Annotated in this window: 52 protein-coding genes (1 of these 52 only partly in view); 27 read left to right on the forward strand and 25 right to left on the reverse strand. The window is 68.6% G+C overall.

What is annotated here, in order from left to right; all coding sequences use genetic code 11:
- Positions 1–136, reverse strand: the beginning of a protein-coding gene (gene metK, locus ACOZHM_RS16585) for a methionine adenosyltransferase (protein ID WP_421570415.1). It extends 1,076 nt beyond the left edge of the window; only the first 136 of its 1,212 coding nucleotides appear in the window; the start codon lies at positions 134–136; its stop codon lies beyond the left edge, outside the window.
- A 305-nt stretch (positions 137–441) separates the two neighbouring features.
- Here metK and ACOZHM_RS16590 point away from each other — a divergent pair, with 305 nt between their 5' ends.
- Together ACOZHM_RS16590 and ACOZHM_RS16595 are read left to right on the forward strand one after the other, a co-directional pair.
- Positions 442–1,350 (forward strand): UDP-2,3-diacylglucosamine diphosphatase, encoded by a 909-nt coding sequence (locus ACOZHM_RS16590; RefSeq protein WP_421570416.1) that lies wholly within the window; start codon positions 442–444, stop codon positions 1,348–1,350.
- 46 nt (positions 1,351–1,396) lie between these two features.
- Positions 1,397–2,431 carry a metal-dependent hydrolase gene (locus tag ACOZHM_RS16595; protein ID WP_421570417.1) on the forward strand — a complete coding sequence of 345 codons (1,035 nt, stop codon included), beginning with the start codon at positions 1,397–1,399 and terminating at the stop codon, positions 2,429–2,431.
- A 15-nt stretch (positions 2,432–2,446) separates the two neighbouring features.
- Here ACOZHM_RS16595 and ACOZHM_RS16600 read toward each other — a convergent pair whose 3' ends face one another.
- From ACOZHM_RS16600 to ACOZHM_RS16625, 6 genes are all read right to left on the reverse strand, one after another.
- Positions 2,447–3,271, reverse strand: coding sequence for a methyltransferase domain-containing protein (locus ACOZHM_RS16600; RefSeq protein WP_421570418.1), 825 nt, complete (start codon positions 3,269–3,271; stop codon positions 2,447–2,449).
- A 42-nt stretch (positions 3,272–3,313) separates the two neighbouring features.
- Complete coding sequence (dusB, locus tag ACOZHM_RS16605) at positions 3,314–4,306, reverse strand: tRNA dihydrouridine synthase DusB (RefSeq protein ID WP_421570419.1); 993 nt, start codon at positions 4,304–4,306, stop codon at positions 3,314–3,316.
- 171 nt (positions 4,307–4,477) lie between these two features.
- Positions 4,478–5,224 (reverse strand): SagB/ThcOx family dehydrogenase, encoded by a 747-nt coding sequence (locus ACOZHM_RS16610; protein ID WP_421570420.1) that lies wholly within the window; start codon positions 5,222–5,224, stop codon positions 4,478–4,480.
- Positions 5,225–5,238: 14 nt separating this feature from the next.
- A complete protein-coding gene (locus ACOZHM_RS16615) occupies positions 5,239–6,576 on the reverse strand; it encodes a YcaO-like family protein (RefSeq protein WP_421570421.1) in 1,338 nt (445 codons plus the stop codon).
- Positions 6,573–7,148, reverse strand: a complete 576-nt coding sequence (locus tag ACOZHM_RS16620; protein ID WP_421570422.1) for a hypothetical protein — start codon at positions 7,146–7,148, stop codon at positions 6,573–6,575. The genes ACOZHM_RS16615 and ACOZHM_RS16620 overlap by 4 nt, the downstream gene beginning before the upstream one ends.
- Before the next feature lie 51 nt (positions 7,149–7,199).
- The gene (locus ACOZHM_RS16625) at positions 7,200–8,054 is read right to left on the reverse strand and encodes a hypothetical protein (protein WP_421570423.1); all 855 of its coding nucleotides are present in this window, start codon (positions 8,052–8,054) and stop codon (positions 7,200–7,202) included.
- A gap of 82 nt (positions 8,055–8,136) precedes the next feature.
- Between ACOZHM_RS16625 and ACOZHM_RS16630 the strand changes: the two genes are divergently transcribed.
- The gene (locus ACOZHM_RS16630; RefSeq protein ID WP_421570424.1) at positions 8,137–8,763 is read left to right on the forward strand and encodes a phosphatase PAP2 family protein; all 627 of its coding nucleotides are present in this window, start codon (positions 8,137–8,139) and stop codon (positions 8,761–8,763) included.
- A gap of 49 nt (positions 8,764–8,812) precedes the next feature.
- On the opposite strand, the gene ACOZHM_RS16635 is transcribed toward ACOZHM_RS16630, so the two are convergent.
- Positions 8,813–9,778 carry a ribokinase gene (locus ACOZHM_RS16635; protein WP_421570425.1) on the reverse strand — a complete coding sequence of 322 codons (966 nt, stop codon included), beginning with the start codon at positions 9,776–9,778 and terminating at the stop codon, positions 8,813–8,815.
- A gap of 26 nt (positions 9,779–9,804) precedes the next feature.
- On the reverse strand, positions 9,805–11,103 hold the full coding sequence (locus ACOZHM_RS16640; protein WP_421570426.1) for a NupC/NupG family nucleoside CNT transporter: 1,299 nt from the start codon (positions 11,101–11,103) through the stop codon (positions 9,805–9,807).
- Positions 11,104–11,304: 201 nt separating this feature from the next.
- On the opposite strand from ACOZHM_RS16640, the gene ACOZHM_RS16645 reads away from it, so the two are divergent.
- The 6 genes from ACOZHM_RS16645 to ACOZHM_RS16670 all read left to right on the forward strand — a co-directional run bounded on the left by ACOZHM_RS16645 (position 11,305) and on the right by ACOZHM_RS16670 (position 17,591).
- Positions 11,305–12,276, forward strand: a complete 972-nt coding sequence (locus ACOZHM_RS16645; protein ID WP_421570427.1) for a potassium channel beta subunit family protein — start codon at positions 11,305–11,307, stop codon at positions 12,274–12,276.
- 262 nt (positions 12,277–12,538) lie between these two features.
- Positions 12,539–12,736 (forward strand): hemin uptake protein HemP, encoded by a 198-nt coding sequence (gene hemP / locus ACOZHM_RS16650; RefSeq protein ID WP_068849295.1) that lies wholly within the window; start codon positions 12,539–12,541, stop codon positions 12,734–12,736.
- A 167-nt stretch (positions 12,737–12,903) separates the two neighbouring features.
- Entirely contained in the window at positions 12,904–15,120 is a 2,217-nt protein-coding gene (locus tag ACOZHM_RS16655; RefSeq protein WP_421570428.1) for a TonB-dependent hemoglobin/transferrin/lactoferrin family receptor, read from the forward strand.
- Between the two features lie 5 nt (positions 15,121–15,125).
- Positions 15,126–15,695, forward strand: a complete 570-nt coding sequence (locus tag ACOZHM_RS16660) for a Hemin transport protein (RefSeq protein ID WP_421570429.1) — start codon at positions 15,126–15,128, stop codon at positions 15,693–15,695.
- A gap of 14 nt (positions 15,696–15,709) precedes the next feature.
- Positions 15,710–16,651: a DUF6607 family protein gene (locus ACOZHM_RS16665; RefSeq protein WP_421570430.1), complete on the forward strand. Its 942-nt coding sequence runs from the start codon at positions 15,710–15,712 to the stop codon at positions 16,649–16,651.
- Between the two features lie 133 nt (positions 16,652–16,784).
- Positions 16,785–17,591 carry a hypothetical protein gene (locus tag ACOZHM_RS16670; RefSeq protein WP_421570432.1) on the forward strand — a complete coding sequence of 269 codons (807 nt, stop codon included), beginning with the start codon at positions 16,785–16,787 and terminating at the stop codon, positions 17,589–17,591.
- On the opposite strand, the gene ACOZHM_RS16675 is transcribed toward ACOZHM_RS16670, so the two are convergent.
- The 3 genes from ACOZHM_RS16675 to ACOZHM_RS16685 all read right to left on the reverse strand — a co-directional run bounded on the left by ACOZHM_RS16675 (position 17,581) and on the right by ACOZHM_RS16685 (position 21,088).
- Positions 17,581–17,934, reverse strand: coding sequence for a DMT family protein (locus ACOZHM_RS16675; RefSeq protein WP_421570433.1), 354 nt, complete (start codon positions 17,932–17,934; stop codon positions 17,581–17,583). The genes ACOZHM_RS16670 and ACOZHM_RS16675 overlap by 11 nt on opposite strands.
- Positions 17,935–18,005: 71 nt before the next feature.
- Positions 18,006–20,492 carry an ABC transporter permease gene (locus ACOZHM_RS16680; RefSeq protein ID WP_421570434.1) on the reverse strand — a complete coding sequence of 829 codons (2,487 nt, stop codon included), beginning with the start codon at positions 20,490–20,492 and terminating at the stop codon, positions 18,006–18,008.
- Positions 20,489–21,088, reverse strand: a complete 600-nt coding sequence (locus ACOZHM_RS16685; RefSeq protein ID WP_421570435.1) for an ABC transporter ATP-binding protein — start codon at positions 21,086–21,088, stop codon at positions 20,489–20,491. The genes ACOZHM_RS16680 and ACOZHM_RS16685 overlap by 4 nt, the downstream gene beginning before the upstream one ends.
- A 120-nt stretch (positions 21,089–21,208) precedes the next feature.
- Here ACOZHM_RS16685 and ACOZHM_RS16690 point away from each other — a divergent pair, with 120 nt between their 5' ends.
- From ACOZHM_RS16690 to ACOZHM_RS16700, 3 genes are all read left to right on the forward strand, one after another.
- Positions 21,209–21,859: an arylesterase gene (locus ACOZHM_RS16690; RefSeq protein ID WP_421570436.1), complete on the forward strand. Its 651-nt coding sequence runs from the start codon at positions 21,209–21,211 to the stop codon at positions 21,857–21,859.
- Between the two features lie 66 nt (positions 21,860–21,925).
- Positions 21,926–22,639: a response regulator transcription factor gene (locus ACOZHM_RS16695; RefSeq protein WP_005408123.1), complete on the forward strand. Its 714-nt coding sequence runs from the start codon at positions 21,926–21,928 to the stop codon at positions 22,637–22,639.
- A gap of 151 nt (positions 22,640–22,790) precedes the next feature.
- Positions 22,791–24,062, forward strand: coding sequence for a sensor histidine kinase (locus ACOZHM_RS16700; RefSeq protein ID WP_421570437.1), 1,272 nt, complete (start codon positions 22,791–22,793; stop codon positions 24,060–24,062).
- 282 nt (positions 24,063–24,344) lie between these two features.
- On the opposite strand, the gene ACOZHM_RS16705 is transcribed toward ACOZHM_RS16700, so the two are convergent.
- Positions 24,345–25,070: an SGNH/GDSL hydrolase family protein gene (locus tag ACOZHM_RS16705; RefSeq protein WP_421570438.1), complete on the reverse strand. Its 726-nt coding sequence runs from the start codon at positions 25,068–25,070 to the stop codon at positions 24,345–24,347.
- A 180-nt stretch (positions 25,071–25,250) separates the two neighbouring features.
- Here ACOZHM_RS16705 and ACOZHM_RS16710 point away from each other — a divergent pair, with 180 nt between their 5' ends.
- The 9 genes from ACOZHM_RS16710 to ACOZHM_RS16750 all read left to right on the forward strand — a co-directional run bounded on the left by ACOZHM_RS16710 (position 25,251) and on the right by ACOZHM_RS16750 (position 31,405).
- Positions 25,251–25,631, forward strand: a complete 381-nt coding sequence (locus tag ACOZHM_RS16710) for a diacylglycerol kinase (RefSeq protein WP_421570439.1) — start codon at positions 25,251–25,253, stop codon at positions 25,629–25,631.
- A gap of 39 nt (positions 25,632–25,670) precedes the next feature.
- Positions 25,671–26,420 carry a TerC family protein gene (locus tag ACOZHM_RS16715; RefSeq protein WP_421570440.1) on the forward strand — a complete coding sequence of 250 codons (750 nt, stop codon included), beginning with the start codon at positions 25,671–25,673 and terminating at the stop codon, positions 26,418–26,420.
- A gap of 170 nt (positions 26,421–26,590) precedes the next feature.
- The gene (locus tag ACOZHM_RS16720) at positions 26,591–27,235 is read left to right on the forward strand and encodes a LemA family protein (RefSeq protein ID WP_421570441.1); all 645 of its coding nucleotides are present in this window, start codon (positions 26,591–26,593) and stop codon (positions 27,233–27,235) included.
- 10 nt (positions 27,236–27,245) lie between these two features.
- On the forward strand, positions 27,246–28,133 hold the full coding sequence (locus ACOZHM_RS16725; protein WP_421570468.1) for a TPM domain-containing protein: 888 nt from the start codon (positions 27,246–27,248) through the stop codon (positions 28,131–28,133).
- Positions 28,133–28,621 (forward strand): TPM domain-containing protein, encoded by a 489-nt coding sequence (locus ACOZHM_RS16730; protein ID WP_421570442.1) that lies wholly within the window; start codon positions 28,133–28,135, stop codon positions 28,619–28,621. Before ACOZHM_RS16725 ends, ACOZHM_RS16730 begins: the two co-directional genes overlap by 1 nt.
- Before the next feature lie 51 nt (positions 28,622–28,672).
- Positions 28,673–29,566, forward strand: coding sequence for a prolipoprotein diacylglyceryl transferase (gene lgt / locus ACOZHM_RS16735; protein WP_421570443.1), 894 nt, complete (start codon positions 28,673–28,675; stop codon positions 29,564–29,566).
- Positions 29,563–30,357 carry a thymidylate synthase gene (locus tag ACOZHM_RS16740; RefSeq protein WP_421570444.1) on the forward strand — a complete coding sequence of 265 codons (795 nt, stop codon included), beginning with the start codon at positions 29,563–29,565 and terminating at the stop codon, positions 30,355–30,357. Before lgt ends, ACOZHM_RS16740 begins: the two co-directional genes overlap by 4 nt.
- Positions 30,354–30,914: a hypothetical protein gene (locus tag ACOZHM_RS16745; protein ID WP_421570445.1), complete on the forward strand. Its 561-nt coding sequence runs from the start codon at positions 30,354–30,356 to the stop codon at positions 30,912–30,914. The genes ACOZHM_RS16740 and ACOZHM_RS16745 overlap by 4 nt, the downstream gene beginning before the upstream one ends.
- Complete coding sequence (locus ACOZHM_RS16750; RefSeq protein WP_421570446.1) at positions 30,911–31,405, forward strand: dihydrofolate reductase; 495 nt, start codon at positions 30,911–30,913, stop codon at positions 31,403–31,405. Before ACOZHM_RS16745 ends, ACOZHM_RS16750 begins: the two co-directional genes overlap by 4 nt.
- A gap of 553 nt (positions 31,406–31,958) precedes the next feature.
- On the opposite strand, the gene ACOZHM_RS16755 is transcribed toward ACOZHM_RS16750, so the two are convergent.
- From ACOZHM_RS16755 to ACOZHM_RS16795, 9 genes are all read right to left on the reverse strand, one after another.
- Positions 31,959–32,975, reverse strand: coding sequence for a symmetrical bis(5'-nucleosyl)-tetraphosphatase (locus ACOZHM_RS16755; RefSeq protein WP_421570447.1), 1,017 nt, complete (start codon positions 32,973–32,975; stop codon positions 31,959–31,961).
- Positions 32,976–32,988: 13 nt separating this feature from the next.
- Positions 32,989–33,372, reverse strand: a complete 384-nt coding sequence (gene apaG / locus ACOZHM_RS16760; RefSeq protein WP_421570448.1) for a Co2+/Mg2+ efflux protein ApaG — start codon at positions 33,370–33,372, stop codon at positions 32,989–32,991.
- A gap of 68 nt (positions 33,373–33,440) precedes the next feature.
- Positions 33,441–34,259: a 16S rRNA (adenine(1518)-N(6)/adenine(1519)-N(6))-dimethyltransferase RsmA gene (gene rsmA, locus ACOZHM_RS16765; protein ID WP_421570449.1), complete on the reverse strand. Its 819-nt coding sequence runs from the start codon at positions 34,257–34,259 to the stop codon at positions 33,441–33,443.
- On the reverse strand, positions 34,256–35,236 hold the full coding sequence (gene pdxA, locus ACOZHM_RS16770; protein ID WP_421570450.1) for a 4-hydroxythreonine-4-phosphate dehydrogenase PdxA: 981 nt from the start codon (positions 35,234–35,236) through the stop codon (positions 34,256–34,258). The genes rsmA and pdxA overlap by 4 nt, the downstream gene beginning before the upstream one ends.
- A 10-nt stretch (positions 35,237–35,246) precedes the next feature.
- Positions 35,247–36,596 carry a peptidylprolyl isomerase gene (locus tag ACOZHM_RS16775; protein WP_421570451.1) on the reverse strand — a complete coding sequence of 450 codons (1,350 nt, stop codon included), beginning with the start codon at positions 36,594–36,596 and terminating at the stop codon, positions 35,247–35,249.
- Complete coding sequence (lptD, locus tag ACOZHM_RS16780; RefSeq protein WP_421570452.1) at positions 36,593–39,052, reverse strand: LPS-assembly protein LptD; 2,460 nt, start codon at positions 39,050–39,052, stop codon at positions 36,593–36,595. Before lptD ends, ACOZHM_RS16775 begins: the two co-directional genes overlap by 4 nt.
- A 152-nt stretch (positions 39,053–39,204) precedes the next feature.
- The gene (locus ACOZHM_RS16785; protein WP_421570453.1) at positions 39,205–40,116 is read right to left on the reverse strand and encodes a histone deacetylase family protein; all 912 of its coding nucleotides are present in this window, start codon (positions 40,114–40,116) and stop codon (positions 39,205–39,207) included.
- A gap of 30 nt (positions 40,117–40,146) precedes the next feature.
- Positions 40,147–40,701, reverse strand: a complete 555-nt coding sequence (locus tag ACOZHM_RS16790; protein ID WP_421570454.1) for a cob(I)yrinic acid a,c-diamide adenosyltransferase — start codon at positions 40,699–40,701, stop codon at positions 40,147–40,149.
- A 10-nt stretch (positions 40,702–40,711) separates the two neighbouring features.
- Positions 40,712–41,296, reverse strand: a complete 585-nt coding sequence (locus tag ACOZHM_RS16795) for a hypothetical protein (RefSeq protein WP_421570455.1) — start codon at positions 41,294–41,296, stop codon at positions 40,712–40,714.
- 109 nt (positions 41,297–41,405) lie between these two features.
- On the opposite strand from ACOZHM_RS16795, the gene ubiH reads away from it, so the two are divergent.
- The 4 genes from ubiH to ACOZHM_RS16815 all read left to right on the forward strand — a co-directional run bounded on the left by ubiH (position 41,406) and on the right by ACOZHM_RS16815 (position 44,889).
- Entirely contained in the window at positions 41,406–42,611 is a 1,206-nt protein-coding gene (gene ubiH / locus ACOZHM_RS16800) for a 2-octaprenyl-6-methoxyphenyl hydroxylase (protein WP_421570456.1), read from the forward strand.
- Complete coding sequence (locus ACOZHM_RS16805) at positions 42,608–43,783, forward strand: UbiH/UbiF family hydroxylase (RefSeq protein WP_421570457.1); 1,176 nt, start codon at positions 42,608–42,610, stop codon at positions 43,781–43,783. The genes ubiH and ACOZHM_RS16805 overlap by 4 nt, the downstream gene beginning before the upstream one ends.
- Positions 43,784–43,993: 210 nt before the next feature.
- Positions 43,994–44,293, forward strand: a complete 300-nt coding sequence (locus ACOZHM_RS16810) for a hypothetical protein (RefSeq protein WP_421570458.1) — start codon at positions 43,994–43,996, stop codon at positions 44,291–44,293.
- 158 nt (positions 44,294–44,451) lie between these two features.
- On the forward strand, positions 44,452–44,889 hold the full coding sequence (locus ACOZHM_RS16815; RefSeq protein WP_421570459.1) for a hypothetical protein: 438 nt from the start codon (positions 44,452–44,454) through the stop codon (positions 44,887–44,889).
- A 45-nt stretch (positions 44,890–44,934) separates the two neighbouring features.
- Here the strand turns inward: ACOZHM_RS16815 and rlmM are convergent, their stop codons facing one another.
- The 3 genes from rlmM to ACOZHM_RS16830 form a co-directional block, all read right to left on the reverse strand.
- Positions 44,935–45,981 (reverse strand): 23S rRNA (cytidine(2498)-2'-O)-methyltransferase RlmM, encoded by a 1,047-nt coding sequence (gene rlmM, locus ACOZHM_RS16820; RefSeq protein ID WP_421570460.1) that lies wholly within the window; start codon positions 45,979–45,981, stop codon positions 44,935–44,937.
- A 24-nt stretch (positions 45,982–46,005) separates the two neighbouring features.
- Entirely contained in the window at positions 46,006–46,566 is a 561-nt protein-coding gene (locus tag ACOZHM_RS16825; RefSeq protein ID WP_421570461.1) for a nucleoside deaminase, read from the reverse strand.
- 175 nt (positions 46,567–46,741) lie between these two features.
- Positions 46,742–48,490, reverse strand: coding sequence for a glutamine--tRNA ligase/YqeY domain fusion protein (locus ACOZHM_RS16830; protein WP_421570462.1), 1,749 nt, complete (start codon positions 48,488–48,490; stop codon positions 46,742–46,744).
- Positions 48,491–48,685: 195 nt separating this feature from the next.
- On the opposite strand from ACOZHM_RS16830, the gene ACOZHM_RS16835 reads away from it, so the two are divergent.
- Positions 48,686–48,952, forward strand: coding sequence for a DUF2007 domain-containing protein (locus tag ACOZHM_RS16835; RefSeq protein WP_421570463.1), 267 nt, complete (start codon positions 48,686–48,688; stop codon positions 48,950–48,952).
- Positions 48,953–48,982: 30 nt separating this feature from the next.
- The gene (msrA, locus tag ACOZHM_RS16840) at positions 48,983–49,633 is read left to right on the forward strand and encodes a peptide-methionine (S)-S-oxide reductase MsrA (RefSeq protein ID WP_421570469.1); all 651 of its coding nucleotides are present in this window, start codon (positions 48,983–48,985) and stop codon (positions 49,631–49,633) included.
- The last annotated feature ends 352 nt before the right edge of the window (positions 49,634–49,985 follow it).

A 49,985-nucleotide genomic window follows, 5' to 3' on the forward strand; every position in this document is an offset into this window, starting at 1 on the left:
CCATGGTCTCGCAGGCCACGCGGGCGCGCTGATCCTGGGCAAGGATCGCGTCCAGCACCGCATCGGAGATCTGGTCGGCAATCTTGTCCGGATGGCCTTCGGAGACCGATTCGGAGGTGAACAGGTAGCTGGACATCAGGCGTAATATCCTTTTATTCGGATGGAAAGATGGGCGCGAATGATACACGGCAAGTCGCGCCATTGCATTGTGGCCCAGCGGGGGTTGCCCGTGGTTAAGCCTGTGTGCCCACCGCAGAGGGCGCCGCAGCGTGATTGGCCCCCAGCGTCGGGGCCCAGTGTTCCACCAGCGTGACAATTGGCCGGTCCGGCGCGGCGCCTTCACGGGCGCCCGTCATCGGGCTGTCGCCGCCCGGTCATGCGCCTGCCGCGTGACGGGCGCAGGCTCCCGGCCAATTCAGCCGCCAGGCAGGAGCACGCGCCATGCACGCCATCGAGCAGCGTCTGCAGTATCGCGAAGTGGGTCGGGCCGAGGTCGGCCTGCCGCCGGCACTGGATCTCCCGGCCGACGCCCGGCCCCCGGCGCGCCCGGCGCCGCCACCGCCCGGTCCGGCACCTTGGCGGCGCGCGGTGTTCCTCTCCGATGTCCACCTGGGCTCGCGGCATTGCCACGCGGCCGAACTGGCGCATTTCCTGTCCACGCTGCGCTGCCAGCGGCTGTACCTGGTGGGCGACATCATCGACCTGTGGTGGCTGGCGCACCGCCGCGCCAGCTGGCGGCCGGCGCACAGTGAGGTGATCGAGGCCCTGCACGCGCTGCGCCGGGCCGGCACGGAAATCGTCTACATCCCCGGCAACCACGATGCCTCGCTGCGCCAGCTGTGCGGGCTGATGCTGCCGGCGATGCGGGTACGCCGCCGCGCCATCCACACCACCGCCGACGGCCGCCGGCTGCTGGTGGTGCATGGCGACGACTACGACGGCGCAACGCATTTCGGTGGCCTGCAGGAGCGCTTCGGCGACTGGCTGTACTACCGCATCCTCACCGGAAACCACCTGCTCAACGCCGCGCGTCGCCGGCTGGGCATGCGCTACTGGTCGCTGTCGGAGTTCCTGAAGAAGCGCAGCCGCGCGGCCGAGCGCTACATCGAGCGGTATGTGCAGGCGGGCCTGAGCGACGTCCGCCGGCGCGGCCTGGATGGGATTGTCTGCGGCCACATCCATCGCGCCGCGCTGGTCGAGCGCGACGGCCTGGTCTACGCCAACGACGGCGACTGGGTGGAAAGCCTGACGGCCCTGGCCGAAGACCCCGATGGCAGCCTGCGCCTGCTCGACCACAACGGCCAAACGCTGGTGCAACTGTTCGCGCCGCGGCGGGCCGCGGCCGCATGACACGCACGCGGGCAAAAATCGCCCGGGCCTCACGTACCATCCACGAATGGATTCCCTAAGCCAGATCGTTCTAGGCGGCGCCATCGCCGCCGCCATCGCCCCTGCCGGCCACCGCCGCGCCGCCCTGCTTGCCGGCGCCGCGCTGGGTACCCTGCCGGACCTGGATGCACTGCTGCTCGCCTTCACCGCCGCCGACCCGGTGGCGCTGATGACCGAACACCGCAGCTACAGTCATTCGCTGCTGGTGCTGCCGTGGGTGGCGCTGCTGATCTGGTGGGGCTTCAAACGCTTCGGCCACGGTCGGGTAGCGCAATCACCGGGCCGGTGGTTCTGGGCGATCCTGCTGTCGCTGATCACCCACCCGCTGCTGGATGCGTTCACCGTCTACGGCACCCAGCTGTGGTGGCCGTTCACCCCGCCGCCGACGATGTGGTCCAGTGTGTTCATCATCGACCCGCTGTACACGGTGTGGCTGCTGCTGGGCTGTGGGGTGGCGTGGTTCGCACGTGGCCGCCCGCTCGCGCAGAAGGCGCTGGTGGCCGGGCTGGTGCTGAGCACGGGCTACCTGGGCTGGTCGCTGCTGGCCAAGCACCAGGTCGACCGCGAGGCCGACCGGGCGCTGGCGGCGATGGGGCTGGGCGATGCGCCGCGGTTCTCGGTGGCCACGCCGTTCAACACGCTGCTGTGGCAGGTGGTGGCGATGACGCCGAGCGGCTATGTCGTCGGTGAGCGCTCGCTGGTGGCCGACACGGGGCCGATGACGTTCCGCGGCTATCCCTCGAACGTACAGGCGCTGCGCCAGTCCGCGCACATTCCAGCGGTGGCGCGGTTGAACTGGTTCAACCGGGGCTTCATGCGCGCGCAGGTGGTGGACGGGCAACTGCAGCTGAGCGACCTGCGCATGGGGCTGGAGCCGGATTACACCTTCACCTTCGCGGTGGCGCGTGCGGAGGGCGAGCGCTGGGTGGCGATCCCGCCGGAGCAGCTGCGCCCGGTGTACGAGGGCGAGCAGGGCCGCGCGCTGGTCAAGCGCCGCTTCGCGGCGATGTGGCACCGCATCTGGAACGCGCCGGCGGGGTAGAGCCCCGCCCCACATTCAATACACCGTCGCGCGGGCCTGCACGAACGAGAAGAAGAACACCGCGTTCGGGTCGTTCTGCACCAGGCTGAACTCGCGGCGCATGCCGTCCACGGTTTCCTGGTCGACCAGGCCGGCCTCGAGCAGCGGGTCGGCGGCCGACAGCAGCACCTGTTCCCAGAACGCGATCATCGTCTTGCGGCGTGCCGGTTCGCGGTTGTCCAGGTGGATGGTCTTGATCTCGGTGTGGACGTCGCGGAAGCCGCCGGCCAGCAGCAGGTTGCCCAGCTTGGCACCCACAAACGGGTCGCCGCCGTGGTCGTACTGGAAGTCGTTGAAGGCCATCCAGTAGCGCCAGATATGCGGCGAATACGGGTCGAGCAGGAACGAGGCGTTCATCACCTCGGTGACGTATACCGGCGAGCCCGGCACCAGCACGCGGCGCACCTCATTGAGCACGCGGGCCGGCGACGGCACGTGTTCCAGCACCCAGCACAGGAAGGCCGCGTCGAACTCGCGCGGACCGAACGGCAGGTTGCCGGCGTCGGACTGCAGCAGGGTGTAGCGCTCGCTGCACCACGGGGTCTTCTCGAGGTTGGCGCGCGCGGTGGCCAGCTGCGCCTCGCTCAGGTCAACGCCGGTGACATGCAGGTCCGGGAAGCGGCGCAGCAGGATCTCGGTCTGCGCGCCCACGCCACTGCCGACTTCCAGCAGGCGCTGGGCGCCGCTGTAGTCGATGCTGCTGAAGATCGTTGGCTCCAGCAGCCGGGCCTGGGTCACCAGGCGGCGCTGTTCGGTATCGGAGAAGCCGTGCAGGTAGGTGGGGGCAGCGATGGGGGTCATGGCAGTCACTTGGCGTCGAGGTCGATTCGACGAAGGGATGGATCAGGCGGCGGACGACAGCGGTTCGCTGGCCGCCAGGGCGGTGAAATACTCGTTGGTCAACGCGATCTGGCCGGCAGCATCTTCGGCGCGGTTGACGACGGCGCGGAAGGCGGCGTTCTCGGGCCGGTCCTTGGCGTACCAGCCCAGGTGCTTGCGCGCGATGCGCACGCCCTGCGGCTCGCCATAGAAATCATGCAGGGCGTGCAGGTGGCCAAGCAGGATGTCGCGCACTTCGTGCAGCGACGGCGGCGGCAGCAGGGTGCCGGTGGCGAGGTAGTGGGCCACTTCGCGGAAGATCCACGGGCGGCCCTGCGCGGCGCGACCGATCATGACCGCGTCGACGCCGGTCTGCGCCAACACGTAGGCCGCCTTCTGCGGCGAATCGATGTCGCCGTTGGCGATCACCGGGATACGCAGCGCAGCCTTGATCGCGGCGATGGTCTCGTATTCGGCGCTGCCGGTGTAATGCTGGTCGCGGGTGCGGCCGTGCACGGCGAGGGCGGCGATGCCGCTGTCTTCGGCGATATGGGCGATGCGCGGGCCGTTGCGGTGGTCGCAATCCCAGCCGGTGCGGATCTTGAGAGTGACCGGGACATCGACGGCACCGACCACGGCACTGAGGATGCGCGCCACAAGGTCCTCATCGCGCATCAGCGCGGAACCGGCCCAGGCGTTGCAGACCTTCTTGGCCGGGCAGCCCATGTTGATGTCGATGATCTGGGCGCCGTGGTCGACGTTGTAGCGCGCCGCCTCGGCCAGCTGCTGCGGCTCGGTGCCGGCGATCTGCACGCTGATGGGGTCCGGTTCGCCGGCATGGTCCATGCGGTGGATGGACTTGCGGGTGGTCCAGAAGCGCGGATCGGAGATGGTCATTTCAGACGCGGCCAAGCCGGCGCCCAGGCGCTTGCACAGCAGCCGGAACGGCTTGTCGGTGACGCCGGCCATGGGCGCCAGCACCACGTTGGGCTGGATGTTGTAGGGACCAATCTGCATGCGGGCATTGTAGTGCCGGCCCATGGCCGGCAACCACGCAAACGCCTGCGATCAGGGAGCGGGTTCAGGCCGATCCGGAAGGCCCTGATGCCGCACGGGCATGAGCAGATGCTTGACGGTTGCTTCCTGCGCCCCCAAGGGTGGGGGATGGTGGGCGGTTACCCGTGCAGGTCAGGGCGCCGGGCCGCAGGCATAGGCCAGCACGGCCAGATGCCGCTGTGGGTCGAGCCCGAGCAGGGCCAGCACGGCGGCATCCTCGAAGGAACCGATCGCGCAGCCGGCCGCGTTCATCGCCGCCACTTCCTGCCCCAGTGCCCCCAGCCAGACCCCCGCCTCGATCAGCACGAAGCGGCCGCCGCGTTCACCGTATTTGGCCAGCGTGCCTGCCGGCTCGGCGATCAGGAACAGCACCGCCGCCGGCCGCTCCGGCCAGTCCACGCCGAGCAGCCTGGCCAGCGTAGGCCACGCGGGGCAGGGCGCTACCGGTACCAGCGCATGCTGCAGCGGGTCATACCAGCAGATGCCCTGTTCTGCCCCGATCGCATCGTCGGCGCCGTACAGCGCGACATAGGCCTGGATCGGATATTTCGCGCCACCGGACGGCAGGCGGCGCGTGTCGCTGTCGCCCGGGCGCGCCCGCAGCGGGGCCAGCACGCGGCCCAGCTCCTGCGCGCCCCACCGCGCCTCACCGAAACGGCGGCCACTGTGGCGCTGCGCCAGGGCATCGCCGGGGTGTACCGGGTCCGGCAAGGCGATGCCGCCCGCCACATGCAGCGGCCGGGGCGGCGGCCCGACGCGTGCGGCATCTTCGGCGATGCGTGCGCGCATCACCTCGGCGCGCGCCGGATTGAGTTCGCCGTTGTGCCAGAACAGATGGAACAGCGGCGCATCGTGCCAAGGGGAAGGCGGTGACGGCATGCGGTCCTCGTGCATCAACCCAGTGGGTGCGGGAAGGGATTGGGAAACTCGCCGCCGTGCGGCACGCCGGGATAGCGCCATGCCACGTCCTGGCACCGGCCACCGAGGAACGGCGCACGCTCGTCGGCATGCAGGCCACTGAGCTGTGGCGACAGCACCCGCATCACTCGCAGCCCGGCCGCAGCCACATCGGCGGTGGTCAATTCGCGGTAGTACAGCGCGATCCCGGCACTCCCCAGCCGGCGCCGCAGCAGGTCCAGCTCGGCAATCGCGCGCGGTGCTGCGGGGCGCAACGTGGGGAGCGGAAATGTCAGCTGCAACGCGCTGTCACCAGCCTCCCGCAGCAGCGGCAGCTGCGGCCACAGTTCCGGGCGCAGGGTGTAGAACGCGGCGTGCTCGTCGAAGCTGCGCAGCGCCGCCGGTTCGCGCGGCAGCCGGTCGCTTTCGCGGCCACACAGATGCGCGGCAAAGGTCAGCGCCTGCTGCCACTCCAGCAGTGCCTTGTGCAGCGCCTCGTGGGGGTCGGCGCGGCAGGCGATGCCGAGCACGTGGCGCGGGCGCCCTTCGAACGGGATGCCACCGGCGACCGCGATCACCGGGTGCGGGTTCCAGTGCTGGGTCAGGTCGAAGGCCTGCAGTTCGCCGCCGCGCTCGCTGGCATGGGCGTGCCAGTGCGCCGGCAGGGCGATGCGCCGGCCGGCCACGCCGTTGAGCCAGGTCACCGCCAGCGCATCGCGCTCCAGCAGTTCCTGGGCCGCGCGCAGCAGCGCCAGCCAGGCGCCATCGCGGCCATCACGCCAGGCGGCCAGCCCACTGGAGGTCGACGGCAATCGCGCGTGACCGCTGCGCGGCCCGAGCCCGACCAGTTCCTGCGGCACCCAGGCTTCCCGGTTGTCATCCAGCGCATGCACCGCAGCGAACAGATCGTCGCCAGCGTCGTGCATGGGCCACGGGAAGCCCGGCATCGCGCGTTGGCCTGCCGAGAACAGTGCGAAGGCCGATTCGTCCAGGCGCTGTGCGGGCGTCAGCGCATCACGCCGACGCACCTCAACACCGGACTGCGCCGCCGCCAGCCGCTCCAGCGCCTCGGCAACCGCGCCATCGGCGGCCCCCTCGGCGTCCAGCGCGACCGCGCCGGAAACGCCCTGCCAGGGGTTGGCGGGGTCCGCCGGGGTCGCGGCATTGTGCACGCGACGTCCGTCGAACAGCGGACCGGTCCAATCGCAGGCGTTGGCGTCGATCGGCTGCGCCGGGCGCACCAGGCCACAGCGCGCACGCGCCGCGCCCTGCAGCAGGTGCGAAGACAGCGTGGGCGTTTCCGTCTCCGCCGCGTGCACGGCGGAGCGGGTCATTTCATCACGCTCAGCCAGGCCATCATCTCGAGCACGCCAACGACGCACAGGCCCACCAGCAGGGCGATGCCGATGCCGATGCCACGGCCGAGCGATCGCCCCGCGCGTTCGTACACCAGCGCGTAGATGCCGACAAACAGCGCGACGGCGACGAACAGGCCGAACACCGGGCTGGTCGTACCCATGAAAATGCCGCCGCCGAGGGCGGCCAAGGGCAAGGCGAACAGCCCCAGCAGTACCCGGCTCGTGCGGCTCAACCCGGCCACCGGCACAGCGGGGCTGGCTACCTTCGCAGCATCCGTATTCGGGGTGCTGGACGTTTCCTGCGGCGCCGCAGGCGGCGGGTTGCGGAGGTCGGTGCCGGTATCGAGGGTTGCAGCCGTGGCGTGTGCGTCGCTGTTGGCTGCGGGCGCGACCGGCTCCAGCCCGCCGAGCACCACCGCCGAGAGCACCGAGGTGCCGATCAGGGTGACGACGCAGGAACTGCAGGTGGTCGACGTCGAACCGCCTCCTGCCGCGGCGAGGTCCTGGCGCGAGGCACTGGCATCGAACTGGGTAGGCAGGCGGTACATGCGGTCACTCCCTTGACCGGGGCGGAATCGCCCGGTGCATGCGGCACATTATCACGGGAGCTCGGCGCACCAAGGCAACGACAGCGGTGCCGGCAGCCACGTCTCGCCACCCTGGCAGGCGGGGCACCACGGCAGCCGCAGCACGCGGTCGCGCTCGCCATGCAGGCGGTGCAGGTCGAGCCAGACGCTGCGCTCGAGATAACCCAGCAACAGCTGTGGCTGGTCCAGCAACGGTGCGACCAGCGCCGCGATCCGTGCCGGGTGCGCGGCCACTGCCGGGAGCGCCGGCAGCGGGGCTTCGCCCCAGCGACGTATCACCCGGTTGCCCAGGCAGTACACACAGGCGCTCTGGCCGGGCACCACGTAGGGGCCGAGCGCGAGCGTGTGGTGATAGCTGAGGTCGAGCAGCAGGTGCGGTTGGGTTGGCATCTGCGCGCGGTAACGCGCCAGGGCGGCTTCCCAGCCGAGTCCATGCCGGACCAGGACCAGCAGGTCCGGATCGGCGGTGATCTCCACGCGCTGCAGCTCCGCGCTGCCGTGCCGGTCGAAGGCGTCGGCCAGTCCGGGCAGCGGTTCGCCGAGCCAATCCAGTGCGTAGCGTCGAACCCTGCGCACGGCCGGCGCAGGCGCCAGCACGCCCAGGCGGATCAACTGACGGACGGCCGGGCCGCACTCGGCATCGTCCTGCAATACCGCCAGGGTGTCGTCCTGCCAGTGACCGAGGATCCGTTCGATGATCGTCGGCGTATCGGCCTCATCGACGACATACAGTTCGTCGGCGCCGCCGGATACCAGCAGCAGTTGGCGCTGCGCCTGGGTCTGCGAGAACAGGGCCCAGGCCGGATTGCGTGTCCAGCCGGCGTGACCGGTCTGCGTGCCCGAATCGTTCTGACTGCCTGCTGCCACTGCGTACCGTCCGTGCCTCCGCCGATGCGCAAGAATAGCGACAAACAGGCCCGCCAAGTTCTGCTACGGTGCGCGCGTGCCCATGCCGCCCCTTCCCAACGCTCCGGTTCCTCCGCCCCCGTGGCGCGAGGCCATCGTGTGGATGCTGCTGCTCGGCGCGATGTTCATCCATGGCTACAGCTGGACCAACCACTGGGCCGCAGGCCAGGCCCACACCTACAGCCTGCACGGTCGTTGGGACGATGCGATCCCGTTCTGGGCATGGACGATCTGGCCCTACCTGGCGCTGAACCTGCTTTACCCGCTGACGTTCTTCCTCTGCCCGACCCGGTCGGCATTGCGCCGCCATGCGCTCGCCATCGCATTGGTGCAGGCCGTGTGCATGCTTGCCTTCGTGTGCTGGCCGACCGGCAATGTTCGTGTGCTGCCACAGCCGGAAGGCGCGAGTGGGCTGTTGTTCGCGCAACTGCGGGCATTCGAAGCGCCGTTCAACATGGCGCCGTCGCTGCACGCCGCCGTACTGGTGCTGGTGTGGCAGGCATGGCGGAACGCGTTGCAGGCGGGTGCGGCGGCATTGCGCTGGCTGTGGCATGCCAGCTGCGGCCTGATCCTGCTGTCGACCGTGACCACCTGGCAGCATGATCTGCTGGATGTGCTTGCCGGCCTGCTGCTCGGCGCGCTGGCGCTGTGGGTCACGCGATGGAAATGAAGAGGCCAGCGCGAACGCTGGCCTCTCCCGGTATCCGCAACGGTGACGCTTACTTGCTTTCGACGTCGGCCGGGGTGAAGTGCGGCATCGCCACGGCGGCGCCTTCCTTCTCGGTGGAACGGCCGGCGAACTGGTTGGCGAAGCGAACGTGGCGCGAGAAGGCGGCGTCCGGGTCCTGCGCGAGCGAGGCGACCAGGGCGCCGTTGAAGGCGTCGCCGGCACCGGTGGTGTCGACCACCTGCACCTGTTCGGCACCCACGCGGTAATACGGCTGGGTGTCGCCACGCAGGTTCTCTTCGGCGTGCGAGACGAACACGCCGACCGCACCGAGGGTGACGACCACGGTGCCGTTGCCGACCAGCTTGCGGCACAGGGCGTGCAGGCTGGCGCCGTCGAGGGCGGCGACGTCGTCGGCGTCCACGCGTTCGCCGACATGGCGGCCGAGCAGGGCGGCGAACTCGGTCTCGTTCGGGGTCAGCACGTCGGCCAGCTTGAGCAGGCCGATGCTGGACGGGGCGTCGGCCGGTGCGGCGTTGAGCACGGTGGTGGCACCAGCCTCACGGGCGATGGCCAGGGCCGCTTCGATGGTTTCGACCGGGGACTCGAGCTGGGCCAGCACGACCTTGGCGCCGCTCAGCAGCGCGCGCTGCTGTTCGACGTAGGCGGTGCTGAGCGCGGCGTTGGCGCCCGGGCCGATCACGATGGTGTTGCGGCCGCGGCTGTCCACGTAGATGCCGCCCGTGCCGGTGGGCTCGGTGCTGGCTTCCGCGCTCACGGTGAACCCGTCCTGCTCGGCCAGGCCACGCGCCATCGCACCGCCGGGGTCATCGCCCAGCGCGCACAGGAACGTGGTCGGGGCACCGGCGCGGCAGGCGGCCACGGCCTGGTTGAAACCCTTGCCGCCGGGGCCGGTGCTGTAGCGGCCGGCGATGGTCGCACCCGGGGCCGGGAGCGATTCGCAACGCCACACATGATCCACATTGAAGGAACCGACTACGACGACACTGCTACTCATAAAGACTGTTTCTCAGGGAACGGATATCAGCTGAAATGCGTCAGCACGCCGGCGATGGTCGCCGTCATGAAGGTGGCGATGGTACCGCCGAGCACCGCGCGCAGGCCGAACTTGGCCAGGTCGTGGCGGCGCTCCGGAGCCAGCCCACCAATACCACCGATCTGGATGGCGATCGAGCTGAAATTGGCGAAACCGCACAGGGCGTACGTGGCGATCAGGCGGCCTTCAGCCGACAGCGACACGCCGGGGACCTGGCCGTTGACGATTTCCGACAGCTTGGAGTACGCCACGAACTCGTTGATGACCACCTTCTGGCCGATCAGCGAGCCCACCGTGGTGGCATCGGCCCACGGGGTGCCGATCACCCAGGCGATCGGGGCCAGCAGATAGCCGAAGATGGTCGACAGGTCGGTCGGGCGGCCGATCATGGCCTGCAGGCCGCTCACTTCGCCCAGCCAGGTCAGCGGGGCGTTGAGCAGGGCGATCAGGGCGATGAAGGCCAGCAGCATGGCGCCGATGTTCAGGGCCAGCTTGAGGCCGTCGCCGGCGCCGGCGGCGGCCGCGTCGATGATGTTGCTGGAGGTCTTCTCCACTTCCATCTTCACGGTGCCGCGGGTCAGCGGGGTGCCGGTCTCGGGCACGAGCAGCTTGGCGACCACCAGGGTGGCCGGCGCGGCCATGATGCTGGCAGCCAGCAGGTGCTTGGCGTAGAAGGCCTGCTGTACCGGGTCGTTGCCGCCCAGCATGCCCACGTACGCGGCCAGCACGCCGCCGGCGATGTGCGCCATGCCGCCGATCATCATGGTGATCAGCTCGGACTGGGTCATCTTGGCGATGTACGGGCGCACGGTCAGCGGCGCCTCGGTCTGCCCGATGAACACACTGGCGCAGACGCTGGTGGTTTCCGCACCGGACACGCGCATCACCTTGGTGATGGCCCAGGCCATGGCGCGCACGATCCACTGCATCACGTTGAGGTGGTACATGACCCCCATCAGCGCCGAGAAGAAGATGATCGTCGGCAGCACCTGGAAGGCGAAGATGAACCCGAATTTATTGGTGTCCATCAGGCTGCCGAAAATGAAGCGCGAGCCTTCATTGACGAAGCTGAGCACCTTGACGAAGCCGTCGCCGAGCAGCGAGAACGCCTCGCGCCCGCCGGGCATCAACAGCACCACCGCCGCGAAGGCGATCTGCAGGGTGATGCCGGTCAGCACCAGCCGCCAGTCAACCGAACGCTTGTTGTTCGAGAACAACCAGGCGATGCCGATCAGCACTGCCAACCCGAACAGGCCGAAGCCGATCCTGCCCAAACCTTCGACCATGAGACTTCCCTTAGGGCGCCGCGAAAAACGGGAAGCCTAGAGCAGCGGCAGGGGCGGGGCAAGAAAAAGCGGCGTCCGGGAGCGAACGGCCGCGATTCGGCAAGGATCCATAAGGGTTCGGGGCCTCCGGGAGATACACTGATGCGACTCATTCCGGCCGCCCGCCGCTGTTCTGGCGCGGCCATCCAGCAGGAGAAACGCATGCACTACCGCCGCCTGGGCTCCACCGGCCTGAAGCTGTCGGCCCTGTCCTTCGGGGCCTGGGTCACCTTTGGCGACCAGATCAGCCGCGACGAGGCCCGCAACCTGGTCGCCTGCGCCTGGGACCATGGGATCAACTTCTTCGACAACGCCGAGGGCTACGCCCGGGGCCGCGCCGAGCAGGTGATGGGCGATGTGATCGCCGACCTGCGGCTGCCGCGCGACGGGGTGTGCGTGTCCAGCAAGGTGTTCTTCGGCGCCGTGGACGACCCGCGGCCCACCCAGCACGGGCTGTCGCGCAAGCATGTGACCGACGCCTGCCACGCCGCGCTCAAGCGCCTGCGGGTGGATTACCTGGATCTGTACTACTGCCACCGGCCGGACCCGGACACCCCCATCGCCGAGACCGTGCAGGCCATGGACACGCTGATCCGGCAGGGCAAGGTGTTGTACTGGGGCACCTCGGAATGGTCGGCCGCGCAGATTCAGGAGGCGGTCGAGGTCGCCCGCGCCCGCAACCTGCACCTCCCTTCCATGGAGCAGCCGCAATACAACCTGCTGCATCGCGACCGGGTGGAGCGCGAGTACGCGCCGCTCTACGCCGACCCGGGCCTGGGCACCACGATCTTCTCGCCGCTGGCCTCCGGCCTGTTGAGCGGCAAGTACAACAGCGGTTTCGACCCGGACTCGCGCCTGGGCCAGAGCCAGATGGGCTGGCTGAAGGACCTGGTGCTGGGCGAGGCGGCCGAGCAGCGGCTGGACCGCGTGCGCCGCTATACGGCCGTGGCCGCCGAGCTGGGCCAGTCGCCGGCGCAGCTGGCGATCGCCTGGTGCCTGCGCAACCCGAACGTGTCCAGCGTGATCCTCGGCGCCAGCCGGGTGGCCCAGCTGGAGGAGAACCTGGGCGCCCTGGACGTGCTGGAGCAGGTGGACGCCGCCGGCTGGGCGAAGGTAGAGGCGATCTTCGGGTAGAGACACGCCGTGCGTGTCCCAAGCGGTCTCCGAACACGCGGGTACCGACACGCCATGCCGACCGCTCAACGTAGAGCCACCCCATGGGTGGCTGCGCTTGACCCGGCTACCCCGAAGCCACCCATGGGGTGGCTCTACGATTGATGGTATCAATCGAAATTCAGAAATCAATCATCAATCCCATCAATCAAAATGAGAATGGTTGTTGATTGTCAACTGAGAATCATTATCATCTAAGTCGTCCCTCGCACGAGTCCAGACGATGAACACTCAAGCTGCTGTACTGCTGCGCCCCGAAACGCTGACCCTCCGCGACCGCCCGGTCCGTGCGGTCCCGGCCGAAGAAGTGATCGATAGCGAAGCCCTGCTCAAGGGCCGCCGCGAAATTTTGATCCAGCATGGCGACCGCTTCTATCGCCTGCGCCACACCAGCAACGACAAGCTGATCCTGACCAAATAACGGCCCGCCTCCCCCACGGGGCGCCGCTCGCGCGGCCGCGCGAAACGCCCCTCCTGGCCCGTCGTTGTCCTCACCGCTCTCTCCCCCTCGACGCTTCGCCTGCGACCTCCGGTCCCGGGCGTCGGTCGGGGGTCTCCTTCCGCGTAAAGCCGACTCTGCCAACCACCATGATGCGTTTTTCTGCTCTGCCGGCCAGAGGCCGGCGCTACGGTTTTTCCGTCTGTCTGGCGCTGCCACTGGCCGCCCACGCCGCTGCCCCCGCCACGCCCGATGCCGCCGGCGCGCGCGACTTCGACCGCGTGCAGGTCACCGCGACCCGCACCGAACGCGCGCTCAGCGACGTGGCTGCCACCGTCGATGTGATCGACCGTGAGCAGCTGGACGACCACCTGGTCCGCAACATCAAGGACCTGGTCCGCTACGAGCCCGGCATCTCGGTGACCAGCAGCCCGGCCCGTTTCGGCCTGGGCGGATTCCGCATCCGCGGCCTGGACGGCAACCGCGTGCTGGTCCAGACCGACGGCATCGCCATGCCCAAGGCGTTCAGCATTGGCAGCTTCTCCGACGCCAACCGCAACTTCACCGACCTGGAAACGCTCAAGCGGGTCGAGATCGTGCGCGGCCCGGCCAGCGCCCTGTACGGGTCCGACGCACTGGGCGGCGTGGTGGCCTTCGTCACCAAGGATCCGGCCGATTACCTGAAGGACGGCAAGAACAGCTACGTCGGGCTGAAGTTTGGCTACGACGGCGAATGGAAGGGCCTGCTCGGCAGCGCCACCACCGCCTTCGGCGGCGACCATTGGAGTGGCATGGTGAACGTCAACCATCGCCAGGGCCAGGAAACCGAGAGCATGGGCGATGTGCGCAGCAACGACCGCACCCGCACCGCCGCCAACCCGCAGGACCGCGATGGCCGCAGCGTGCTCAGCAAGCTGGTCTATGCGCCCAGCGAGGACCAGCGCTTCCGCCTGACGGTGGAAGGCAACGAAGACAGCGTGGACACCGACGTGCTGTCGGCCATCGACCACACCACCACCACCGGCATGCAGGCGCGCGACCACCAGACCCGGGCGCGGGTGTCGTTCGCGCACGAGATGGACACCCTGGCCGCCGGCTTCGCCGACAGCCTGTCCTGGCAGCTGTACCGCCAGGACAGCGAGACCACCCAGCGCACCGATGAGCAGCGTGCCAACCGCACCCGACGGCACCGCGAGTTCAACTTCGACCAGCGCGTGTACGGCCTGCAGGCGGTGTTCCACAAGGCGCTGCAGAGCGGCGCGGTCGAGCATGCGCTGACCTACGGGTTCGATGGCGCCTGGACCGAGACGCGCCAGAAGCGCGACGGCTACCAGGTGCTGGCCAACGGCCAGACCAGCACAACGATCCTGCCCGACGCGTTCCCGGTGCGTGATTTCCCGATCAGCAAGACCACCGAGCTGGGCCTGTATGCGCAGGACGAAATGCGCTTCGCCGACGGCCGCTTCTCGCTGGTGCCGGGCGTACGCGTGGACCATTACGAACTGCGCCCGGATGTCGATGCGATCTTCGCCGCCGACAACCCGGGCATGCCGGTGTCCGACCTGACCAAGACCAGCGTGTCGCCGAAGCTGGGCATGGTGTGGCGCTTCGCCGATGACTGGTCGCTGTTTGCCGGCTACTCGCACGGCTTCCGCTCGCCGCCGTACAACGATGTCAACCTGGGCTTCACCAACGTGATGTTCGGCTACACCGCCATTCCCAATCCGGACCTCAAGCCGGAAACCAGCGATGGCGTGGAGCTGGGCGTGCGCTTCCTCACCCCGGCCGCCTATGTGAGTGTCAGTGGCTACTACAACGACTACAAGGACTTCATCGAGTCGCAGCGGCAGGTGGGCATCAACCCGCAGGGGCTGATCGTGTTCCAGTCGCAGAACATCGCAGACGCCGAAATCTACGGTGCCGAATTGAAGGCGGGCGTCGACTTCGGCGAGCTCAACGCCGCAATGGCCGGCTGGTCCTTGAACGGCGCGGTGGCCTGGTCGCGTGGCCAGGACAAGACCGAAGACGTGCCGCTGGAATCGATCGATCCGCTGCGCGGCACGATCGGCATCGCCTTTGATCGTGATGCCTGGGGCGTGGAGCTGCTCGGCACCTTCGCCAAGCGCAAGGACCGCATGGCCAGTGCCACCGCATTCCGGCCCGCCGGTTACGGCGTGCTGGACCTGGTGGCGCACTGGGAGTTCGCGCCCGGCGCGAAGTTCAACGTCGGCGTGTTCAACCTCGGCGACCGCACGTACATCGACTATTCGGCGATCACCTCCGCGCTGGCCACCAGCAGCACGGTGATCGACCGCTACACCAACCCTGGCCGCAACGTGTCGGCCAGCCTTGCCGTGAGCTGGTAGCCATCATGAGCCGAGCCCTTTCCGCACTGCGAATCACCGATCGGTATCTGCGCCCCGGCCAGCTGCCCTCCCCGGAACAGCTGGCGGCATTGGGCACGGTGCTGTGCCTGTACCGCCCCGAGAGCAGCGAGCTGGGCGGCTGGAAGCACGCCGTCTCCGCGCACGCCTGCCAGGGCATGGACAGCGAGGGCATCCGCGAAAGCCTGTGCTTCTCCGATGCGCGCGGGCGCTGCTGCTGGCGGCTGTACCTGCTGCCGGACAGCGACTTCCTGGCTTGGGATCGCCTCGTGTCTGCATTCCCGGCACGCCCGGAACCGGCCAACGAGGGCGGTGTTGCCGAGCGCCTGTGGCGGCGGCTGGCCACCCGGCTGGGCGGCGAGCCCTGGCGGATGTGTGCGCTGCGCCTGCATGTGGGCGACGGGCAGGGCGTGGCCGCCAGCCTGGCGTCGCTGTCGGCGCTGGGTGCCGCCGCCGCGCGCCGCATCGCCCTCGTCGAGGGCGCCGATGGCGAGCTGTGGATCGACGATTCGAACGTCGTGCCGCTTGTCCACCTTTCCCCCATTCGACATTCCTGAAGGGACCTTCGTAGATGAAATTCCAGACAGCCAGCGCGTGGCTGCTGCTTGCCAGCAGCGGTATCGCACACGCCCAGCCCTCCGACCTGCAACGCGACCACGCCAGCATCCTGGCGATGAAGGGCGAATACGTTGTCGACTTCGCGTTCGACGAGACCGTGCTGCTCAAGCCGGGCTACGAGCGCGCGCCGGCGGTCCGCTCCGGTGGCAACGAAGTGGTGATCGTGGTCGAGGACAGCCCCGCGCGCATCGTGCTGCAGCACCTGTTGGTGGACCCCAAGAGCGGCCATGTGACCAAGCACTGGCGGCAGGACTGGGTGTACGAAGCACCGACCCGGTTTGAATTCAGCGCCGACCAGACCTGGCAGGTGCGCCCGATCGACGCCGCAGTCAACGCCGGCGCGTGGACCCAGTGTGTCTACGAAGTCAGCGACGCGCCGCGCTATTGCGGCACCGGCAAGTGGGACTACCGCAACGGCGTGGCGACCTGGACCAGCGACCTCAGCTGGCGGCCGCTGCCGCGTCGCGAGTACACCCGCCGCAGCGACTACAACGCGCTGGCCGTGGTCAACCGCCACACGCTGACGCCGAACGGCTGGACCCACGAACAGTTCAACACCAAGATCCTGCGCGGCGCCGATGGCAGCCAGCAGGAGATCGCACGCGAGTTCGGCTTCAACGACTACAACCGCACCACCGAGGTCGACTTCACGCCGGCCTACGACTACTGGACCGCCACGGCCAACTACTGGGGCAAGGTGCGCCAGCGCTGGAACGGCTTCCTGGGCCAGGCGCCCGGCGTTCACCTGAAGACCAAGCTGGATGGCATGGCGATGATCATGCCGCTGTTCACCCAGGCCCAGGACATCCAGGACGGCAAGCGGGTCAAGGACGCGCAGATCGATGCGGTGTTCAAGCAGTGGGTGGAGAAAGCGCCGGTGGAAACCACGCGCTGAGGCGCGGTCGCGCAGGTCCGCTGCCATGGTGGCGGGCCTCTGGTGCGGCGGAAGGCGGTGAGCGATTCTTGAAAGCAGGGTGGGCGCAGGTGATGACTACTTGCGCTTCCTGCGTAGCGAGAGTCTTCGTTCGATGCATATCCCCAACGTCATCACGGCGGGCCTGGCGGCGGTGGCCGCGTTTCAGGGCGCGCGTGCCGCGCGTGCGGCGTCTGAAGCGCCTGAAGCGCCCGGCGTCTTCCAGATCGAGCATATCTGCAACCGTGGTTCGCCGGTGCCAGCTGACCTGCTGAATGCACTGGGTCGCAACTACGCGGCCTGCCTCGAGTCAAGGATGTTCAGCACCCTGACGCCCCACGGCGAGCGGGTGCTGTGCTTCGGCAACGGCGCGATCGAGGCCAGCTTTCGGGCAACGCTGGATGAGGCGATGCCCAGCGACATCCCCGTATTGCGCGAGGGGCTGCATCGCATGCACCGCAGCCGTGCAACAAATCCGCTCGGGAGTCCTGCGACGGCAGGCCATTCCGCCAGGCAGCTGCGCCGGCAGAACTTCCACGACTACCGCAACAGTGGGTCCGGGACATACACCCGCGGGGTGGACACGCTGGTGGGCGTGCTCCGGCTGCATGTGCCGCCCGAGCAGCGCGGCTCGCTGGAGGCGGCGCGGCAGGCGGTGCGCTCGCCGGAATGCAGCAGGGCGTTGAACGCCGCGATGCCGCCTCTGGTGCGGGCAGAAATCGCCGAGCGGCGCTCGCGGGTCACCCTGCGCGAGATCCGCGATCCGGAGTCCATCAGCGCCGGGCAGGCCGACGCATTGCGCGCCGACCTGGCCGCCATGCGTTTCGGCGACTCGCCGATCAAGCAGCGCATGCGTGAAGACGCGCTGGTGGCGTTGGTGAAGGAAACGCCAACCGACCAACGGTCGGTTGTCATTCTTTGAACATCAGCAACGCGGCAACCACGATGAGGACGAAGGCGGCGTAGTGGTTCCACTTCAGCGGCTGGTCCAGGTAAAACGCCGAGAACACCGCGAACACCACCAGCGTGATGACTTCCTGCATGCCCTTGAGCTGCGGCGCCGAATACACCGCGCTGCCGAGGCGGTTACCCGGCACCTGCAGGCAGTACTCGAAGAAGGCGATGCCCCAGCTGACCAGGATCACCATCATCAACGGTGCGCTCTTGTACTTGAGGTGGCCGTACCAGGCGAAGGTCATGAAGATGTTGCTGCCCAGCAGCAGCAACACGGGGTACAGATAGGCGGTGAATGACGTGCCGGGCATCCGGGCGATCTCGAAGGGCAGGGGCGGGCAGCATACCCATGCCCGCCCCATGCCGGTGTCATCAATCTCGGTTACGCCTCCCGCAACGCCAACGCCGGCGGGGTATGCAGGATCCGTCGCGTGCCCCACCAGCCGGCCAGCATGCTGAGCGCCACGCCCAGCGCGCCACCGACCAGCAGCGGACCCCAGGGCGGGCTGAGCTGCAGCTCGAACACCTGCCGGGCCACCACGCTGCCCAGCAAGGCGGCCGTGCCCACCGCCAGCAGCGCCGACAACAGCCCCAACGCCCCGAATTCCACCAGCACCGCGCCACGCAGCTGGGTGCGGGTGGCGCCCAGCGTGCGCAGCACCGCGCTGTCGTAGCGGCGCTCGCCGGCCGTGGCCTGCAGCGCCGCCAGCAGCACCAGCACGCCTGCCAGCAGGCTGAAGCCCATCACCAGCTGCACCGCCTGGGTCACCCGGTCGACCACCTCACGCACCCGCTGCAGGATGCTGTCGATGTCCAGCAGCGAGATGTTCGGGTATTCCCGGGTCAGCCCAGCCAGCGCCGGCGCCTGCGCGCGCGGCAGGTGGAAGGCGGTGATCAGGTTGTACGGCGCATCGCCCACCGCGCCCTCGTTGAGCAGCAGGAAGAAGTTGACCCGGAACGAGTCCCAGTCAGCCTTGCGGATGCTGGTCACGGTGAAGCGCCGCTCCTGTTCGCCCATCTGCAGGGTCACCGTGTCGCCCAGCTGCATGCCGTAGCGTTCGGCCCAGCCCTGTTCGATGGAGGCTTCGGGTGCCGTGCTGCCCGCTGCCCAATACGTGCCGCTGAGCAGGGTATTGGCCGGCGGGAAGTCATGCCGCCAGGAGAAGTTGACCGGGCGGTTGGCGTCGTCATCGTCGTTGCTGTTGTCCTCACGCGACTGCCGCTGCGGTGGCTTGTCGTTCACTGCCAACAGGCGCCCGGTACTGAACGGCTCGATCCCGGGCGAGGCCACGCCCAGTTTCCCAAGCGCGGCCAGCACCGCCTGCCGCTGCTCGGGCTGGATGTTCATCAGGAAATAGTTCGGGGTGTCGCTGGGCAGGCGGTCGCGCCACTGCGCCAGCAGCCCCGGGCCGATGACGGACAGCAGCAGCAACGCGCACAGCGACAGCGACAGCCCCACCAGCTGCATCACCGCCAGCCCACGACGCCGGGTCAGCGCGGCCAGCCCCAGTTTCCAGCGCCCGCGCAGGCGCGGCTGCAGGCCGCGCAGCAGCCACAGCAGGGCCGCCCCGGCGGCGCCGGCCAGCAGCGCCAGCGCGGCCAGGCCGCCCAGCACCCACGCCGCCAGCCGCACATCGCCGGTGGCCTGCACGGTCAGCGCCACGGTGGCCGCCAGCGCCGCCGCATAGACCAGCAGCGAACTGGGCGGCAGCGTGGCGAAGCTGCGGTTGAGCACCCGCATCGGCGGCACCTTGCGCAGCCGCAGCAGCGGCGGCAGGCCGAAGCCGAGCAGCAGCACCAGGCCGATGCCGGCGCCGCTCAGCGCGGGGGTGGCCTGCGGCAACGGCAGCCGGTTGGGGATCAGCCCGCCGAGTGCCTGCACCAGGCCGGCCTGCGCGGCCATGCCCAGCCCGATGCCGACCAGGCAGGCCGGCACGGCCAGCAGCACCAGCTGCAGCGCCATCGCGCTGAGGATGTCGCGCTGGCGCGCGCCCAGGCAGCGCAGCACGGCCACCTGGTCGATGCGGCGCAGGGCGAAACGGTTGGCCGCCAGCGCGGTGGCCACGCCGGCCAGCAGCACCGCCAGCAGCGCCGCCAGCGACAGGAAGCGGCCGGCCAGGTCGAAGGCGCCGCGCACGCCGCGCTGGGCGTCGGCGATGCCGACAATCCGCAGCCCCTTCGCGCGCGGCTGCAGCCAGCCGCGGAAGTCGGCGACGGCGTCGGCGTCGCCGGCGAACATCATCCGGTAGGAGGCGCGGCTGCCGGGGCCCAGCAGGCCGGCGCGATCGACATCGGCGCGGTTGACCAGCAGCGGCGGCGAGAGCTGCATCAGCTCGCCCGAAGTGTCCGGTTCGGCCTGCAGCACGCGGGTGACGGTGAGCGTACCGGCACCGAATTCGAGTGCATCGCCAACCTTCAGCCCCAGCGCCTGCATCAGCCGCGGGTCGGCATAGGCCTCGCCCACGGCCGGCGTGCCGGCCGCCTCGCTGGCGCCGCCGCCCAGGCTGCGGGCCACGCGCAGCTCGCCGCGCAGCGGGTAGCCGGCGCCCACCGCCTTGATGTTGGCCATCTGGCTGTCATCGCCGTGGAACAGCACGCTGGGGAAGCTGACCATGCGCGTGCTGGCCAGTCCGCGCGCCTTCGCTTCATCGGCGAAGGCCTGCGGCACGTCCTCGCGGCCGCCCAGGCCGAGGTCGCCGCCGAGCATCTCCGCCGCACTGCCGGTCAGCGCCAGCGTCACCCGGTTGACCAGGGTGCCCACGGCGGTCATCACCGCCACGCCGAGCACCAGCGCGGCGAACACGGTCAGCAGGTCGCCGGCAAGGAACTCGCGGCGCAGCGCACGCGCGGCGTGGCGCACCACGTTCATGCGGGGATTCCAGCGGCGTCGACCAGGCGGCCGCCATCGAGGCGGTAGATGCGCTCGCAGCGTTGCGCCAGGCGCAGGTCGTGGGTGACCAGCACCAGGGTGGTATCGCTGGTGGCATTGAGCGCGAACAGCAGGTCGCTGATCTGCTGGCCGGTGGCCTGGTCCAGGCTGCCGGTGGGCTCGTCGGCGAACAGGATGCGCGGCCGCGCCACGAACGCACGCGCCAGCGCCACGCGCTGCTGCTCGCCGCCGGACAGCTGGCGCGGGTAGTGGCGGGCGCGGTGGGTCAGCCCGACCTGTTCGAGCACCTCGCGAACGCGCGCGGCGTCTTCGCGGCCGGCCAGTTCCAGTGGCAGCGCGATGTTTTCCTCGGCGGTAAGCGCCGGCAACAGGTGGAAGCTCTGGAACACGAAGCCGACCTCACGCGCGCGCAGCCGCGCGCGCGCTTCCTCATCCAGCGTGCCGAGCGTGGCGCCGGCCAGCGCGATGTCGCCGCGGCTGGGCAGGTCCAGCCCGGCCAGCAGGCCGAGCAGGGTGGTCTTGCCCGAGCCGGACGCGCCGACGATGGCCACGCTCTCGCCTTCATGGACGGTCATGTCAATGTTGTCCAGTATGTGGACTTCACCCTCCGGGCCACGTGCGGACTTGCCCACGTTGTGGGCGGCGATGGCGACGGGCGCGCTGCGGGGGGACAGGCTGTCGATGAGGATTCTCCAATGAACCGAACACTGTGGGTGGGCCGCGCGGCCCAGACGTTGATGCTGCTGGCAGGGTTGCTGCTGTTGCCCGCACTGGCCTGTGCCAAAGGTCAGGAAACCCGGCACGCCGTGCTGGTGGTCGGCGACAGCCTGAGTGCAGCCCACAATATCCCGGCCGCGTCAGGCTGGGTAAACCTGCTTCAGCAGCGGGTTAGCCAGCAGATCAAGCCGCCACCGGCGGTCATCAACGCCAGCATCAGCGGCGAGACCACCGCCGGCGCGCTGACCCGGCTGCCGGGCCTGCTGGACAAGCACCGCCCGTCGGTGGTGGTGATCGAACTGGGGGGCAACGATGCATTGCGCGGGCTCACCCCGGTGCAGCTGCGCGGCAACCTGGAGAAGATGATCGTGGCCAGCCAGAAGGCGGGCGCCAAGGTGCTGCTGCTGGGCATCGACGTGCCGCCCAACTACGGCCCGGCCTACCGCGACCGGCTGCGCCAGGTCTATGCCGGGCTGGCCAGCCAGTACAAGGTGCCGCTGCTGCCGTTCCTGCTGGAGGGGGTGGCGCTGCAGCCCGGGCTGATGCAGGCCGATGGCCTGCATCCCACGGCGGCCGGGCAGCCGCGGGTGCTGGACAACGTCTGGCCGCTGCTCAAGCCACTGTTGTGAGCGGCTTCACACCACGTCCACCGCCGATCCGGCATGTTTCACAAAGCTGAAGAAAGAGGGACTCCCATGCGTCAGACAAAGGAAACCTCCGGCCTGGTGCTGGTGGTCGAAGACAACCGCAATATCTCCGAGATGATCGGTGAATACCTGGAAGGCCGCGGGTTCGAAGTGGACTACGCCCAGGACGGGCTGGACGGTTACCGGCTGGCGGCGGAGAACAGCTACGACGTGGTCGTGCTGGACCTCATGCTGCCGCGCCTGGACGGTATCGAAGTCTGCCGCCGGCTGCGCAACGACGCCCGCAAGTCCACGCCGGTGCTGATGCTTACCGCACGTGACACGCTCGATGACAAGCTCACCGGGCTGGGCTTCGGCGCCGACGATTACCTGACCAAGCCGTTCGCGATCCAGGAGCTGGAAGCCCGCCTGCGCGCGCTGATCCGCCGCGAGCGTCGCCAGGTAGGCTCGGAAGTGCTCAAGGTCGCCGACCTGGTGCTGGACCCGGTCAGCATGCGTGCCACGCGTGCCGGCACGGAACTGCAGCTGTCGCCGATCGGGCTGCGCCTGCTCACCATCCTGATGCGCGAATCGCCCCGCGTGGTGACCCGCCAGGAAATCGAGCGCGAGATCTGGGGCAATGGCCTGCCGGACTCGGACACGCTGCGCAGCCATCTGTACAACCTGCGCAAGATCATCGACAAGCCGTTCGACCGTCCGCTGCTGCACACCGTGCAGAGCGCGGGCTACCGCATTGCCGATATCGCCCAGCCCATGACCTGATGCGTCGCACGGCAGGGCGCACGACGGCACGGGCCTTTGCGGGCCCGGATATACACGATGCCCCGGCACTTGCCGGGGCATCGTGTTTGCTTGCACGATGGAATAACGGCGCGCTTTCCTATAATCGCGGCGACCCGATCTGGACTTCGTAATGCCGCACGGTCTGCCGCGCAAGATCCGCATTGTCTTCATCCTGCAGGCCGTCCTGGCGAGCCTGGGCATTCTGTTGGGCGCCTGGCTGGTATCGCTGGTGATCAAGCACAGCCTGGTCAGCAGCGCGCTGCAGGAAGAAGCGACGTATTTCTGGGAACTGCACGCGGCCTCGCCGGTGCAGCCGCCGCCCAATACACGCAACATCCGCGGGTATCTGCTGGAAACCGGGCAGTCGGCGCTGAGCCTGCCGGCGAACCTGCGCACGCTGTCGCCGGGCTTCCACGAACTGAAGGCGGACGATCAGCTGGTGCTGGTCGATGCGCGTCCGGAAGGGCGGCTGTATCTGGTGTTCCTGCGCTCGCGCGCGGAGATGCTGGCGTTCTGGTTCGGGATCGTACCGGTGTTGTTGACGCTGCTGGCGGTGTACGGCGCGTCGTGGATCACGTACCGGGCCTCGAAGCGGCTGGTATCGCCGGTGAACTGGCTGGCACGACGCGTGTCGCGCTGGAATCCGGGGCATCCGGAGGCGGCGGACCTGGCGCCGGACAAGTTGCCGGCCGACATGCAGGGCGAAACGCGCCAGCTGGCGGCGGCATTGCATTCGCTGGCCACGCGGGTAACGGCGCACGTGGCGCGCGAACGCAACTTCACTCGCGATGCGAGCCACGAGCTGCGCACGCCGTTGACGGTGATCCGGGTGGCCAGTGACATGGCGCTGGGCGACCAGGACATGACGCCGCGCCTGCGCCGCGGCCTGGACCGCATCCAACGTGCAGGCCGGGACATGGAGGCGGTGATCGATGCGTTCCTGATCCTGGCGCGCGAAGCGGACGTGGAGCCGCAGATTGAGTTGTTCGATGTCAGCGAGATCGTGCGCTACGAGGTGGACAATGCGCGCGAGCTGCTGGCCGGCCGCCCGGTTGAGATTCACCTGCACAGCGACGCACCGGTGCAGCTGCACGCGCCGCCCCGGGTGCTGCAGGTGGTGGTCAGCAATCTGCTGCGCAACGCCTGCAGTTACACCGACGAAGGCCGCATCGACGTGGATGTGCTGGACGACCGGGTGGTGGTGCGCGACACCGGCATCGGGATGTCGGCCGAGGCGCTCTCGCGCGCGTTCGAACCGTTCTACCGCGCCGAACCCAGCCGCCCGCAGGGCACCGGACTGGGCCTGTCGATCGTGCGCCGCCTGTGCGACCGCTTCGGCTGGAAGATCGCGCTCAACAGCGAACCCGGGGTGGGGACACAGGCGACGATCATCTATCGCTGACCCAACGAAACGCCGAAACGCCGAAGCATCGGAAAGCCGAAGCGAAGAGCGCCGGCTTTTCAGTTGCCTGCTCACAGGTGAGTGCCGGCGGTGGGCCCGCGGGGGACGCCGTGAACCCATCCATGGGGGCTTAGTCGCCGCATCCATGCGGCTCATACCCCCGCAAACCCACCACCGCCACTCCCCTCGACGGTTGGCCGCTAGACGGTAGGGTCGGTTCCCGAACGACTGCCGACTCTGCTGATCGGCCCTTTAACGCATGACCTCAAACAACGCGCGCTGTTATCGCTTCACCGCACCACACTGCACCTTAGGCGCCAACGCCTTGCGCCAGATTGCATATCCTTCCGGCTTCATGTGCAGCATGTCCTCGCGGAACAGTGACGTGCGCGGCTGGCCGTCTTCGCCGAGCATCGGGGTGTAGATGTCGGTGTAGCCCGTGTTGGGTAGCTTGGCCAGGGCCTGCTGGATCAACCCGTTGGCCTCCTGCACCGCCGGCAGCAGCTGCGCGCGCGATGGGCTGGGCTTGATCGATATCACTTCCACCGTCGTCTTCGGCAGGTCGCGGTGTACCCGGTGCACGAAGGCCACCACATCGTCGCGTACCTGCGCGGGTGTGCGGCCGCTGTTGAGGTCGTTGTCGCCGGCGTAGAAGAACACTTTGCACGGCGCGTACGGAATCACGATCTGGTCGGCGTAGTAGGTGCTGTCGCGCACCTCTGAACCGCCGAAGCCACGGTTGAAGACCTTCTGGCCCGGGAAATCGGCCGCCAGCGTGTCCCACATGCGGATCGACGAACTGCCGATGAACTCGATGCCCCCGCGCGGTGGCGGCGTGGCTGCGTCGGCGCTGGCGAAGGCGGCCATGTCGCCTGCCCAGGCCACGTTCGAGACCTGTGCGGGGACCTGCGGCGGGGGCGGCACCGGGTGCTGCTTCAGGGCCAGGGCGGGCAGGCTGGCGGTCAGCGCCAGGGCGAGCAGCAGGGGGCGGGTGAAACGCTGGGACATGCGGGACTCCTGTAGTGCGTCCGGCCATTCTAGGCCGGGCCGCCGCCCCCGGCGCCGGGCCGGCGCGTGCCCCTTGTGGCAAAATGCCCCATTCTCAACCGCTTAGCGCGCTGCCCATGACCCGTTGTCGTGCCCCGCATCTGCCGTCCTGCCCCCGTTTCCGCCGTGGGGTGTCCCTGCGTGGCTGATGAAATCGGGCACATGCCGCGCGGCCCCAAGCGCATCTTCAAGGCCGCGGTGTGGTCCTGGCAGGGCCTGCGGGCCGCCTGGCTGCACGAGTCTTCGTTCCGGCTCGAGGTCTACCTGCTGATCGTGCTGGCCCCGCTGGCGCTGTGGCTGGGCCAGAGCCCGGTCGAGCGGGCGCTCATGATCGGTTCGATGCTGCTGGTGCTGGCCATGGAGCTGGCCAACTCGGCTATCGAAGCCGTGATCGAACGCTACGGCCCGGAGTTCCACGAGCTGGCCGGCCGCGCCAAGGACATGGGCTCGGCGGCGGTGTTCGTGCTGATGATGAACGTGCTGCTGTGCTGGGGCCTGGTCCTGGCCCCGCGAATTTTCTGACGCGCATCGCGCGCCATTCCCCCCTGTAAGGATGTATCCATGTTGCTTGAGCTGCTGTCCGATCCCAATGTCTGGTTGACCCTGCTGACCCTGAGCGCGCTCGAGATCGTGCTGGGCATCGACAACCTGGTGTTCATCTCCATCGCCGTGAGCAAGCTGCCCGAAGCGCGCCGCCCGTTCGCGCGCAAGCTCGGCATCGCCGTGGCCTGCATCACCCGCATCCTGCTGCTGGTGTCGCTGGCCTACCTGGCGCACATGGAAGCCAACCTGTTCACTGTGGCCGGCGTGGGCATTTCCATCCGCGACCTGGTGCTGATCCTCGGCGGCCTGTTCCTGATCATCAAGGGCAGCATGGAAATCCGCGAGCTGATCACCGGCGGCGAAGACGAGGATCCCACCACCACCAAGGCCTCGGCCGTGTTCGGCATGGTGATTGCGCAGATCGCCATCATCGACATCGTGTTCTCGCTGGACTCGGTGATCACCGCCGTCGGCATCGCCGACCATGTGCCGGTGATGGTGGCGGCGATCCTGCTGTCGGTGGCGGTCATGCTGCTGGCGGCCAATCCGCTGGGTCGCTTCATCGACGCCAACCCGACCGTGAAGATGCTGGCCCTGGCCTTCATCCTGCTGATCGGTGCCGTGCTGATCCTGGACGGCCTGGGCGTGCACGTGCCCAAGCCCTACATCTACTCGGCCATGGGCTTCTCGGTGCTGGTGGAATGGCTGAACCTGCTGATGCGCCGCCGCGCGCTGGCGCACCATGTGCCGGGTGCGGGTAATTGGTAAAGCCATGTACCGACCAACGGTCGGTACCTACCGGGGGGTGAGCCGACGCGTTGTCGGCAGCCGTCCGGGAATGCGGGGCCGGCCTTTGGGTCGGCCCCGCGCCGTTACGGGGTATTAACCCCTATTCATGGCACTCTCCAGCTCCCGACCACCCCGATCCGGAGCCGGCCATGCGTATGTCCACCCGACTGTTGTTGCTGGCCCTGCTGGCCAGCCTGTTGTCTGGTTGCGGTTACAACTCGATCCAGCAGAAGGACCAGCAGGTCAAGGCCGGCTGGGCCGAGGTGCTCAACCAGTACAAGCGCCGCGCCGACCTGATTCCCAATCTGGTGCAGACCGTGGAAGGCTATGCCAACCAGGAACGCCAGGTGCTCACCGACGTCACCAATGCCCGCGCCCGGGTCGGCCAGGTCAACGTCAACGCCGACGATGCCGAATCGCTCAAGCAGTTCCAGCAGGCGCAGGGTGAATTGAGCGGCGCGCTGTCGCGGCTGCTGGTGGTCACCGAGAACTACCCGAACCTGAAGTCCGACCAGGGCTTCCGCGACCTGCAGGCGCAGCTGGAAGGCACCGAGAACCGCATCACCGTGGCCCGTGGCCGCTACATCCAGCAGGTGCAGGACTACAACACCTACATCCTGTCGTTCCCGCAGCTGATCACCGCCAAGATCTTCGGCTACAAGGAAAAGCCGAACTTCACGGTGGAGAACGAAGCGCAGATCTCGCAGCCGCCGGCGGTGAAGTTCGGTTCGCAGGCTCCGGCCCAGGCCCCCGCGCCGCAGCCGCCGCAGCCGCAGCAGGCCCCGGCGCAGTAACGCGGTGAACATCCGCCTGCTGCTGCGCGCGCTGTTGCTGCTGAGCCTGTGCCTGGCGCTGCCCGCCTGGGCGCAGGCCGATGCGGCCATTCCGCCGATGACCTCGCCGGTGGTGGACACCACCGGCACCCTGGACGCCGCGCAGAAGCAGGCGCTGGAGGCCCAGGCGCTGGCGCTGCAGCAGCGCAAGGGCAGCCAGCTGCAGATCCTGATGGTGCCCAGCACCCAGCCCGAAACCATCGAGCAGTACACCCAGCGGGTGTTCGAGCAGTGGAAGATCGGCCGCCAGGGCGTCGATGACGGCGTGCTGCTGGTGGTGGCCAAGGACGACCGGCGGGTCCGCATCGAACCGGGCTATGGCCTGGAAGGTGCGATTCCCGACGCGATCGCCAACCGCGTGATCCAGGAATACCTTGCCCCGCATTTCCGCAGCGGCGACTATGCCGGCGGGCTGGTCGACGGCAGCGCCGCGCTGGTCAAGCTGATCGACGGCGAAGAACTGCCGGCGCCGGTCAGCGACAACCGCGCCGAGCGCGGCACCGGTGGTGATGGCTTCACGTTGGCATTGGTCATCGGTTTCTTCGTGGGCACCTTCGCCCGCGGCCTGCTGGGCTGGCTGCCGCGCCCGGTGCGCGCGTTGCTGGGCGGGGGCGGGGCGGCCGTGGCCGCGTTCCTGTTCACTTCGCTGTGGCTGGCCAGTGGCCTGGCCGGCCTGATCGGCCTGTTCGTCGGCTTCTCCTCCGGCCGGGTCGGCCGCTTTGCCCGCAACAGCGGCTGGGGCGGCGGTGGCTTCGGTGGCGGCGGGTGGGGTGGTGGTGGCGGTGGTTTCGGCGGCGGTGGCGGCTGGGGCGGCGGCGGTGGGCGTTCCGGAGGCGGCGGCGCCTCGGGGGGCTGGTGATGCGCGCCTTGCGCCACCTGTTCGCGCCCTCGCTGCGGCGCACCTTCCCGGCGGACAGCCTGCAGGCCATCACCGACGCGATCACCGCGGGCGAGCGCCTGCATGGCGGCCAGGTGATGTTCGCGGTGGAAGCGGACCTGCCGTTGCTGGCCCTCTGGCAGGGCGTCAGCGCCCGCCAGCGCGCCGACCACGCCTTCGCGCAGCTGCGCACCTGGGACACCGAACAGAACAATGGCGTGCTGGTGTACCTGCTGCTGGCCGACCACGCCATCGAGCTGGTGGCCGATCGTGGCCTGCGCGAAAAGGTGGGCGAGGCGCAGTGGCAGGCGGTCTGCGCGCACATGCAGGAGCAGCTGCGCGGCGGCGCCCTGCAGGACGCGGTACTGCTGGCCATTGCCGAGGTATCGGAGATACTGGCCGGGCATTACCCGCCCGGCAGCGGGTCCAAGGATGACGCCCTGCCCAACACGCCCCAACTGCTTGGTTGAGGTGGGGCGGCGCTGGCCCGAGAATAGCCGCTTACCTGCAAGGCATCGCCCATGATCTATTTCCACGATATCGACCCCATCGCCATCTCGCTTGGGCCGATCAAGGTGCACTGGTACGGCATCATGTACCTGCTCGGCTTCACGGCGGCCTGGTGGCTGGGGCGCCGGCGGATCGCGGCCGGGCGCCTGCCGGGCGTGGATGCCAACGGATTCTCCGACCTGCTGTTCTACGCCATGCTCGGCGTGGTGGTCGGCGGCCGCGTCGGCTACATGCTGTTCTATGCGCTGTCGGACTTCCTGCACAACCCGCTGCTGCTGTTCAAGGTATGGGACGGTGGCATGAGCTTCCACGGCGGCCTGCTTGGCGTGCTGTTCGCCTCCTGGTGGTGGTCGCGCAAGCAGCGCCTGCACCTGGGCGACACCATCGACTTCATGGCGCCGCTGGTGCCGTTGGGCCTGGGCTTCGGTCGCATCGGCAACTTCATCGGCGCCGAGTTGTGGGGCAAGTACACCGACGGCACCTGGGGCGTGGTGTTCCCCAGCGGCCTGCCGGCCCCGTTGAACCAGCTGGACATGCCGGCACTGCGCGAGCAGTTCGCCACCGGTGCGCTCAACCAGTTCGCGCGCCATCCTTCGCAGCTGTATGAAGCGCTGCTGGAAGGCCTGGTGATGTTCGTGGTGCTGTGGGCGGTGTCGGCCAAGCCGCGCCACCGCTACGTGATCTCCGGCCTGTTCGCGCTGATGTACGGCGTGTTCCGCTTCGCGGTGGAGTTCGTGCGCATGCCCGACAACGGCGTGTACCTGGCCTTCGACTGGTTCACCCGCGGCCAGCTGCTGAGCCTGCCGCTGGTGGCCTTCGGCCTGGTGCTGCTGGCGCTGTCGCGCCGCGCGCCGGTATTGCAGCCGGTGCTGCCGGCCCCCGCCGCTGCCGGGAGCAAGGCATGAAGGCCTACCTGGACCTGCTGGAACACGTGCTGGAACACGGCACGGAGAAGTCCGACCGCACCGGCACCGGCACGCGCAGCGTGTTCGGCTGGCAGATGCGCTTCAACCTCAACGACGGCTTCCCGCTGGTTACCACCAAGAAGCTGCACCTGCGCTCGATCATCCATGAGCTGCTGTGGTTCCTGAAGGGCGACACCAACATCGGCTACCTCAAGGACCACCAGGTACGCATCTGGGACGAATGGGCCGACGCCAACGGCGACCTCGGTCCGGTCTACGGCAAGCAGTGGCGCAGCTGGGCCACGGCCGACGGCGGCAGCATCGACCAGATGCAGTGGCTGGTGGACGAGATCAAGCGCAACCCGGATTCGCGGCGGCTGGTAGTCAGCGCGTGGAATGTGGGCGAGCTGTCGCAGATGGCGCTGATGCCCTGCCACAACCTGTTCCAGTTCTACGTGGTGGACGGCAAGCTGAGCTGCCAGCTGTACCAGCGCAGCGGCGACATCTTCCTGGGCGTGCCGTTCAACATCGCCAGCTATGCGCTGCTCACCCATCTGGTGGCGCAGGCCACGGGGCTGGGCGTGGGCGACTTCGTGCACACGCTGGGCGATGCGCACTTGTATTCAAACCACTACGAGCAGGCACGCGAGCAGCTGTCGCGTGAACCGCGCGCGCTGCCCACGCTGTGGTTGAATCCGGACGTCACCGACCTGTTCGGTTTCCAGTACGAAGACATCCGCATCGACGGCTACAACCCGCACCCGGCGATCAAGGCGCCGGTGGCGGTATGAGGCGGATGGCGGGCAGGGCGCTGCGGGTCGCGCTGGTGATGCTGTTGCCGGCAGCGGCGCACGCAGCAGCGCCGTCGGTGCCGCTGGCCACCCAGGTCAATGCGCAGATCGTGCAGCGCCAGGTCAACGAAGACGTGTCGGCCATGGCCGGTGCGTCCGGCGCGGGCCTGATGCCGGGCGACCTGCCGGCGGCCTGCGAGCCCGCCATGCGCGGTGCGGTGGCGACCATGTCCAGCGAGCTGGTGCGCTTCATGCAGGGCGCCTTCAACGATGCGAAGTACCAGCGCACATTCGAACAGCAGCTGGCGCAGGCATATTCGCCGGCACAGCTGCAGGGGTTCCTGGAACGGAGCGCCGCCGCCGATCTCGATGGATTAAGCGCGGAGATCATGGCCGCGCCCGGCCTGCAGGCCACACAGGATGCCCATCTGGCTCGTCTCACCGAAGAGGCGGATAAGGCGATGGAGGCCGATCCGGGCCTGCAGAAGGCACTGGCCGAGGTGCGCGCCGCCCAGGAGCGCTGCGATGCAGTGCGCATGGACGCGGGCGAATCATGAAGCTCTCGTTGATTGCGGCGCTGGACCAGGAGCACGGCATCGGCCATGACAACCAGCTGCCCTGGCAGCTGCCCGATGACCTCAAGCGATTCAAGGCACTGACGATCGGCAAGCCGATCCTGATGGGCCGCAAGACCGCGCAGTCGCTGGGCCGCGCGTTGCCCGGCCGCCCCAATCTCGTGCTGACCCGCTCGGGCCAGGTGCCGTTCGAGGGCATGCAGGCAGTGGCGTCGATCGACGAGGCACTGCAGTTCGCGGCGGCAGCCGGCGCGAACGAGCTGTGCGTGATCGGCGGCGGCGAGATCTACCGTCTTGCCATGGCGCAGGCCACCGACCTGCACCTGACCTGGGTGGAGACGTCGGTGGAAGCCGACACCCATTTCCCGCCCGTCGACCCGCAGCAGTGGCTCGAAACCACCCGCGAGCACCATCCCGCCGACGCCAGACACGCGTTCGCGTTCGATTTCGTGGATTACGTGCGGAAGGCGTAAGGCCAAAGCCAAAGCCAAAGCCAAAGCCAAAGCCAAAGCCAAAGCCGAAGCCCTGCTCTGCGAATGTCTCTGGCTTGGGCCGGCGGCGGCAGGCCTGCGGGGGACGCTGCAAGTACATCCCTGTAAGCTCAGTCGCCGCATCCATGCGGCTCATGCCCCCGCAAACCTGCCCCCGCCGACCCTTCGACAGTCGGCTGGTGGCCATTGGAAATCAAGAAACAATGGCGTCGCGCGCGACGCCGTAGAGCCAGGCCATGCCTGGCTGCAGGAGCCGGGCAGAGCCCGGCTCTACCGCTTCAGAGTGACTCACCGACGCAACTGTCGAAGGGTCGGCGGGGGTGGGGGTATGGGGCCGTAGAGCGCCATGGATGGCGTGAACGAGCTTACATGGGTGAAGGCGCACTGCTTGCGAGGCACTGCCTCGCGTGCGACTGAACGCACAGCCGCTGGCGGCTGGGCCGGGCCGCGGAGCGGGACTTGCAGCGTGCCCCATACCCCCACCGCCGCCGGCCCAAACCAGAGACATTCGCAGTCCAAGGCTCTGGCCGTTGCGCTACGCCGTGGTTGGCGTGTTGTTGCCGTCGTTGCCGTTGTTGCCTACCGGTTCGCGCGGCGGGCGGGCGTGCTGCTGGCGCTGGCCGCGGTTGCGCGGCTGGCCGTCGCGCTGGCGCGGGGGGCGGTCGTTGCCGGGTGCGCCGCCTTCGTTGGCCGGGCGCCGTGCCGGTGGGCGCGGTGGCGTTACCGGCTTGGGTACGTCGCGGCCGGGGACCTGCACCACGCGCAGTTCCTCCGTATCCAGCTGCAGCGCCGTGAGCTTGCCACCCCACACCGCGCCGGTGTCGATCGCATGCACGCCCTGCGTGATCGTCAGGCCCAGCGCCGACCAGTGGCCGCACACGATCTTCAGATCGCGCTCGACCCGGCCCGGCACTTCGAACCACGGGTACAGGCCCTGTTCCTGCGTGCCCGGCGTGCCCTTGTCCTCGATCCCGATGCGGCCGCGTGGCGTGCAGTAACGCATGCGCGTGAGCAGATTGATGATCGCCCGCGAGCGGTCGTAACCGCCCAGGCCGGGCGACCAGCCCGGCTTGTCGCCGTACATGTTGCGGAACAGCTTGCGGTAGCCGCTGCCGTGCAGCTGCACCTCCACCTCGCGCGCGTGCTTCTCGGCCAGCTGCGTGGTCCACTTCGGGGCCAGCCCGGCGTGCACCATCATCCAGCCCAGCTCGCGGTCCACGTGCACCAGCTTCTGCAGGCGTAGCCATTCGAGCAGCTCGTCGCGGTCCTCGGCCTGCACAATGCGCAGCAGGTCCGGGTTGACCTTGCGCTGCTCTTCTTCGGTACGCGCGCCCACCGCCAGCAACGACAGGTCATGGTTGCCCAGCACCACCACGCTGTGCTCGCGCAGCGAATGCACCAGACGCAGCGTTTCCAGCGACTGGCCGCCGCGGTTGACCAGGTCGCCACAGAACCACAGTTTGTCCACCGCCGGGTCGAAGCGGATCTTCTCCAGCAGGCGCTGGGTCACGTCGTAACAGCCCTGCAGATCGCCGATGGCCCAGACACTCATGCGTGCGCCTCCATCAGTGCAGCGTGCGTGGAACGGTGAGCACGAAGGGCGCGATCGGTGCAGCGAACTCGGTGCCGTCGTCGGCCACCATGTCGTAATGCCCCTGCATCGTGCCGTGTTCGGTCTCCAGCATGACCCCGGACGTGTAACGGAAGTCTTCACCCGGGCGCAGCCGCGGCTGCTCGCCGATCACGCCGTCGCCGTCGACATGCTCCACCCGCCCATTGCCGTCGGTGATCCGCCAGTGGCGCGCCACCAGCCGCGCCGCGATGCGGCCCTCGTTATGGATGCGGATCGTGTAGGCGAACGCAAAGCGCCCGTCCTCGGGAATGGACTGGTCATCGAGGAAGCGCGGGGCGACCTCAACGGAGATCGCATAGTTTGCAGCGTCGTTCATACAGGCAGTTTAGAGGGTGTTGTGCAGAGTGAGGTGAGCGCCGGGCAGCGGGCGTCACGCGCGTAGCGCTACTCGGCCGGCGGAACCGGCACGTTGGCCAGCGCAATGAACTCGGCCACCGCCAGCTGCTCGGCGCGCGCGTCGCTGCGCACCCCGGCGGCCTCGAACTGCTCGGCGCTGACCACGCCGTTGAGTGCATTGCGCAGCGTCTTGCGGCGTTGCCCGAACGCGGCGCGGACCACGTCCGCGAAGCGCTTGCGGTCGTGGATGTCGACCGTGGCCGGGTCGCGCGGCACCAGCCGCACCACCGCCGAATCCACCTTCGGCGGCGGCCGGAAGGCGCCCGGCGGCACCACGAACAGCGACGTGACCTTGCACCAGGCCTGCAGCATCACGCTCAGCCGGCCATAGACCTTGCTGCCGGGCTCGGCGGCCATGCGGTCCACGACCTCCTTCTGCAGCATGAAGTGCATGTCGCGGATCACCGCGGCGTGCTCCATGGCATGGAACAGGATCGGCGAGGAGATGTTGTAGGGCAGGTTGCCGACCAGGCGGATCTGGCCGTCGCCGGCCAGCTCGGTGAAGTTCACCTGCAGCACGTCGCGGTGCACGATGGTCAGCTCGCCCAGCGGCGCGGCGGCGGCGGTCAACGGCGCGATCAGGTCGCGGTCGAACTCGATCACCGTCAGGCGCGGATGACGGCGCAGCAGCGGCAGGGTGATGGCGCCCTGGCCCGGGCCGATCTCGACCAGGCGGTCGTCGTCCTTCGGGTTGACGGCCATGACGATCTTGTCGATATAGCTGCGATCGGCCAGGAAGTGCTGGCCGAGCTGCTTTTTGGCCGGCGCGGTGAACCCGGCGGCAGAAGAGGAATACGGGGAAGTCATGCTGCCATCTTACGTTGCCGCGCCAGCCGGGCACACAGCCCGGTGGCAGCGAGGAGACTGGAGGGGTCGGCCAGGCCGCGCCCGGCCAGGTCCAGCGCGGTGCCGTGGTCGACCGCCACCCGGGGGTAGGGCAGGCCCAGCGTGATGTTGACCGCCTGTTCAAAGCCGCTGTACTTGAGCACCGGCAGGCCCTGGTCGTGGTACATGGCCAGCACCGCGTCGAACCCGGCCAGCTTGGCCGGCAGGAACGCGGTGTCGGCCGGCAGCGGGCCGACCAGGTCCATGCCGCCGGCGCGCAGGCGCTCCAGCAGGGGGATGATCAGGTCCAGCTCTTCACGCCCCAGGTGGCCGTCTTCGCCGGCATGCGGGTTCAGCCCCAGCACCGCGATGCGCGGGCTGGCGATGCCGAACTGCCGCTGCATCGCGGTATGCACGGTGTGCAGCGTGCGGGCCAGCCCCTCGGCGGTGATGGCATCGGCCACCGCGCGCAAGGGCAGGTGGGTGGTGGCCAGGGCCACCCGGACGATGTCGTTGGCCAGCATCATCACCACCTCGACCCCGGCCTGGTCGGCCAGCAGTTCGGTGGTGCCGCTGTAGGCGATGCCGCCCTGGTTGATCACGGCTTTGTGCACCGGCCCGGTGACCACACCGTCCAGTTCACCGGACAGGCAGGCCTGGCCGGCCTGCAGCAGGGCAGCGATCACCGCAGCGGCGTTGGCCGGGTCGGTATGGCCGAAGCGCGACGGGTGCGCATTGCGCACCTCACGCAACGGCAGATCGCCCGGCTGGCGGGCGATGGCGTCTTCAGGCAACAGGTTCAGCGGCAGCGACAGCGCCGTGGCGGCCGCGCGCAACGTGTCCGGGTCGGCGAGGGCCAGCAGCCGGCAATCGGTGCGCGGCTGCTGGATCAGGCGAAGGCAGAGTTCCGGGCCGATCCCGGCGGGCTCGCCCGGTACCAGAGCGAGCTGCGGGATCATCGGGCCGGACTCAGGGCTTGGCCGGTGCCGGCGCCGCAGCCGGGGCGGCCTGGGCGTTGCTGCGCAGGTCCACGTAGGCTTCCCCACGCAGTTCCTGCAGGTAGCGGTTGTACTCTTCTTCCAGCTTGCGACGGCCAATGGTCTCGCGGATCTGCGAGCGCTTGTTGTCGGTGCCGGCGTCGGTCTGGCGGCTCGCAACGCGCTGCACGATGTGCCAGCCCGCGTCGGTACGGAACGGGGCGCTGACGCCACCGTCGGTGAGGCCGGAGACCTGCTTGCCGAAGTCCGGACCGAACGCGTCGGCCGGGAACCAGCCCAGATCGCCGCCCTGGCCCTTGCTGTTGGTGTCTTCCGAGGATTCCTTGGCCACGGCCTGGAAGTCGGCACCGCCGGCGATGCGGGCGCGGATCGTATCGATCTTGGCCTTGGCGGCGGCATTGTCCTGCTGATCGGTGACGCGGATCAGGATGTGGCGGCCATGGAATTCGGTGATGGTCTGGCCGCCGGCGGCGGCATTGGCATCACGCACTTCCACCAGCTTGAGCAGCTGGAAGCCGCTCGGGCCACGCAGCGGACCGACCACGTCGCCGGCCTTCATGTTGGTCATCATCTGCGCGAACGCATTGGGAATCTCGTCCAGCGAGCGCCAGCCCAGGTCGCCGCCTTCCAGCGCGTTGGGGCTGTCGGAATAGCGCACGGCGGCAGCGTTGAAGTCCAGCTCGCCCTTGTCCAGCAGCGCCTTGACGCCGTCGGCCTTCTTCTGGCCGGTGCTGATCTGGTCGGCCGTGGCCGCTTCGGGCAGGGCGATCAGGATGTGGGCCAGGTGGTACTGGGTACCCACGGTGGCTTCCTGCTTCAGCGCGGCGTCCACTTCGCCTTCGCTGACGCTGATGCGGCTCTGCGCGAAGCTCTGGCGCAGGCGCTGCACGGTGATTTCATCGCGGACCGAGCTGCGGAAGTCGTTGAAATCCACGCCATCGGCGGCCAGGCGCTGGCGCAGGGCGTCCAGGTTGGAGCCGTTCTGCTGGGCAATGGCGTTCAGGGCCTGGTTGAGCTCCTGGTCGCTGACCTTGATGCCGCTGCTTTCGGCGCGGGCCACCTGCAGCTTGACCAGCACCAGGCGCTCGAGCACCTGGCGGCTGAGTACGTCGTCGGGCGGCAGCTGGCCTTCGCGGCCGGCGTACTGGGCCTTGATGTTCACGATGGCGCGGTCCAGCTCGCTCTGCAGCACCACGTCTTCGTCGACGATGGCCGCAATGCGGTCCAGCGACTGGGACTGCTGGGCCAGCACCTGCAACGGCGCGGAGACGGTGCTGACTGCGATCAGGGAAGCGAGTAGGACGGGGAAGGTCTTGGTCATGGGATCAGGTTCGGATCGTAGTCTTCGCGCGTGGGGACGCCGGTGTTGCTGGGCGGCACGAGATAGAGGTCGTCTCGGTAGTAGCCGAGAATAGCACGGCGCAAAGTGCGGTCCGTGTTCTGGCCGATGGAGCTCAGGCCCTTGAGCACGAACTCGATCTGGAAGGAATTGTTCAGCTCACCCTCGCGGTTGCGCACGTAGCGGCGGGCCAGCGCGCGCACGGCCAGGCAGCAGCTGTCCCACTGCACGCCACCGATGATTTCCAGCGGCGCCTTGTCGGCGATGGAGTAGTAGTAACGGCCCACCACGCTCCAGCGCTCGTTGATCGGGTACAGGAAGGACAGGTCCACCTGCTCCAGCAGGGTGCGCTCTTCCTTGGTCGCGGTGATCGGCGCGGCCGCGTTGATGCGGTAGCGGTAGGTCAGGTTGACGATGCCGTCGTTGGACATCAGGTAGCGCGCACGCACGCTGGCCAGGTCCTCGCGCTTGTACTTGGGGTCCCACTGGTAGGTGGCGCCCAGGTTCCAGCGGTCGTTGATGGCGTAGTTGGCGTCGGCGATCCAGGCCGACTTGCCTTCTTCCACCTGCGAGGCGGTACCGGGCAGGGTCACCCGCGAATCGTCGAAGTACAGGATCTGGCCGAGGCTGGCGGAGAAGCGCTCGCGGCCGGTTTCCTGGTTGATGAAGCGGGTGCTGACGGCCATGGTCAGCTGGTTGGCGTCGTTCTGGCGGTCCGCGCCCGTATAACGCGAGTCGCGGAACAGCTGGCCCCAGCTGAAGGTGAAGTCGCGGGTGTCGAAGATCGGCAGGTCGCTCTGGTCGCGGTACGGCGTGCGCAGGTAGAACAGGCGCGGTTCCAGCGTGTGCAGGTACGAGGTGCCGCCGATTTCGGTTTCCCGGTCGAAGAACATGCCCGCGTCGAGGCTGGCGATGGGCACGCTGCGGTGCGGCGAGGTGTTGCCGCGCAGCTGGTCCGGCGTGAGGGTGCTCAGGTCGACATTCGCGTCGCGCAATGCCTGCAACCGGGTCTGGTCGGCCAGCCCACGGTCCAGCTGGTAACCGGTGTAGCGGTAGGCCAGGGTCGGGGTGACATACCAGGACGCGCCGGCGAACGGCATGGTCACGTAGGGCTTCACGTCCAGGCGCGAGCCGTCGTAATACGGGGTGACCACGCCGTTGCGGACGTACTCGCCATCGGCATCGATAACCTTCTGGTTGACGTCGTCGTGGGTGAAATGCACCGCCTCGGCGTACACGCCCACTTCCAGCCACGGCAGCAGCGGCTTGTCCCAGGTGCCGAACAGGCGCGGCTGGCGCGAGTAGGGCAGCGAGGCCTCGGTCAGGGTGTAGTCGGTGAGCTGCCAGTAGTCGGCCATCAGCCCGCCGGTCCAGTTTTCACCGGTGCCGTAGATGCCGATCTGGCTCTGCAGGCTGGAGGTGGTGACCCCGATCAGCTTGCTGGAGAAGTCTTCGGTGTAGCGTTCGTCGCTGACCCAGGCGATGTTGGCGCGCGTCTGCCAGTGGGGGTTGAGGTTGTGGTACCCCTCGAACTTCACCTCGCCACGGTCGCGGTCGCGCAGCTTGTCATTGGGCAGGTAGGCGGTCTGCAGCTCGCCACGGCCGCCGTCGTACAGATAGCGGAACTCGTTGTCGAGCATGAAGCCGCGCTTGCTCATGTAGCGCGGGGTCAGCGTGTCGTCGTAGTTCGGCGCCAGGTTGAAGTAGATCGGCTGGGCGTAATCGAACCCGTTGCGGCCGGACATGCCCAGCTGCGGGTACAGCAGGCCGGTCTGGCGGCGGTCGTCGATCGGGAACTTGAAGTACGGCGCCCACAGCACCGGCACCTTGCCGATGCGCAGCACCGCGTTGCGCGCGGTGCCGAAGCCTTCGTCGTTGTCCACGTCGATCTGCGGTGCCGACAGCTTCCACACCGGCTGCGACGGGTCGCAGGTGGTGTAGGTGGAGCGGTGCATCTGGCCCACCGCGCCCTGCAGGTCGATCGAGTCGGCGTCGCCATTGCCACGCCGCGAGACCAGCTGGTACTTGATGTCGCTGATCTTGTGGGTGTCCGACTCCTGGTTGCCCTCGGCGCGCTTGGCGACCATGCGGATCGAGGAGTCCTGGTAGCGCACATTGCCTTCGGCGATGTAATTGCCGCTCTCGGTGTCGAAGCTCAGGTGGTCGGTACCCAGGAACTGGTCGCCGCGCTTGAGCGCCACGTTGCCCTGGTACTGGGGCACCGTGCTGGTCCCGAACAGGGTGTCGCCTTCGATATCGGTGGGCTGTTGGTCGCGGGTTTCGGCCGCGGCCTTGTCCGCCACGGGGGCGTCGGTGAACACGGGCAGGACATCCGTAACCGGGCACAGGCCCCAGTTCACCGGTTTGTCGTCGGCCATGGCCGGCAGGCAGATGGCGATGCTCAGGGGGAGGGGCAGCAGACGGAGGGCTCGGCGCACGCGGGCTTCGGATTCGGGCGAAAACGGATCGTAGCTTGCCCCATCCCTTGCATAGGGGCAATGAAGGCTTCTCGCGGAGAAGGGTTCAGGTTCATCCGGAGCACGGTAGTGCCGGGCTCTGCCCGGCAACCAACTCTCTGCCCGGCACCCCACTACAGCATCGCGCCCACGTGTGCGACCGAGCATTCGGCCAGCGCCTGCAGGTCGTAGCCGCCTTCCAGCATGGACACCATGCGGCCCCCGCCATGGCGCCGGGCCAGGGTCCGCAGCTCGCTGGTGATCCAGGCAAAATCATCGGTTTCCAGCATCAGGTCGGCCTGGGGATCGCGCAGGTGCGCGTCGAAACCGGCCGAGACCAGCAGCAGCTGCGGGCGGAAATCATCGATGGCCGGCAGCATTTCGTCGGCCCAGGTATTGCGGAAGCGGAAGCTGCCGCTGCCCGGCGGCAGCAGGATGTTGAGCAGGTTGCCGGCACCGCGGTCGCGGCGCAGCCCGGAGTTGGGGAACAAGCCGGCCTGGTGGGTGCTGTAGTACGCCACGCGCGGATCGGCCACGAAGATGTCCTGGGTGCCGTTGCCATGGTGCACGTCGAAATCGACCACCGCGATGCGTTCCAGCCCGTAGCGGTCGCGCGCATAGGCGGCGGCGATGGCGATGTTGTTGAACAGACAGAAGCCCATCGCCGTGGTTGCGGTGGCGTGGTGGCCGGGGGGGCGCACGGCGCAGAACGCGACCGGGTCCTCGCCCAGCATCACCGCATCGACCGCCGCCACGCCGGCGCCGGCGGCGTGCAGGGCGGCACTGGCCGAGCCCGGCGAGGTCAGGGTGTCCATGTCGATCAGGCGCAGCAGCTCGGTCTGCGGCGCCAGCACCTGGTCGATCAGTTCGCTGTCGTGGACCCGGGCCAGCTCGCCGAACTTGGCTGGCGGCGCCTGGCGCCAGTCCAGCTGGTCCGGCCAGGCCGCCTGCAGCGCGTCGAGTACGACCTGCAGGCGCTGCGGGCTTTCGGGGTGGCCGCGGCCGGGATCGTGTTGCAGACAGGCGGGATGGGTGAAAACCAGCATGCGGACAGGGTTCCGGGGCGGTAGGGCGGCTCAGCCGTGGCGGCGGGTGTGCTGCCAGAGCACTTCGCCGTGCCCATTGGCGCGGGCGAGCACGCGGGCCAGCACGAACAGCAGGTCGGAGAGCCGGTTGAGGTAGTGCAGCGCCTCGGCGCGTACCGGCTCGTGCCGGGCCAGGCTGACGGTCTCGCGTTCGGCGCGGCGCACGATGGTGCGCGCCAGGTGGCAACGCGCAGCGGCTTCGCCACCGGCCGGCAGGATGAATTCCTTCAACACGGGCAGGTCGGCGTTGTACCGGTCCAGCTGCTGTTCCAGCGCGGTCACGTCGGCGGCCTGGATCGCGGCGTGGCCGGGAATGCACAGCTCGCCACCCAGGTCGAACAACTGGTGCTGCACGGTGGTGAGCAGGGCGCGCACGTCCTCGGGCAGCGGCACGGCCAGCAGCACGCCCAGGGCGGCATTGGCCTCATCCACGGTGCCGAAGGCGTTCACCCGCAGCGCGTCCTTGGGCACGCGGCTGCCATCGCCCAGCCCGGTGCTGCCGTCGTCACCGGTGCGGGTATAGATGCGCGACAGCCGGTTGCCCATGCGGGGCGGCTCAGCGCAGCGCGTCGCGGCGGGCCTGCAGCAGCTTGACCCCCTGCTCGGCGGTCAACTGCAGCGCGGCTGCCAGGCCGACATAGATCGCGGCGGTGCGCAGGTAGGGCAGGAACCAGTCGGCGTAGTTCTTCAGCCAGCCGGCTGCGGTCGGCGCGGCAACCACATCGCTGGTCCAGTAGAAACCGCTCTGCGCGAACAGGTGGCATACCGCCACGGCCGCGATCAGCAGCGCCGCCGCCTTGCCCAGCGCGGCCCAGCTGGCGCTCTGGTAGCCCTTGCGGAGCAGCGCACCGCCGGCCCACAGGCTGAAGTAGGCCGGCACCAGCAGCGCGGTACCCGGCGAAACGCAGTAATGCTGCCAGTAGCCGATACCACTGGCGCGGATCACCAGCACGTCGATCACGATCGCCAGCACCATCAGCAGCGGGAAGGCCCAGCGCGTCCAGCTGCGCAGGTAGAAGCCGCCGATGAAGAACACGGCCCACGATGCGTCGGGGATCGCCGCGAAGTGATTGACCCGGCTGGCCGCCATCAGCAGCACGAGCACGAACAGAACGAAGGCGCGTTGGGCGTGGGTGGTCATGGCGTTGGCGATGGGAGTCCGGCATTCATTCTAGCGCCTGCGGCGGCGGGGCGCTGGCGGCCGCGCCGCGCTCATCTCCCGGTGGGCCGCACGCACTAGAATGGGCGGCATGAGTGAACGTCATGACGTAGTGATCGTGGGCGGCGGCCTGGTCGGTGCCAGCCTGGCCATCGCGCTGGACCGGGCCGGGCGCGATGTCGGCCTGGTGGAAGCCGCGCCGGCCGGCGCGCTGCCGCCGGTGTTCGACCAGCGCAACCTCAGCTTTGCCGCGGCCACGGTCAACGCACTGACCGCGTTGGGGGTGATGCCCCTGCTGGGATCGGCGGTGGGGCCGATCACCCGTATCCATGTCAGCCGCGCCGGCGATTTTGGCCGGGTGCAGCTGGACGCCGCGCAGTACCAGCGGCCCTGGTTCGGCCAGGTGGTGATGGCGCGCGACTTCGGCCAGGCGCTGGAGACCCGGCTGCAGTCGCTGCAGCACCTGACCCGCTACCGGCCGGCACGCTTCGTGCGGCTGGGGGCGACCGTGGACGGCCATCGCCAGGTGTTCATCGCCGACGACAGCGGCGAGCGCTGCCTGCTGGCACGGCTAGTGGTGGGCGCCGATGGCACCCGCAGCGCGGTGCGCGAGGCGCTCGGCATCGGCGTGGACGAGCATGATTTCCAGCAGACCCTGTTCGTGGCGCGGCTGCGCGCGGCGCGCGCGCCGGACGGCACGGCCTACGAGCGCTTCACCGACACCGGGCCGACCGCGCTGCTGCCGCGCGGGGACCGCCACTACGGCGCCGTGCACGGCGTCGCCCGCGACCAGGCCGACGCCGTGATGGCGCTGGACGAGGCGGCCTGGCTGCAGCGCCTGCAGTCGGCCATCGGCTGGCGTGCCGGCCGGCTGCTCGACAGCGGCCCGCGCAGTGCCTACCCGCTGGTGCAGGTGCTGGCCCGCGCGCTGGTCGGCGAACGCAGCGTGCTGCTGGGCAATGCCGCGCAGACCATCCATCCGCTCGGCGCGCAGGGCTTCAACCTGGGCCTGCGCGATGCGTTGACCCTGGCCGAACTGGTTGCCGAGGCCGACGACGCCGGCAGTGACGCCCTGTTGCAGGTGCACGTCGCGCGCCGCGACGAGGACCGCCGCCAGACCATCGCCTTCTCCGGCGGGCTGGCGCGGTTGACCAGCAATGCCGCGCCGCTGCTGCGCCCGCTGCGCAGCCTGGGCCTGCTGGCCGCGCAGGCCACGCCGATGCAGTCGATGCTGGTGGGCGGCGCGATGGGCTTCCGCGGCGACGTCCCGGCGCTGTGCCGTGGAGGGGGCGCATGAGCCGTCGCGCGCGTGATGTGACCGTGGTCGGCGGCGGCGTGGTCGGTGCCGCGTGCGCGCTGGCGCTGGCCGACGCCGGGTTGGAGGTGACCCTGGTGGAGGGGCGCGAGCCCCCGGCCTGGCAACCGCAGCAACCGGACCTGCGCGTGTACGCCTTCGCCCCGGACAACGCGCAGTTGCTGCGTACGCTGGGCGTGTGGCCGTCGATCATTGCCGCGCGCGCCTGTGCCTACCGGCGCATGCGGGTGTGGGATGCTGCCGGCGGCGACGAGCTGCGTTTCGACGCCGACACCCTGGGGCGCGAACAACTCGGCTGGATCATCGAGAACGACCTGCTGGTGGACCGCCTGTGGGCCGCCTTGCCGGCGGCGGGCGTGCAGGTCTGCTGCCCCGCGCGGGTGGACGCGCTGGAGCAGGATGCCGACGGCGTCCGCCTGCGCCTGGACGACGGCCGCCGGCTGGAGTCGGCGCTGGCCATTGCCGCCGATGGCGCCGATTCGACCCTGCGCCGGCTGGCGGGGCTGCAGGTGACGGCGCAGGCGTATGGCCAGCGCGGCGTGGTGGCTTATGTCGACAGCGAATACGACAACGAGGCCACGGCCTGGCAGCGTTTCCTGGTGACCGGGCCGCTGGCGGTGCTGCCCACCGGCACGCGCCGCAGTTCGATCGTGTGGACGCTGCCCGACGCCGAGGCCGAGCGCGTGCTCGCGCTGGACGAGGCCGCGTTCGGCGCGGAACTGACCCGCGCCTTCGCCGGCCGCCTGGGCGCGATGACCCTGGCCTCCCGGCGCGCCGCGTTCCCGCTGCGGCGCCAACTGGCCACGGGCTACGTGGCGGGCCGGGTGCTGACCCTGGGCGATGCGGCGCATGTGGTCCATCCGCTGGCCGGGCAGGGCGTGAACCTGGGGCTGCGCGACGTGGCGGCGCTGCATGCGCTGGTCCTGCGGGCGCAACAGCGCCGCCAGGACTGGGCGTCGCCAGACCGGCTGCAGCGCTGGGCACGCGAACGACGCAGCGACAACACCGTATCGGCGTACGGCTTCGACGCGATCAACACCGTGTTCTCCAACGACGAGATGCACCTGACCCTGGCCCGCGGGCGCGCGCTGGGCTGCGTGGGCAAGTGGCCGCCGCTGGTCTCGGCGCTGTGGAAGCGGGCGGCCGGGCTGTAAGCGCTGCCGCGCGGCGCATGATCGAAACATGGAAGCGGTGTTGGGTGGTCCGGTTGACGCTTGAGGAGTTAGCACCTCCGCCAGCGCTCCGGGATTTCGATGAAAACTGAATCAACCGCCCAACAACTGTTCCATAAATTGAAGTACTGCTGGCAACCCACTCCAAAGCGGGCCGCTCCATCGCAGTCACTGACAAAGGTGGTCGGTGACGTGGTCAGAAGCGTCGACAACACGCCACGCTCCACGCCGGCGCTGAAGGCGCAGAACGGGTTGCTGCGTTTCGTCAGGGCGGCGGAACTGGCCCAGCAGGACGCGTCGCAGCCCCTGCCGCACGACGCGCGCAAGCAGGCGTTCAAGGACATGCGCGTCCTTCAGCAGGGATTGAAGGTCGAACGCGACAAGGCCGGGCTGGTTCGTGGCCAGGTCGGAAGCAGCAACCACGCGCGTTACGAGGAACTCAAGGAACTCGCTCGGCAGGCCCGCACGGCAAAGCACCTGCTGAAGCCGTGAGCGTGGCCTGGGTGGAAGCTCACTGTCGCAATTCACCCGCAGTGATCGAAAACTGAAAGTGACGGCGTCTATGCGACCGGCAGACTGAGTACGCGTGGTCGATGCGGAACGGATGCATCGGCTGCGCCCCTTCGTCTTTCAGGACCCGCTGGAGTGCCATGACCCCGCCCATCAATCCTTCGAGAGCATTCCCCTCCTTCAGCGCCCTCTGGGACAAGCTGCGCACGGAAAAGCAGATCAAGGCTGCGGAAGCGACGGCCCAACGCATGGTCACCGCACCCGAGGAGGCCATCGGCCAGTTCGGGCAGTTGATCCACAGCGTGGAGAACGGCAGGCCGCACGGCGTCGGTTATGCCAGTGGGCCTGCGCTGGATGCGGGGAACAAGCTGCAGGCCTTCGTCCGCGAAGCCGCGATCAGCGGCCAGCCACCGTCGGAAGAGCGCTTCCGGCAGCAACTGGTCGACCTGGCGCACCTGGAGCGCGATTGGCGCAGGCAGCTGGACGGCGCACCCACGGACGAGGCCATCGAGGCGCTGCGCAACGTGCTGATGAAGGTGGACAACCTGCAGAAATTCGCTGGCCCTCGCGCAGACTGACGGCTGCTCAGGGCAGCAGCCAGCCGCGCGGCTGCCCCGGCTCCCTCACCGCCCGCTCCACGCCAGCACCGTGATCTCTTCGCGGTCGTGGTAGAGCTGCTTGGCGCGCAGGTGGAGCGGTCGTTCGGCCTGCGCTTCGAACAGCTCCAGGCACAGCCGGGTTTCGTCCCAGCGCTTCTTCATCGGCAGTTTGAGGTTGAAGATCGCATGCCGGCACCAGCCCTCGCGGAACCAGGTGGCCATGCGTTCGGCAACGCGGCGCGGCTGCTCGACCATGTCGCAGACCATCCAGTCCAGCGGGGTTTCCGGCTGCCAATGGAAGCCGTCAGCGCGCAGGTGTTCGACCAGACCGGTCTCCAGCACGTGCTCACGCAGCGGGCCGTTGTCCACGCTGACCACGCGCATGTGCTGGCGGGTGAGCACCCAGGTCCAGCCGCCGGGGGCGGCGCCCAGGTCGGCCGCGCGCATCCCGGGTTTGACCAGCTGCTCGCGTTCTTCCGGGCTCATCAGGGTGAGCAGCGCCTCGTCCAGCTTCAGCGCGGAGCGCGAGGGCGCGTCGGGCAGCAGCTTCAGGCGCGGGATGCCCAGCGCCCACGGCGCGCTGTCGCGGGTATCGGCGACGCAGACGAAGGCATGGCGACCACCCACGAACACAATGTGCAGGCGCGGCAGTGCGGTGTTGGGCTTGTCGGTCAGCAGGCCGGCCTTGCGCAGCGCCGGGCGCAGCGCATTGCCGAACGCACGTGCCAGCCCGGCCAGCGGCTTGCCTTCGTCCGAATCGGGGTGTTCCACCCACATGTCGCCGAACCGCTGCTGGCCCTGCAGGGCCGCGATGATCGGGGTGATGCGGTCGGCCGCATCCAGCTGCGGCAGCTCGGCCAGCACCACCAGCTTCTGGCGGGCGAAGATCAGCGAGCGCCACGGCAGGGCCTTGGACAGCGCGGCGCCTTCTTCGGTGGCGAACAGCACGTAGCCGTCGTTGCGCTGGGTGCGCGCATAGCCGGCGATGTTCGCGTAGGCGGCGCGCTCGGAGAGCTCACCCGCCAGTTCGGGTTCGAAACCCTGCCGGCACAGGCACAGAAGGCCGCTCATCGGCGCACGCCCGCGGCGTGGAAATCAGTAATGCGCACCGTTGGTTTCTCCGTACTGGCGCAGTACCGCGCGCGCTGCATCGCGCTCGATGTCGCGCACGACCTCGATGCCACGCTTGTTGAGTTCACCGATCCAGTCGGCCGGCAGCGGGCCTTCGTCGAACGGCGTGAGTTCTTCCACGTCCTGCGCGCTGGCGCCGATCAGCAGCCGGTCGATGCCCGCCCAGATGGTGGCGCCGTAGCACTGGCAGCAGGGCTGCGAGGAGGTCGCCAGGGTGACCGGCGACAGCACATCGTTCAGGCGCGGGGTCTGCAGGCGCTGCTGGGCCAGCATGTAGGCCATGTTCTCGGCATGTGCCAGCGAGGTGTTGTGCGGCACGACGCGGTTCACGCCCACGGCGATGATGCGGTCGTCCGGACCGAACACCACGGCGCCGAACGGGCCGCCGGTCTGCGCCTCGACATTCAGGCGCGACAGCTCGATGGCCAGGGCGACCTTGGCGGCGTCGCCGGGATAGGCGCGGCCCTGGTCGATCTGGTCGTGGATCCAGGCGGGCAGGGTGAGGTGGACTTGCGCGTACAGCATCGGGACGGAAACCTCTTCGTATTCGGGTGGGGCGGGCGCAGTGTATCGGGCCGGGCGTGGCGCTGCCGTGTCCGCGCTGAACGCGGGCACGCACGCGCAGCCGGCCAACCCTGCCTGAAGGCAGGGCGGCGCGCTGGTGGTGGCAGGGCCGGTGCCAGGCACCGGCCGGAACGGCTCAGGCCGACCAGGTATCGCGCAGGGTCACGCTGCGGTTGAACACCGGCGTGGTGGCGCGGTGGTCGCGACGGTCGGCGACGAAGTAGCCGGTGCGCTCGAACTGGAACGACTGCTCCGGTGCGGCGGTGGCCGCGGCCGGTTCGATGTAGCCGGTCACGGTGCGACGCGAGTCCGGGTTGAGGTAATCGCGGTAGGTCTTGCCCTCGGATTCGTCGTCCGGGTTGGGCACCGAGAACAGGCGGTCGTACAGGCGGATCTCGGCCGGCACCGCATGCACGGCGCTGACCCAGTGGATGGTGCCCTTGACCTTGCGGTTGGCGCCTTCCATGCCCGGACGCGATTCGGGGTCCAGCCAGCCGCGCAGTTCGGTGATGACACCGTCGGCGTCCTTGATGACCTCATCGCAGCGGATGATGCCGGCGCCGCGCAGGCGCACTTCGCCGCCCGTCACCAGCCGCTTCCAGCCCTTGGGCGGGATTTCGGCGAAGTCTTCGCGCTCGATCCACAGCTCACGCGCGAACGGAACCTCGCGGGTGCCGAACGCCTCGTCCTTGGGATGGTTGGAGAAGGTCAGGGTCTCTGCGTGGCCTTCAGGCAGGTTGGTCAGCACCAGCTTGACCGGGTCGATCACGGCCATGCGGCGCGCGGCGGCGCTGTCCAGGTCTTCGCGCAGCGCGCCTTCCAGCACGCTGAAGTCGATCATGGAATTCTGCTTGCTGATGCCCACGCGTTCGGCGAACAGGCGCATCGCGGCCGGGGTGTAGCCACGGCGGCGCAGGCCCTGCAGGGTCGGCATGCGCGGGTCTTCCCAGCCGTCGACCAGCTGTTCGGTGACCAGCGCCATCAGCTTGCGCTTGCTCATCACGGTGTAGTTGATGTTCAAGCGTGAGAATTCGATCTGGCGCGGCTTGGCGGCTTCGCGCGGCAGGCCGCGTTCAACCAGCGGCTGGGTGAGGGCATCGTTGTGCGCGAAGTCGACGTTGTCCACGCACCAGTCGTACAAGGGGCGGTGGTCTTCGAATTCGAGGGTGCACAGCGAATGGGTGATGCCTTCGATGGAATCGCCCAGGGCATGCGCGAAGTCATACATGGGGTAGATCGGCCAGGCATTGCCGGTGTTCTGGTGTTCGACATGCTTGATGCGGTACAGGGCCGGATCGCGCAGGTTGATGTTGCCGCTGGCCATGTCGATCTTGGCGCGCACGGTGCGGGCGCCATCGGGGAATTCGCCGGCGCGCATGCGCGCGAACAGGTCCAGGTTTTCGTCCACGCTGCGCTCGCGCCACGGCGAGGGGCGGCCCGGTTCGGTCAGGGTGCCGCGGTAGGCGCGCACTTCCTCGGCCGAGAGGTCACAGACATAGGCCTTGCCATCGCGGATCAGCTTTTCGGCGGCCAGGTAGTAGGCGTCGAAGTAATCGGAGGCATGGCGCAGCTCGTTCCACTCGAAGCCGAGCCAGCGCACGTCGTCCTGGATGGCGGCGACGTATTCGGGATCTTCCTTGGCCGGGTTGGTATCGTCGAAGCGCAGGTTGCACACGCCGCCGAACTCACCGGCGATGCCGAAGTTCAGGCAGATCGATTTGGCGTGGCCGATATGCAGGTAGCCGTTGGGCTCGGGCGGGAAGCGCGTCTTGATCGCGGCATGCTTGCCGGCGGCCAGGTCCTCGCGGACGATCTGACGGATGAAATCCCGCTTTTCGTGGGTTTCCGGAAGGGCGTCGGTGGGGATGGCAATAGGCTCGGACATGAGGCGAAGGCAGAAGGCAGAAAGATTGCCAGTCTAACGCGTCCCCAAGGGACGCGTTAGACGGTAGCCCCGGCCGTTGGCCGGAGCGCTTCGTTCCGGGGTCATGAACGCCTGACCCTCGGCGTCCGGCCAACGGCCGGGGCTACCGTCGGCTTCGGAGGCGTATGCTGGACCCATGCCTTCCGGAGCCCTCCCATGCACGTGATCTACCAGGCCGACAACCTGTTCGACGCCCATCTGGTCAAGCACGCGCTGGAAGCGGCGGGGATACCGGCGTTCGTGTTCGGAGAGTCGCTGCTGGGTGGTATGGGCGAGCTGCCGCTGTTCGGGGTCCTCCGGGTCTGCGTGCCCGACCTGGCCCGGCCGGAGGCCGAGCAGATCGTGGCCGGGCTGGACTTGGGCGGGCCCCACGACGACCCCATATGGGACGGTGACGAAAGCGCCGGCCTGTTGCCGGCCTAGGAGATCGCCATGTTGGGAATTGCCAAGGGCCTGTTGGGTATCGGTGCGTTCAAGCAGCGCCTGCCGCGGCCGGACGAGGCGTTGCCGGGCCGCGAACACGCGCTGCCGCTGCACAACCAGCATTACGTGAACAGCCACCCGCTCAAGGACGGTTTTGCCGGCCTGCAGCGCGTCCGCTTCGCGATGGGCTGCTTCTGGGGCGCCGAGCGCATGTTCTGGACGCTGCCGGGCGTGTATTCGACCTCGGTCGGCTATGCCGGTGGGTCGACCCCGAATCCGACGTATGAAGAAGTCTGTTCCGGCCTGACCGGGCACACGGAAATCGTGGAGGTGGTGTTCGATCCGGCGATCATCAGCCTGGCCGCGCTTCTTCAAGTGTTCTGGGAAAACCACGACCCGACCCAGGGCATGCGCCAGGGCAACGACACCGGCACCCAGTACCGGTCGGCGATCCACGCCACGTCGCAGGCCCAGCTCGACGCGGCGGTGGCCAGCCGGGATGCCTACCAGCAGCGCCTGACCGAGGCCGGGCTGGGGGCGATCACCACCGAGATCGAGTTCCCGGCACCGGAGTACTACTACGCCGAGGATTACCACCAGCAGTACCTGGCCAAGAACCCGAACGGCTACTGCGGCATCGGCGGCACCGGCGTGAGCTGCCCGATTGGGGTGGGAGCGTAAAGAGCGGTCCGTGGTGCCGGGCTCTGCCCGGCAGCTTCACGCATTTGGGCGAACAGCCGGTTGCCTGCCCATGGCCTGAGCTGGGCCGGCGGGTGCGGGTTTGCGGGACACGCCGTGAATCGCCCTCCGGGCCCCGGCCCAACCGCCAGCGGTTGTGCGTTCAGTCGCACGCGAGGCAGTGCCTCGCAAGCAGTGCGCCTTCACCCCTGGGGGCTCGTAGAAAACATCCATGTTTTCTGCGGTCCCGCAAACCCGCCCCCGCCGCCCCCCGACAGTTATTCGGTGGCCATGGGTAATCAAAGTCAACGGCGAAAGCGCCCTCTTTCTTTGCCGTACATTGAGAGATTGGGAG

The organism is Stenotrophomonas sp. PD6, assembly GCF_049199305.1.
Classification (GTDB): Bacteria; Pseudomonadota; Gammaproteobacteria; order Xanthomonadales; family Xanthomonadaceae; genus Stenotrophomonas.

Excerpts from the sequence above, each read along its gene's own strand:
- ACOZHM_RS16660 (WP_421570429.1), top strand. The coding sequence starts at position 15,126 with ATGAGCCGAGCCCTTTCCGCACTGCGAATCACCGATCGGTATCTGCGC.
- ACOZHM_RS16700 (WP_421570437.1), top strand. The coding sequence starts at position 22,791 with ATGCCGCACGGTCTGCCGCGCAAGATCCGCATTGTCTTCATCCTGCAG.
- ACOZHM_RS16620 (WP_421570422.1), bottom strand. The coding sequence starts at position 7,148 with ATGTACCGCCTGCCTACCCAGTTCGATGCCAGTGCCTCGCGCCAGGAC.
- ACOZHM_RS16610 (WP_421570420.1), bottom strand. The coding sequence starts at position 5,224 with ATGCCGTCACCGCCTTCCCCTTGGCACGATGCGCCGCTGTTCCATCTG.
- ACOZHM_RS16835 (WP_421570463.1), top strand. The coding sequence starts at position 48,686 with ATGCACGTGATCTACCAGGCCGACAACCTGTTCGACGCCCATCTGGTC.
- ACOZHM_RS16695 (WP_005408123.1), top strand. The coding sequence starts at position 21,926 with ATGCGTCAGACAAAGGAAACCTCCGGCCTGGTGCTGGTGGTCGAAGAC.
- ACOZHM_RS16755 (WP_421570447.1), bottom strand. The coding sequence starts at position 32,975 with ATGAGTGTCTGGGCCATCGGCGATCTGCAGGGCTGTTACGACGTGACC.
- ACOZHM_RS16795 (WP_421570455.1), bottom strand. The coding sequence starts at position 41,296 with ATGACCACCCACGCCCAACGCGCCTTCGTTCTGTTCGTGCTCGTGCTG.
- ACOZHM_RS16670 (WP_421570432.1), top strand. The coding sequence starts at position 16,785 with ATGCATATCCCCAACGTCATCACGGCGGGCCTGGCGGCGGTGGCCGCG.
- ACOZHM_RS16730 (WP_421570442.1), top strand. The coding sequence starts at position 28,133 with ATGCGCGCCTTGCGCCACCTGTTCGCGCCCTCGCTGCGGCGCACCTTC.
- lgt (WP_421570443.1), top strand. The coding sequence starts at position 28,673 with ATGATCTATTTCCACGATATCGACCCCATCGCCATCTCGCTTGGGCCG.
- pdxA (WP_421570450.1), bottom strand. The coding sequence starts at position 35,236 with ATGATCCCGCAGCTCGCTCTGGTACCGGGCGAGCCCGCCGGGATCGGC.
- rlmM (WP_421570460.1), bottom strand. The coding sequence starts at position 45,981 with ATGAGCGGCCTTCTGTGCCTGTGCCGGCAGGGTTTCGAACCCGAACTG.
- ACOZHM_RS16640 (WP_421570426.1), bottom strand. The coding sequence starts at position 11,103 with ATGGTCGAAGGTTTGGGCAGGATCGGCTTCGGCCTGTTCGGGTTGGCA.
- ACOZHM_RS16595 (WP_421570417.1), top strand. The coding sequence starts at position 1,397 with ATGGATTCCCTAAGCCAGATCGTTCTAGGCGGCGCCATCGCCGCCGCC.
- ACOZHM_RS16785 (WP_421570453.1), bottom strand. The coding sequence starts at position 40,116 with ATGCTGGTTTTCACCCATCCCGCCTGTCTGCAACACGATCCCGGCCGC.
- hemP (WP_068849295.1), top strand. The coding sequence starts at position 12,539 with ATGAACACTCAAGCTGCTGTACTGCTGCGCCCCGAAACGCTGACCCTC.
- ACOZHM_RS16750 (WP_421570446.1), top strand. The coding sequence starts at position 30,911 with ATGAAGCTCTCGTTGATTGCGGCGCTGGACCAGGAGCACGGCATCGGC.
- ACOZHM_RS16655 (WP_421570428.1), top strand. The coding sequence starts at position 12,904 with ATGATGCGTTTTTCTGCTCTGCCGGCCAGAGGCCGGCGCTACGGTTTT.
- ACOZHM_RS16665 (WP_421570430.1), top strand. The coding sequence starts at position 15,710 with ATGAAATTCCAGACAGCCAGCGCGTGGCTGCTGCTTGCCAGCAGCGGT.
- ACOZHM_RS16775 (WP_421570451.1), bottom strand. The coding sequence starts at position 36,596 with ATGACCAAGACCTTCCCCGTCCTACTCGCTTCCCTGATCGCAGTCAGC.
- ACOZHM_RS16600 (WP_421570418.1), bottom strand. The coding sequence starts at position 3,271 with ATGACCCCCATCGCTGCCCCCACCTACCTGCACGGCTTCTCCGATACC.
- ACOZHM_RS16630 (WP_421570424.1), top strand. The coding sequence starts at position 8,137 with ATGCCGCCCCTTCCCAACGCTCCGGTTCCTCCGCCCCCGTGGCGCGAG.
- ACOZHM_RS16680 (WP_421570434.1), bottom strand. The coding sequence starts at position 20,492 with ATGAACGTGGTGCGCCACGCCGCGCGTGCGCTGCGCCGCGAGTTCCTT.
- ACOZHM_RS16685 (WP_421570435.1), bottom strand. The coding sequence starts at position 21,088 with ATGACCGTCCATGAAGGCGAGAGCGTGGCCATCGTCGGCGCGTCCGGC.
- ACOZHM_RS16690 (WP_421570436.1), top strand. The coding sequence starts at position 21,209 with ATGAACCGAACACTGTGGGTGGGCCGCGCGGCCCAGACGTTGATGCTG.
- ACOZHM_RS16615 (WP_421570421.1), bottom strand. The coding sequence starts at position 6,576 with ATGACCCGCTCCGCCGTGCACGCGGCGGAGACGGAAACGCCCACGCTG.
- rsmA (WP_421570449.1), bottom strand. The coding sequence starts at position 34,259 with ATGACTTCCCCGTATTCCTCTTCTGCCGCCGGGTTCACCGCGCCGGCC.
- ACOZHM_RS16590 (WP_421570416.1), top strand. The coding sequence starts at position 442 with ATGCACGCCATCGAGCAGCGTCTGCAGTATCGCGAAGTGGGTCGGGCC.
- ACOZHM_RS16720 (WP_421570441.1), top strand. The coding sequence starts at position 26,591 with ATGCGTATGTCCACCCGACTGTTGTTGCTGGCCCTGCTGGCCAGCCTG.
- ACOZHM_RS16635 (WP_421570425.1), bottom strand. The coding sequence starts at position 9,778 with ATGAGTAGCAGTGTCGTCGTAGTCGGTTCCTTCAATGTGGATCATGTG.
- ACOZHM_RS16745 (WP_421570445.1), top strand. The coding sequence starts at position 30,354 with ATGAGGCGGATGGCGGGCAGGGCGCTGCGGGTCGCGCTGGTGATGCTG.
- ACOZHM_RS16675 (WP_421570433.1), bottom strand. The coding sequence starts at position 17,934 with ATGCCCGGCACGTCATTCACCGCCTATCTGTACCCCGTGTTGCTGCTG.
- ubiH (WP_421570456.1), top strand. The coding sequence starts at position 41,406 with ATGAGTGAACGTCATGACGTAGTGATCGTGGGCGGCGGCCTGGTCGGT.
- ACOZHM_RS16715 (WP_421570440.1), top strand. The coding sequence starts at position 25,671 with ATGTTGCTTGAGCTGCTGTCCGATCCCAATGTCTGGTTGACCCTGCTG.
- apaG (WP_421570448.1), bottom strand. The coding sequence starts at position 33,372 with ATGAACGACGCTGCAAACTATGCGATCTCCGTTGAGGTCGCCCCGCGC.
- dusB (WP_421570419.1), bottom strand. The coding sequence starts at position 4,306 with ATGCAGATTGGTCCCTACAACATCCAGCCCAACGTGGTGCTGGCGCCC.
- ACOZHM_RS16825 (WP_421570461.1), bottom strand. The coding sequence starts at position 46,566 with ATGCTGTACGCGCAAGTCCACCTCACCCTGCCCGCCTGGATCCACGAC.
- ACOZHM_RS16705 (WP_421570438.1), bottom strand. The coding sequence starts at position 25,070 with ATGTCCCAGCGTTTCACCCGCCCCCTGCTGCTCGCCCTGGCGCTGACC.
- ACOZHM_RS16740 (WP_421570444.1), top strand. The coding sequence starts at position 29,563 with ATGAAGGCCTACCTGGACCTGCTGGAACACGTGCTGGAACACGGCACG.
- ACOZHM_RS16805 (WP_421570457.1), top strand. The coding sequence starts at position 42,608 with ATGAGCCGTCGCGCGCGTGATGTGACCGTGGTCGGCGGCGGCGTGGTC.
- ACOZHM_RS16645 (WP_421570427.1), top strand. The coding sequence starts at position 11,305 with ATGCACTACCGCCGCCTGGGCTCCACCGGCCTGAAGCTGTCGGCCCTG.
- ACOZHM_RS16790 (WP_421570454.1), bottom strand. The coding sequence starts at position 40,701 with ATGGGCAACCGGCTGTCGCGCATCTATACCCGCACCGGTGACGACGGC.
- ACOZHM_RS16815 (WP_421570459.1), top strand. The coding sequence starts at position 44,452 with ATGACCCCGCCCATCAATCCTTCGAGAGCATTCCCCTCCTTCAGCGCC.
- ACOZHM_RS16830 (WP_421570462.1), bottom strand. The coding sequence starts at position 48,490 with ATGTCCGAGCCTATTGCCATCCCCACCGACGCCCTTCCGGAAACCCAC.